The sequence below is a fragment of the Bordetella genomosp. 9 genome (assembly GCF_002119725.1).
Lineage (GTDB): Bacteria > Pseudomonadota > Gammaproteobacteria > Burkholderiales > Burkholderiaceae_B > Bordetella_C.
On record NZ_CP021109.1, the window covers coordinates 3,860,361 to 3,916,615 of the forward strand.

General features: G+C 66.4%; 52 protein-coding genes and 1 tRNA gene (2 of these 53 cut by a window edge). 20 read left to right on the forward strand and 33 right to left on the reverse strand.

The genetic code is table 11. From position 1 onward, the window contains the following. The 3 genes from CAL13_RS17775 to CAL13_RS17785 form a co-directional block, all read right to left on the reverse strand. Positions 1–134, reverse strand: the 5' portion of a protein-coding gene (locus CAL13_RS17775) for a universal stress protein (protein ID WP_086058556.1). It extends 328 nt beyond the left edge of the window; only the first 134 of its 462 coding nucleotides appear in the window; it begins with the start codon at positions 132–134; its stop codon lies off the left edge, out of view. Between the two features lie 83 nt (positions 135–217). Further along, complete coding sequence (locus CAL13_RS17780) at positions 218–571, reverse strand: TIGR01244 family sulfur transferase (RefSeq protein ID WP_086073109.1); 354 nt, start codon at positions 569–571, stop codon at positions 218–220. Positions 572–696: 125 nt separating this feature from the next. Further along, positions 697–2,154 (reverse strand): aminotransferase-like domain-containing protein, encoded by a 1,458-nt coding sequence (locus CAL13_RS17785; protein ID WP_086073110.1) that lies wholly within the window; start codon positions 2,152–2,154, stop codon positions 697–699. A 135-nt stretch (positions 2,155–2,289) separates the two neighbouring features. Between CAL13_RS17785 and CAL13_RS17790 the strand changes: the two genes are divergently transcribed. The 3 genes from CAL13_RS17790 to CAL13_RS17800 all read left to right on the forward strand — a co-directional run bounded on the left by CAL13_RS17790 (position 2,290) and on the right by CAL13_RS17800 (position 4,919). After that, positions 2,290–3,240, forward strand: coding sequence for a DMT family transporter (locus CAL13_RS17790; protein ID WP_086073111.1), 951 nt, complete (start codon positions 2,290–2,292; stop codon positions 3,238–3,240). Positions 3,241–3,276: 36 nt separating this feature from the next. After that, positions 3,277–3,921: a LysE family translocator gene (locus CAL13_RS17795; RefSeq protein ID WP_086073112.1), complete on the forward strand. Its 645-nt coding sequence runs from the start codon at positions 3,277–3,279 to the stop codon at positions 3,919–3,921. A 65-nt stretch (positions 3,922–3,986) separates the two neighbouring features. Continuing rightward, positions 3,987–4,919, forward strand: a complete 933-nt coding sequence (locus CAL13_RS17800; RefSeq protein ID WP_086073113.1) for an alpha/beta hydrolase — start codon at positions 3,987–3,989, stop codon at positions 4,917–4,919. Here the strand turns inward: CAL13_RS17800 and CAL13_RS17805 are convergent. After that, positions 4,916–5,770 (reverse strand): ChbG/HpnK family deacetylase, encoded by an 855-nt coding sequence (locus CAL13_RS17805; protein ID WP_332459888.1) that lies wholly within the window; start codon positions 5,768–5,770, stop codon positions 4,916–4,918. The two genes, CAL13_RS17800 and CAL13_RS17805, sit on opposite strands and share 4 nt — an antisense overlap. On the opposite strand from CAL13_RS17805, the gene CAL13_RS21380 reads away from it, so the two are divergent. After that, complete coding sequence (locus tag CAL13_RS21380; protein ID WP_332459889.1) at positions 5,720–6,178, forward strand: GtrA family protein; 459 nt, start codon at positions 5,720–5,722, stop codon at positions 6,176–6,178. The two genes, CAL13_RS17805 and CAL13_RS21380, sit on opposite strands and share 51 nt — an antisense overlap. On the opposite strand, the gene CAL13_RS17815 is transcribed toward CAL13_RS21380, so the two are convergent. The 8 genes from CAL13_RS17815 to CAL13_RS17850 all read right to left on the reverse strand — a co-directional run bounded on the left by CAL13_RS17815 (position 6,126) and on the right by CAL13_RS17850 (position 15,410). Next, positions 6,126–7,733 carry an ArnT family glycosyltransferase gene (locus CAL13_RS17815; RefSeq protein WP_086073114.1) on the reverse strand — a complete coding sequence of 536 codons (1,608 nt, stop codon included), beginning with the start codon at positions 7,731–7,733 and terminating at the stop codon, positions 6,126–6,128. The two genes, CAL13_RS21380 and CAL13_RS17815, sit on opposite strands and share 53 nt — an antisense overlap. Next, the gene (locus CAL13_RS17820; protein ID WP_086058564.1) at positions 7,733–8,764 is read right to left on the reverse strand and encodes a glycosyltransferase family 2 protein; all 1,032 of its coding nucleotides are present in this window, start codon (positions 8,762–8,764) and stop codon (positions 7,733–7,735) included. The genes CAL13_RS17815 and CAL13_RS17820 overlap by 1 nt, the downstream gene beginning before the upstream one ends. Positions 8,765–9,036: 272 nt before the next feature. Beyond that, the gene (locus CAL13_RS17825; protein ID WP_086073115.1) at positions 9,037–10,269 is read right to left on the reverse strand and encodes an alpha-hydroxy acid oxidase; all 1,233 of its coding nucleotides are present in this window, start codon (positions 10,267–10,269) and stop codon (positions 9,037–9,039) included. Between the two features lie 14 nt (positions 10,270–10,283). Continuing rightward, positions 10,284–11,249, reverse strand: a complete 966-nt coding sequence (locus CAL13_RS17830; RefSeq protein ID WP_086073116.1) for a Bug family tripartite tricarboxylate transporter substrate binding protein — start codon at positions 11,247–11,249, stop codon at positions 10,284–10,286. Positions 11,250–11,277: 28 nt separating this feature from the next. Beyond that, positions 11,278–12,747 (reverse strand): FAD-binding oxidoreductase, encoded by a 1,470-nt coding sequence (locus tag CAL13_RS17835; RefSeq protein ID WP_232467692.1) that lies wholly within the window; start codon positions 12,745–12,747, stop codon positions 11,278–11,280. Between the two features lie 2 nt (positions 12,748–12,749). Continuing rightward, positions 12,750–13,703, reverse strand: coding sequence for a 2-hydroxyacid dehydrogenase (locus CAL13_RS17840; RefSeq protein ID WP_086073117.1), 954 nt, complete (start codon positions 13,701–13,703; stop codon positions 12,750–12,752). A gap of 4 nt (positions 13,704–13,707) precedes the next feature. Continuing rightward, on the reverse strand, positions 13,708–14,382 hold the full coding sequence (locus CAL13_RS17845; protein WP_086073118.1) for an RraA family protein: 675 nt from the start codon (positions 14,380–14,382) through the stop codon (positions 13,708–13,710). Positions 14,383–14,393: 11 nt separating this feature from the next. After that, on the reverse strand, positions 14,394–15,410 hold the full coding sequence (locus tag CAL13_RS17850; RefSeq protein ID WP_232462426.1) for a tripartite tricarboxylate transporter substrate binding protein: 1,017 nt from the start codon (positions 15,408–15,410) through the stop codon (positions 14,394–14,396). Between the two features lie 225 nt (positions 15,411–15,635). On the opposite strand from CAL13_RS17850, the gene CAL13_RS17855 reads away from it, so the two are divergent. Further along, positions 15,636–16,565, forward strand: coding sequence for a LysR family transcriptional regulator (locus CAL13_RS17855; protein ID WP_086073119.1), 930 nt, complete (start codon positions 15,636–15,638; stop codon positions 16,563–16,565). 179 nt (positions 16,566–16,744) lie between these two features. Continuing rightward, positions 16,745–17,704, forward strand: a complete 960-nt coding sequence (locus CAL13_RS17860) for a tripartite tricarboxylate transporter substrate binding protein (RefSeq protein WP_086073120.1) — start codon at positions 16,745–16,747, stop codon at positions 17,702–17,704. A gap of 144 nt (positions 17,705–17,848) precedes the next feature. Here CAL13_RS17860 and CAL13_RS17865 read toward each other — a convergent pair whose 3' ends face one another. The 4 genes from CAL13_RS17865 to CAL13_RS17880 form a co-directional block, all read right to left on the reverse strand. Beyond that, positions 17,849–18,745 (reverse strand): NAD(P)-dependent oxidoreductase, encoded by an 897-nt coding sequence (locus CAL13_RS17865; RefSeq protein WP_086058572.1) that lies wholly within the window; start codon positions 18,743–18,745, stop codon positions 17,849–17,851. 101 nt (positions 18,746–18,846) lie between these two features. Further along, positions 18,847–19,674 carry an N-acyl homoserine lactonase family protein gene (locus CAL13_RS17870; protein ID WP_086073121.1) on the reverse strand — a complete coding sequence of 276 codons (828 nt, stop codon included), beginning with the start codon at positions 19,672–19,674 and terminating at the stop codon, positions 18,847–18,849. Further along, a complete protein-coding gene (locus CAL13_RS17875) occupies positions 19,671–20,999 on the reverse strand; it encodes an MFS transporter (protein ID WP_086073122.1) in 1,329 nt (442 codons plus the stop codon). The genes CAL13_RS17870 and CAL13_RS17875 overlap by 4 nt, the downstream gene beginning before the upstream one ends. Positions 21,000–21,109: 110 nt before the next feature. Next, on the reverse strand, positions 21,110–22,546 hold the full coding sequence (locus tag CAL13_RS17880; protein WP_086058575.1) for an aldehyde dehydrogenase: 1,437 nt from the start codon (positions 22,544–22,546) through the stop codon (positions 21,110–21,112). 241 nt (positions 22,547–22,787) lie between these two features. Here CAL13_RS17880 and CAL13_RS17885 point away from each other — a divergent pair, with 241 nt between their 5' ends. Then, the gene (locus tag CAL13_RS17885; protein ID WP_198297668.1) at positions 22,788–23,471 is read left to right on the forward strand and encodes a GntR family transcriptional regulator; all 684 of its coding nucleotides are present in this window, start codon (positions 22,788–22,790) and stop codon (positions 23,469–23,471) included. Between the two features lie 91 nt (positions 23,472–23,562). Here the strand turns inward: CAL13_RS17885 and CAL13_RS17890 are convergent, their stop codons facing one another. Genes CAL13_RS17890 through CAL13_RS17900 form a run of 3 tightly spaced genes read right to left on the reverse strand, consistent with a single transcriptional unit; the run spans position 23,563 to position 26,620 of the window. Then, entirely contained in the window at positions 23,563–24,390 is an 828-nt protein-coding gene (locus CAL13_RS17890) for a citryl-CoA lyase (RefSeq protein WP_086073124.1), read from the reverse strand. Beyond that, the gene (locus CAL13_RS17895; protein ID WP_086073125.1) at positions 24,387–25,586 is read right to left on the reverse strand and encodes a CaiB/BaiF CoA transferase family protein; all 1,200 of its coding nucleotides are present in this window, start codon (positions 25,584–25,586) and stop codon (positions 24,387–24,389) included. Before CAL13_RS17895 ends, CAL13_RS17890 begins: the two co-directional genes overlap by 4 nt. A gap of 44 nt (positions 25,587–25,630) precedes the next feature. Next, a complete protein-coding gene (locus CAL13_RS17900) occupies positions 25,631–26,620 on the reverse strand; it encodes a Bug family tripartite tricarboxylate transporter substrate binding protein (RefSeq protein WP_086073126.1) in 990 nt (329 codons plus the stop codon). Between the two features lie 233 nt (positions 26,621–26,853). Between CAL13_RS17900 and CAL13_RS17905 the strand changes: the two genes are divergently transcribed. After that, a complete protein-coding gene (locus tag CAL13_RS17905; protein ID WP_086073127.1) occupies positions 26,854–27,588 on the forward strand; it encodes an IclR family transcriptional regulator in 735 nt (244 codons plus the stop codon). A gap of 5 nt (positions 27,589–27,593) precedes the next feature. Continuing rightward, positions 27,594–28,292: an HD domain-containing protein gene (locus CAL13_RS17910; RefSeq protein ID WP_086073128.1), complete on the forward strand. Its 699-nt coding sequence runs from the start codon at positions 27,594–27,596 to the stop codon at positions 28,290–28,292. 161 nt (positions 28,293–28,453) lie between these two features. Here CAL13_RS17910 and CAL13_RS17915 read toward each other — a convergent pair. The 4 genes from CAL13_RS17915 to CAL13_RS17930 all read right to left on the reverse strand — a co-directional run bounded on the left by CAL13_RS17915 (position 28,454) and on the right by CAL13_RS17930 (position 30,905). After that, a tRNA-Val gene (locus CAL13_RS17915) sits at positions 28,454–28,528 on the reverse strand. 190 nt (positions 28,529–28,718) lie between these two features. Continuing rightward, positions 28,719–29,456: a DNA polymerase III subunit epsilon gene (dnaQ, locus tag CAL13_RS17920; RefSeq protein WP_086058581.1), complete on the reverse strand. Its 738-nt coding sequence runs from the start codon at positions 29,454–29,456 to the stop codon at positions 28,719–28,721. A gap of 90 nt (positions 29,457–29,546) precedes the next feature. Next, positions 29,547–30,062: a ribonuclease HI gene (gene rnhA / locus CAL13_RS17925; RefSeq protein WP_086073129.1), complete on the reverse strand. Its 516-nt coding sequence runs from the start codon at positions 30,060–30,062 to the stop codon at positions 29,547–29,549. Positions 30,063–30,140: 78 nt separating this feature from the next. Beyond that, positions 30,141–30,905: a class I SAM-dependent methyltransferase gene (locus CAL13_RS17930; protein WP_086058583.1), complete on the reverse strand. Its 765-nt coding sequence runs from the start codon at positions 30,903–30,905 to the stop codon at positions 30,141–30,143. 19 nt (positions 30,906–30,924) lie between these two features. Between CAL13_RS17930 and gloB the strand changes: the two genes are divergently transcribed. From gloB to fabI, 3 genes are all read left to right on the forward strand, one after another. Next, complete coding sequence (gene gloB / locus CAL13_RS17935; RefSeq protein WP_086073717.1) at positions 30,925–31,737, forward strand: hydroxyacylglutathione hydrolase; 813 nt, start codon at positions 30,925–30,927, stop codon at positions 31,735–31,737. A 7-nt stretch (positions 31,738–31,744) separates the two neighbouring features. Further along, positions 31,745–33,181, forward strand: a complete 1,437-nt coding sequence (locus CAL13_RS17940) for a transglycosylase SLT domain-containing protein (RefSeq protein ID WP_086058584.1) — start codon at positions 31,745–31,747, stop codon at positions 33,179–33,181. A gap of 132 nt (positions 33,182–33,313) precedes the next feature. Beyond that, complete coding sequence (gene fabI / locus CAL13_RS17945; RefSeq protein WP_086058585.1) at positions 33,314–34,096, forward strand: enoyl-ACP reductase FabI; 783 nt, start codon at positions 33,314–33,316, stop codon at positions 34,094–34,096. A gap of 8 nt (positions 34,097–34,104) precedes the next feature. Here fabI and CAL13_RS17950 read toward each other — a convergent pair whose 3' ends face one another. From CAL13_RS17950 to CAL13_RS17960, 3 genes are all read right to left on the reverse strand, one after another. Then, positions 34,105–35,085, reverse strand: coding sequence for a tripartite tricarboxylate transporter substrate binding protein (locus tag CAL13_RS17950; protein ID WP_086073718.1), 981 nt, complete (start codon positions 35,083–35,085; stop codon positions 34,105–34,107). A gap of 86 nt (positions 35,086–35,171) precedes the next feature. Beyond that, complete coding sequence (gene nadC / locus CAL13_RS17955; protein WP_086073130.1) at positions 35,172–36,104, reverse strand: carboxylating nicotinate-nucleotide diphosphorylase; 933 nt, start codon at positions 36,102–36,104, stop codon at positions 35,172–35,174. A 158-nt stretch (positions 36,105–36,262) separates the two neighbouring features. After that, entirely contained in the window at positions 36,263–37,195 is a 933-nt protein-coding gene (locus CAL13_RS17960) for an NUDIX hydrolase (RefSeq protein WP_420042462.1), read from the reverse strand. 283 nt (positions 37,196–37,478) lie between these two features. On the opposite strand from CAL13_RS17960, the gene CAL13_RS17965 reads away from it, so the two are divergent. Continuing rightward, complete coding sequence (locus CAL13_RS17965) at positions 37,479–38,504, forward strand: aldo/keto reductase (protein ID WP_086059578.1); 1,026 nt, start codon at positions 37,479–37,481, stop codon at positions 38,502–38,504. Positions 38,505–38,611: 107 nt separating this feature from the next. On the opposite strand, the gene CAL13_RS17970 is transcribed toward CAL13_RS17965, so the two are convergent. Continuing rightward, on the reverse strand, positions 38,612–39,352 hold the full coding sequence (locus tag CAL13_RS17970) for a 3-oxoacyl-ACP reductase family protein (protein WP_086073131.1): 741 nt from the start codon (positions 39,350–39,352) through the stop codon (positions 38,612–38,614). Between the two features lie 105 nt (positions 39,353–39,457). Here CAL13_RS17970 and CAL13_RS17975 point away from each other — a divergent pair, with 105 nt between their 5' ends. From CAL13_RS17975 to CAL13_RS17985, 3 genes are all read left to right on the forward strand, one after another. Continuing rightward, a complete protein-coding gene (locus tag CAL13_RS17975) occupies positions 39,458–40,072 on the forward strand; it encodes a TetR/AcrR family transcriptional regulator (protein WP_086073132.1) in 615 nt (204 codons plus the stop codon). 108 nt (positions 40,073–40,180) lie between these two features. Further along, positions 40,181–40,486, forward strand: coding sequence for an ArsR/SmtB family transcription factor (locus CAL13_RS17980; RefSeq protein ID WP_086058590.1), 306 nt, complete (start codon positions 40,181–40,183; stop codon positions 40,484–40,486). Positions 40,487–40,505: 19 nt separating this feature from the next. After that, positions 40,506–41,072, forward strand: coding sequence for an SRPBCC family protein (locus CAL13_RS17985; protein WP_086073133.1), 567 nt, complete (start codon positions 40,506–40,508; stop codon positions 41,070–41,072). Positions 41,073–41,129: 57 nt separating this feature from the next. Here the strand turns inward: CAL13_RS17985 and CAL13_RS17990 are convergent, their stop codons facing one another. From CAL13_RS17990 to CAL13_RS18000, 3 genes are read right to left on the reverse strand one after another with little or no spacing between them, the layout of a single operon-like run. Then, positions 41,130–43,361 carry a xanthine dehydrogenase family protein molybdopterin-binding subunit gene (locus CAL13_RS17990; RefSeq protein WP_086073134.1) on the reverse strand — a complete coding sequence of 744 codons (2,232 nt, stop codon included), beginning with the start codon at positions 43,359–43,361 and terminating at the stop codon, positions 41,130–41,132. 16 nt (positions 43,362–43,377) lie between these two features. Next, entirely contained in the window at positions 43,378–44,382 is a 1,005-nt protein-coding gene (locus CAL13_RS17995; RefSeq protein ID WP_086073135.1) for an FAD binding domain-containing protein, read from the reverse strand. A 12-nt stretch (positions 44,383–44,394) separates the two neighbouring features. Then, positions 44,395–45,063 carry a (2Fe-2S)-binding protein gene (locus CAL13_RS18000; RefSeq protein WP_232467694.1) on the reverse strand — a complete coding sequence of 223 codons (669 nt, stop codon included), beginning with the start codon at positions 45,061–45,063 and terminating at the stop codon, positions 44,395–44,397. Here CAL13_RS18000 and CAL13_RS21290 point away from each other — a divergent pair. The 4 genes from CAL13_RS21290 (at position 45,062) to CAL13_RS18015 (ending at position 52,725) form a co-directional block, all read left to right on the forward strand. Beyond that, positions 45,062–45,544, forward strand: a complete 483-nt coding sequence (locus CAL13_RS21290; RefSeq protein WP_157664895.1) for a hypothetical protein — start codon at positions 45,062–45,064, stop codon at positions 45,542–45,544. The two genes, CAL13_RS18000 and CAL13_RS21290, sit on opposite strands and share 2 nt — an antisense overlap. Further along, on the forward strand, positions 45,537–47,756 hold the full coding sequence (locus tag CAL13_RS18005) for a sensor histidine kinase (protein WP_198297862.1): 2,220 nt from the start codon (positions 45,537–45,539) through the stop codon (positions 47,754–47,756). The genes CAL13_RS21290 and CAL13_RS18005 overlap by 8 nt, the downstream gene beginning before the upstream one ends. Before the next feature lie 260 nt (positions 47,757–48,016). Next, positions 48,017–48,658, forward strand: coding sequence for an AMP-binding protein (locus CAL13_RS18010; RefSeq protein ID WP_232467851.1), 642 nt, complete (start codon positions 48,017–48,019; stop codon positions 48,656–48,658). A gap of 134 nt (positions 48,659–48,792) precedes the next feature. Next, on the forward strand, positions 48,793–52,725 hold the full coding sequence (locus CAL13_RS18015; RefSeq protein ID WP_086073138.1) for a hypothetical protein: 3,933 nt from the start codon (positions 48,793–48,795) through the stop codon (positions 52,723–52,725). Positions 52,726–52,778: 53 nt separating this feature from the next. Here the strand turns inward: CAL13_RS18015 and CAL13_RS18020 are convergent, their stop codons facing one another. The 3 genes from CAL13_RS18020 to CAL13_RS18030 all read right to left on the reverse strand — a co-directional run. After that, entirely contained in the window at positions 52,779–54,440 is a 1,662-nt protein-coding gene (locus CAL13_RS18020; protein ID WP_086073139.1) for a TRAP transporter large permease, read from the reverse strand. Positions 54,441–54,814: 374 nt separating this feature from the next. Continuing rightward, positions 54,815–55,408 (reverse strand): TRAP transporter small permease subunit, encoded by a 594-nt coding sequence (locus tag CAL13_RS18025; RefSeq protein ID WP_086073140.1) that lies wholly within the window; start codon positions 55,406–55,408, stop codon positions 54,815–54,817. 10 nt (positions 55,409–55,418) lie between these two features. Beyond that, positions 55,419–56,255 carry the 3' portion of a TRAP transporter substrate-binding protein gene (locus CAL13_RS18030; protein WP_086073141.1) on the reverse strand. The gene runs 261 nt beyond the window's last position, so 837 of the gene's 1,098 nt are visible here — the last part of the coding sequence; its start codon lies off the right edge, out of view; its stop codon occupies positions 55,419–55,421.

Here is a 56,255-nt window from a genome sequence, read left to right on the forward strand (position 1 = left end):
GTCGCCGCGAAAGGCTGCGTGACGTGCAGCGCGACGACCTCGGCGCCCGTCGAACGGGCGAAGCACACCCCCGCATTCGCCGCCTGCGCGGACAGCGGGGACCCGTCGGTGGGAATGAGGATCTTCTTGAACATGGCCTTTCTCCTTACGGGGTATTGGTGTCCCCATCCTACCGGAAAAGCCGCAACTGCAGCGCATCGGAACGGGATGCCACCCTCTACCCTTGAGCGCCCATTTGCTGGGCCGCCATAAACAGGTTCGTGCAGCGCGTACCCGTCCGGCAGTACGCCAGCACCGGCGCCGGCAGGCTCTGCAGCAGCTTGCTGAAACGCACGACGTCGTCGGCCGTCATGCCGCCGCTGACGACGGGCTGATACTCCACTTTCAAACCGGCGTTCAGGGCCGCTTCCGACACCTGCGCCGCGGTGGGCTGGTCCGGACCGCCCTCGTAATCCGGGCGGTTGATGATGACGCTCTTGAAACCCGCGGCGGCCACCGCCGCCATATCGTCGGGCGACAGCTGCGGCGCGACGGCGAAGGTTTCGGTGAGTCGATTGATGGGAACGGACATGGCTTTCCTCGATTGATCGGCCGCTCGGCGGGACGGACCCGGGCGCGGCAAGACGGTAAACGGAGGTCTCCAGTATAGGTCCCGGCGGGGAAGCGATGACGTGGACAGGGCCGGGGAACCGATGATCAGGCGCGCCCGGCCCCGTCGCCCGTCAGCTCGCGCAGCAGCCGCCACGCCGCCGCGTTGTCCACCATGCTCACCGAGAACCGCATGCAGGTGGACGGCGCCTGGGTGGGCGAGAACAACGTCCCGGGCGCCAGCAGCATGTTGCGTTCGGCCGCGGCCCGCGCCAGGCCTTCGGTATCGCGGCCGCAATCGGTCCACACGAACATGCCGGCGTGCGGCATGCTGGGAATGCGGAAGCCCAGATCGAGCAGTTGCCGGATGCAGCGTTCGCGCGCCGCGTCCACTCTTGCGCGCACCCGCTCGACGTGCCGGCGATACTGCCCTTCGGCCAGAATGCGGTGGATGACGCGCTCGCCCAGTTCCGGCGAGGTCAGCCCGGCCAGCATCTTGAGTTCCGCCAGCCGTTGGACCAGGGCCGGCGAGGCCGCCAGATAGCCCACACGCAGGCTGGGCGCGAGCATCTTTGAGAAACCGCCCACCAGGATCACCCGCTCCAGGCGGTCGAGCACCGACAGGCGCATGGCGTTGCCGGGATGCAATTCGGAATACGTGTCGTCTTCCACCAGCATGAAGTCGTGCCGCTCGGCGATGCGAAGGATGTCGTAGGCCGCGCCGGCCGACAGCGTGTGGCCGGTGGGGTTGTGGACCACGCTGTTCATGATGAAGAGCTTGGGGCGATGCTGCGCGGCCAGTTGCTCCAGAACCGCCACGTCGGGGCCGTCCGGCGTGCGAGGCACGCCGATCACCCGCGCTCCCACCGCCGCCAGCCGGCCGAAAATCACGAACCACGCGGGATCCTCGACCAGCACGGTGTCGCCCGGACCGACCAGCAGGCGCGCCACCAGGTCCAGGCCGTGGGTGACGCCCGCAGTTGTCAACAGATTGCGTTCGGGGTGCGCCGGGACGCCCAGTCCCTGCAACAGCGCCGAGATCTGCTGGCGCAGCGGCGGATAGCCTTGCGGCTGCCCATACGAAAGGAAGTTGCCGCGCACCGTTCGCCCCACGGCGCGCACGGCGGCGGCAATCATGTCGGCGTCCAGCCACTCGGCGGGCAACAGTCCCGCGCCGCCCGGCATGCCGGGCGCGGTCGACTCCCGGAACATATTGCGCAACAGCCAGGCGATATCGATGCGGGCGGGCTGGTCCAGCGCCGCCTCGGATCGCGCGGCCTGGGCGGTGGGCCGGGCCGTTCCGCGCGGCGCCACGAAAAAGCCCGCGCCGCGCCGCGATTGCACCAGCCCGCTCGCCGTGAGCCTGTCGTAAGCCTCGACGACGGTGAAACGGCTGACGCCGGCCTGCTCCGCCATGGCGCGGATGGACGGCAGCCGCGAACCCGGCCGCAGGCCCTCGTCCTTGATGCGGCGCGCCAGGTCGTCCGCCAGTTGATCGGCCAGGGTCACGTCGTTGCCCCGGACAGGCCGCCAGCCATAAGCGGGCTTGGTCGCTGAAAGTGTCATGGTCGATTCACCAGGCCAGTTATTGCTGTGAACCGGAAAAGTGTACCGGTACTGTACTGCTCACCATGCGTAGAGTGTCAGTTCCCCCGATGCCGCGCAAGCATGGCGGCTCGGTAACTTCCCTGAGACTCCGACATGACACGCCCTCTCGCCGCATCCCGCGCCGCGCCGCCGTCCACCAAGGCCGCAACCGGCGCCACCGCCACGGCGGCGCAACCGGGCGGTTGGGAAGGCTACGGGGCGGCGTTCCTGGGCATCCTGGTTTTCAGCCTGACGCTTCCCATGTCGCGCATCGCCGTCATGGAGCTGGACCCCTTCCTGGTGGGACTGGGGCGCGCCCTGGCCGCGGCCGTGCCTGCCGGCCTGCTGCTCTGGATCACCCGCAGCCGCCTCCCGCGCCGGGAAGAGCGGCTCGGTATCGTGCTGGCCGCGCTGGGCGTGGTGATAGGGTGGCCAGTCGCTTCCACGCTGGCCATGCAAACGGTTCCGGCCGCGCACGGCGCCGTCTTCAACGGCCTGCTGCCGCTTTCCACCGCCGCGTTCGCGGCCTGGGGCAGCGGCGAACGGCCGCCGGGCCGTTTCTGGCTGTGGGCCCTGGCGGGCGCGGCGCTGGTCGCCGTCTTCGCCCTGCGTGAAGGCGGCGGCGCGCCGCAATCTGGCGACCTGTGGCTGCTCGTCGCCGTGGTGCTCGGGGGCATGGGCTACGCGGAAGGCGCGCGCGTCTCCCGCACGCTGGGAGGATGGCGGACCATTTGCTGGGCGCTGGTCATCAGCGCGCCCTTCGTCGCGGGACCGGTGTTGTGGATGGCCGCGCACGCGCCGGCCGCGCCCAGCCCCGTCACGTGGATGGCGCTGACGTATCTGTCGTTCGGTTCGATGTTCCTGGGTTTCTTCTTCTGGTATCGCGGTCTGGCCCATGGCGGCATCGCCAGGGTGGGCCAGGTACAGCTGCTTCAACCCTTCCTGACCGTCGTGGCCGCCGGGCTGCTGTTCGGCGAAACGGTCACGTGGACCACGCTGTTTTTTGCCGTCGCCGTCATCGGCATCCTCGCAGCGGGACGGCGCGCCGCGGCGCGCCGTCCTTAGGCGCAGTCCACGTCGGCAAACGGGAGTTTCGCACCCATGAACCTCGAACAGACGATCCCATTGCTGTCCCTGAACGTGCTTGGCCCGCTGGCCTTGTTCGCTTTGGTCAGCTCCATCACACCCGGCCCGAACAACATCATGCTGGCGACCTCGGGGCTGAACTTCGGGTTCCGGCGCTCCATGCCCCACATGATGGGCGTGAACCTGGGCTTCAGCCTGATGATCCTGCTGGTCGGCGCCGGCCTGGGCGCGGTCTTCCATACCGTGCCCGTCCTGTACACGCTCCTCAAATACGGCGGCGCCGCGTATCTGCTGTACCTGGCCTGGAAGATCGCCACCTCCGGGGAAATCCAGGAAGGCGGCAAGCGCGCGAAACCGATCACATTCCTGCAGGCTGCCGCATTCCAGTGGGTCAATCCCAAGGCCTGGGTGATGGTGGTCGGCGTCGCGGCCACCTACATTCCGGAGTCGGGGTTTTTCCTGAACCTGATCGTCGCCACCCTGGTGTGCGGCATCGTGAACCTGCCGAGTATCGGCGTCTGGGTCACCTTCGGCACGGCATTGCGCCGTTTCCTGCATCGCCCCATGGCGGTGCGCGCCTTCAACATCTCGATGGCGCTGCTGCTCGTCATATCGCTGTACCCGGTGGCGCAGGAACTGGTCGCGCACTGGATGAGCTGACCCGCCTTCGGGCCTCGCCGGGCGGCCGATGCGGAACCGCCCGCGGCGCTGCTAGTCTATGTCGCATGCCCGCCCTCTTCCGCCCGCTCACCCGTATCGGCCTGCGCCGCGCCATCGCCTGCGCATTGATCGCCGCGTCCGCCGTGGTGGGCTGTACCCAGCTGGACAACTGGCAAAGGGAAGCGATTTTCGCGCCGGCCCGCGGCGACCAGCGCTGGTTCAGCGAGCCGCCGGACGGCACGCAGGTCTTCGATCTGGACGTTACCCGCGGGCAACATGTGCGGGCCTGGTATTGGAAGAGTCCCGACCCCGGGGCGCCAACCGTCCTTTATCTGCACGGCGCGCGCTGGAACCTGAACGGCAGCGCCTTTCGCATGACGAGCTGGACCCGCATGGGGTATTCGGTGCTGGCCATCGACTATCGCGGGTTCGGCGATTCCACCCGCCTGCTGCCTTCGGAAAAAACCGCCGGCGAGGACGCGGCCGCGGCCTTGCGGGAACTCGCCCGGCGCCAGCCGGACCCGGCGCGCCGCTTCGTCTACGGCCACAGCCTGGGCGGCGCCATCGCCATCGACCTGGCCGCGCGCAAGGACGTCCCGCCCTTCGCCGGGTTGATCGTCGAAAGCAGCTTCACCAGCATCGCCGCCATGCTCGGCACCACCGAGTGGGGTTGGGTGCCCGGCGCCAGCCTGCTGGTGACGCAGCCCTTCGATTCCGTGGACAAGCTGGCCGAACTGACCACGCCGGTGCTCTTCCTGCACGGCACGAACGATCGCGTCGTTCCGCACACCATGAGCGACCAGTTGTTCGCGGCCGCGCAGCGCGTGGCGCCGAACCTGAAGCGCCTGGTAAAGATCGATGGCGCCTCGCACTCGGGCGCGGTGAGAAGCGGCGCGGTGTACCGTGACGCCGTCGAGTCGTTCATCCGCGATGCGATGGCGGCGTGGCACGGCGCGCCCATGCCGCAGCGCCCGCCGGTGGACGCGCGCGAGGGCTAGCGTCGTTCAGCGACGGCGTAGCGCCCGATACGCAGGCCGTTGCGCATCAGCCATTCGCTCAGGCCGGGCTTGGACAGCACCTGGTATTCAGCGCCGCGCTGCGCGTCCATGCCTTTTCCGCCGCCAGCCGGCAACGCGGGATGGCACATCAGCAGATCGCCCTCGCAGGCGTTGCGCAGCCAGACTTTCAACAGATCGTCGTATGCCTGCGCGCCGCCCTGGAAATCGTAGACCCCCAGGAAGCGGCGGTTGGTGCGCAGACCGGCGCGCCCGGCCTCGCGGGCGAAGGCGCGCGAACCCAGCGCCGCGATGATGTGCGCCTTGCGGCGCAGCGGCTTGGGCACGCCGTCCAACCGCCCCGGCGCCGTATAGCGCAGCCACGGCTTCCGGTCGGGATAGCGGCGCTCGAGCACCGAGAACAGCGCGTTGCGTATCTGCGGCAGCTGGTGGACATGCTGATGGCCGTCGATGAAGTCGGGCATGCGCCCCATGGTGAACTCGAAGGCGTCCAGCTGCCGTTCGATCTGCCGTTTCAAGCGGCCCGTATCCAGCAGGTGGCCGTAGGCACAGGCGATCAGGCGGGGCAGCGGCATATAGAGCCCGGACGCGCCCAGCGGTTCGGTGAAATTCAGATGCAGGCCGACATCGACATCCAGGTCGCGCAAACGGGGGGCGTCGCGCCGGAACGCCGGCGCCTGCGACAGGCAGCCGACCGCGCTGAGCCGGTGCGCCACCGCCAGGCCGACGATGCCCTCGTTGATCGCCCGATTCATGCCAAAATCGTCGGCGCAAACAACTATGTGAATCACGCCGGCGCGCTCGGCGCCCGGCCCATCCGACATCATCGCCATGGAAGTTTTCGAATGCGCAGCCTGATCCGACAACTGAGCTGGTTCGTCGCCGTTGGCTGCGCCGCGGCCGCCACGCACTGGCTGGTGGTGGTCGCCTGCGTGGAAGGTATAGGCGCGCGTCCACTGGCGGCCAATGTTGCGGGCTGGCTGGTGGCCTTCTGCGTATCGTTCAGCGGTCATTATCTGCTCACTTTCCGGCAGCAGGCCGGCGCCTGGCATGTCGCGGCGCGGCGGTTTTTTTGTATATCCGCGGCCGGATTCATCGTCAACGAGGTTTCGTACGCGTGGCTGCTGCGCCGCACCGCCATGCGGTACGACGTTCTGCTTGCTTCGATCCTCGTCGCCATTGCTGTCCTTACTTTCCTTCTGAGCCGGCTGTGGGCGTTTCGCCGCAGTACCGCGCTTTGAAAGCATCGTCGGCCACGATCCGCCACAAGGCGCGCTTGCCGTTATCGGCATAAGGCGCCACGCCGCGCAGCGCCGCATAGCTGTCCTGGTCCTCGCGCGGATTGCCCCAGAACCAGAAGACCCGTCCCTCGGGCGCCGCGCACATCCTCGTCTGCAGATCCTGCGGTGAAATCAACGTCGCTTTCATGACGTCCGGACGGAACATACCCGAGTCGTACAGCTCCTTGCGCCAATTGTCCCGCACCGGAATTTCAGGATTGTTCCAGTTGTCGACCACCCAGGCGGGCCGCGGGTCGCGCAGCGCCATGGGCAGATCGTAGGCATAGGTATGCAGCATCACCACCTGATCCGTGGGCTGGAAGTCGTCCCGCGCCCGCTCGGTCAGGGAGAGCGCCGTCGGCTTGGCATAGAGGGCGGCGGCCGCGGTGGCGGCCACGCACAGGCCGACGGCCGCCGACAGGCAGACGCGGAAGCTGCGGTGGGCCGCCGAGGACGGATCCGACAGGGCCGCAACGATCACTTCCGCGATCAGGACCGCGATGGGCGCCAGCGTGGGAAGCACGTATCCCACGAGCTTGGAGGCGGGAATGGAGAAGAAGACCAGCACCACGGCCAGCCAGATGCCCATCAGCATCCGCACGCTGTAGGCGGCGGCGTCGTCCTTGTTCCAGAACGCCTTGCGGAACACGCCGCCCAGCCACAGCGTCCATGGCAGCACCAGTCCGGCCACCACCGGCAGATAGAACCAGACCGGCTGGCGGTTGTTGAAAGTGGCCTCGGCGAAGCGATCGAACTGCTGGTAGACGAAGAAGTAGTGGAAAAAGCCGGGGAATTCCTGCTGCATGGTCCAGAACCACGGCAGGCACACCGCTAAGAACGCCGCGATGGCCGGCGGCCACAGCAGCGCGCGCAGGCCGCGCCATTGACGCATCGCCACGATCCAGAAAAACAGGATGCCGCCGGGCAAGACGACGCCGATCAGGCCCTTGGACAAGACCCCCAGCGCCGCGAGTACGCCGGTGACCAGCGCCATCAGGCGCCACGGCTCGCCGCGCACCGCACGCATGACCGTATCGGCGCCGGCGAGCGTGGTCAGCGAAATCATGCCCGCGACCAGCATGTCCAGATTGGCGAACTGCGCCCCCCCGAAGAAAAACGGCTGCGTCGCCAGCACCAGCATCGCCACGGCAGCCGCCCTGCCGCCCCGATAGCGGCGCATGAAGGCGTACACGGCCATGGCCGTCAGCCAGCCTGCCAGCCAGGAAGGCAGCCGGGCAGCCCAGGGATGCACCCCGAACAGGCCGAAGGCGCCTTCGGCCAGCCAGTAGTACAGCGGCGGCTTGTGGAAGAAGGGCATGCCGTTCAGCAGCGGCACGGCATGCTCGCCGCTGCGTAACATCTCCCATGCAACGCCGGCATATCGCCCTTCGTCCGGCAGCGTCATGGGTCTGAGCCACGACAGACAGGCCAGCCAGATGCCGGTGACGAGAAAAAGCAGGGGCTTGGATGACACCTCGAGGCGGCGCACCCAGGTATTCAGGACGAGAGAGGACATTACTTCGCGTTCTTTTTATCTATATGAGGCCGCCCGCGCTGCTCGCGCACGACGTACAGGGGCCGGCCTTTGACTTCGTCGAAAATGCGGCCGACGTATTCGCCGACGACGCCCAGGGACAACAGGTTGATGCCCGCGAAAAACATCAGGGCGGCCACGATGGTCGTCCAGCCGGACACGGCGTTGCCGTACATCCAGTAGTCCACCACCAGATAGCAGCCGTAGGCGAACGAGAGGATGGCGAAGATCACCCCGATCACGCTGACCATGCGCAGCGGCCAGGTGGTGAAGGCGGTCAAGCCGGCGAATGCCAGCTTGAACAGCTTGCGGCCGCTGTAGTGGCTGGCGCCGTGCACGCGATCATCGGGGGTATAGGGCAGCGCCTCGGAACGGAACCCCACCCATGCATACAGCCCTTTCATGAACCGCGTGCGTTCCGGCAAGGCATTCAACGCCCGCACGACCCGCCGATCCATCAGGCGGAAGTCGCCGGCATGGGCGGGCACGTCCACGCCCCGGCCTTCGCTGAGCAGGCGGTAGAACATGTGCGATCCGAAACGCTTGAACCATGTCTCCGCGCTGCGGTTCTCGCGCACGGCGTAGACCATATCCGCGCCCGCGCGCCACCGCTCCAGCATCTCCGGAATCAGGGCCGGCGGATGCTGCATGTCGGCATCCAGGCAGATGACGACATCGCCGGTCGCCGCCTCCAGGCCCGCGCTCAGCGCGGCTTCCTTGCCGAAATTGCGTGAGAGCTGCAGGTAGCGGAACCCGTCGATTTCACACCACTCGCGCATCAGCTCGGGCGTGCCGTCGGTGCTGCCGTCGTCCGTGACGATGACTTCCCAGCTTCCGCACAGCTTGCCGAGCACGGCCATCAGGGCGGGGAGCAGCACGCGCAGGTTGTCGCTTTCGTTCAGGCAGGGCACCACGCAGGAAATACGGATGGCCTGCGAGCGGTCATTGCGGGGAAGGACCTCGGGGGTAAGCGTGCGTGGCGCGAACGCTTCTGTGCGGGCTTCGATGTGCATGGCATTGCCAGGTTGGAAAACTGCTGCGTCGCAGTATCGGCCCGCACGTGTCGAATTTTCATGAAATGCGTGTCCAGCCCGGCTTGGAACGTCCGGGACACGGAAAACCTGGCGATCCGGTCTGGTTCGCGGCATGGCAGCCCTGCTCCGCGTGAGCGCTGGCACGCCATCGATTGTAAGAACCCGGGGACGCGCCCGGTACGCGGAAAACCCGTGTACCGGCGCCGGAACCTAACAAATCGTGCGCTGCAGAGGAATGAGCGCCGCGCGGCTCAGGAGGGATGCGACCCTTTTTTCTCCACCGCGTGGAGCACCGTTGCATCGATATCCTGCACGCGCGCCACGCCGGTAAGCTTCAGCGTCCGGATCAGCTCTTCACGGAACAGGAAAAGGGCCCGCTCCGCCCCCGCCTGGCCGGCGACGCTGACGCCATAAAGCATCGGCCGGCCCACCAGGACGCCGCCTGCACCCAGCGCGAGGGCCTTGACGATGTCCGTGCCGCGCCGCACGCCGCCATCCACGAAAACCGGGATGCGGCCGCCCACCGCGTGCGCGACCCCGGGCAGCGCGTCCAGCGCGGCCACCGCGCCGTCCAATTGGCGGCCCCCGTGATTGGACACGATCACGCCATCGGCGCCCAGCTGAGCCGCGCGGCGCGCGTCCTCGGGATGCAGCACGCCCTTGATCAGCAGCTTGCGAGGCCACGCATCGCGGATTCGGGCAAGGTCCTCCCACACAAAGGCCGGATCGTAGTTCTTGCCCACCGAAGACGCGATGGTCGATGCATCCACCGCATCGGGCACGAAGCCGGCCATGTTTTCCAGCGCCGGCAACCCGGCGCGCAGTTGCCGCACAACCCATCCCGGCCGCCGTCCGAAGTCCAGCACATTGCGCGGCGTGAACCGGAATGGCAAGCCGAAATCATTGCGAAGGTCACGTTCGCGCTTGCCCCCTGTCGGCATGTCGATGGTGATGATGAGCGCCTCGTACCCGGCAGCGTGCGCCCTGGAGATGAGGCCGAAAGTGAAATCGCGTTTGCGGAGCATGTATGACTGGAACCACAGCCGCGTGTGCGGGGCTTCCCGGGCGACCCGTTCAATCGACGACGTGGAAGACGTTGGCAGCGCATAAGGCACACCCGCGTCGCCCGCGGCACGCGCGATCGCCACGTCGCCGAACGGCCAGCCGTAGCCAATGGCGCCGGTCGGCGCGACCGCCAGCGGCATCGCCGCCGGCCGCCCGAGCAACTGCGTGCCGGTGTCGGGATGCGATACGTCGACCAGATAGCGCGGCAGCAGCCGCAACCTGTCGATCGCCTCGCGGTTGCCGCGCAACGTGCTTTCGGTTTCCGCGCCGCCATCGTAGAAATCGAAGATTGCGCGCGGCAGCGTTCGCGCGGCCAATTCGCGCAGGGCTTCTATCGAGTGGGCGGCGCGCGCCCTTGCCCGTTGGCGGGGACTGGGCTGTGGAAAGGAAGCGGGCGGCAGATCGGTCTGGTATGACATGGCGGAAGGAATGGCTATTGCTTCTGCTGGCCGGCAGCCGCCAGCAGCTTGCCCCACAAGACGGTTTGATCGGCCACGTAGCGTGAGAAGTCCGCGGACGTGCGAGGCGTGGGCTGCAAGCCATACTGGCCGAAGTATGCGGCAGTCTCCTGATTGCTCAAGATCTGGACGAACGCGCGGTTCAACTTGTCGATGATGGCAGGATCGGTTCCGGCCGGCGCGAACAGGCCGCCCCAGGCAACGAATTCGTAGCCGGGCAAGCCGGCCTGCGCAAGCGGCGGCACCCCGGGCAGCACCGCGGAAGGTTGGCGCGGCGTCACGCCCAGCGCGCGCAGCTTGCCGGCCTCGATATGCGAACGCGTGACCGATATGTCGGTAATCATGAAGTCCAGACGGCCGGCCAGCATGTCGTTCATGGCTTGCGGCGTGCCGGCGTAGGGTACATCCACGGCATCGATGCCCGCCTGCTCCTTGAGCATCTGCGCGGCCACCAGGCTGCCGGAATTCCCGACGCCATAGTTGAGTTGACCCGGCCGCGCCTTTGCGTAATCCAGGAAGCTCCGGACGTCCGTCACGGGCAGGTCGTGCCGCACCACGAGCACCAGCGGATTCGTCGAAAATTGCGTGATGGCGGCAAAGTCGCGCGATGGGTCGTAGGGCAGCGTCTTGAACAGGTGCACGTTGGCGGACTGCGTCGTGTTGGTTCCGACCAGCAGCGTGTAGCCGTCCGGCTTGGCCCGGCTGACATCGGCCGCCGCAATGCTGCCCTGGGCGCCGCCCTTGTTTTCGACGATGAAAGTCTGCCCCAGCAGCCGGCCGACGCGCTCGCCCATGTAGCGCGCCATGACGTCGGTGGCGCTGCCCGCGGGGAATGGCACGACCATGCGGATCGGTCTGCTCGGAAAGTCGTCCCCGGCCTGGGCGCTCGAAACGCCGGCCAGTACGAGGGCGAGGGCCGCTGCCAGTTTCGGCAAGTTCATGAAGCTTGTCTCCTATGGATTATGGTTTTCAATCGGGTGGCTGGGACGCGTCCAGCACTTTCCCCGGGTTCAACAGCCCGCTCGGATCGAGGGCCTGCTTGATACGGCGCATCAGTGCGAGCTCCAGGGCCGGCTTGTAGCGCCGCAACTCCGCCACGCGCAGTCCGCCTATGCCTTGCTCCGCGCTGATCGACCCGCCCAGCGCGACGACCTCGTCGTGCACCTTGGTCTGGATACCGGGCTCGGCAGCCATCCATGCCGCACGGGACGTCCCCACCGGTCCGAGCAGGTTGTAATGCAGGTTGCCGTCTCCCAAGTGGCCAAATACGCGCATGCGAAGGCCCGGATGCGCCTGCGCCAATTGCGCGCCATTGCGCCGCACGAAATCGGCGACGGCCGAGATAGGCAGTGAAATATCGTGCTTGATGCAATATGGCTGTTCGGCCAGCGCCAGGGTGATGTGTTCGCGCAAGGCCCAGAAATCGCGCCGCTGTGCCGCCGACGCCGCGATGACGGCATCGCTTATCGCGCCCGCCTCCCAGGCTCCGGCAAGCATGGCTTCGAAGTCATCCCCCGACGACGCACACGCGCGGGTGACCGAGGACTCCAGCAGCGCATACCACTGTACCGCCGGGTCCTGCCGTTCGAAGGGAAGCCTTTGCTGGGGAAATGCCGCCACGACATCTTCCAGGCAGCCGCGGGCCATCACCTCGAACGCCGTCAAGGTGCTGCCCAATTCGCTCCGTGCGCGCGCGAGCAGGCGTGTGGCGTCCTCCAGGCTGGCCAACGCCACCAGGGCCGTATGCTGCGACTGCGGCATCGGATACAGGCGCAGCGTCGCCGCGGTGATGATGCCCAACGTGCCTTCGCTGCCCAGATAAAGATCGCGCAGATCGTAGCCGGCGTTGTCCTTGCGCAAGCCGCGCAGGCCGTGCCAGATCTCGCCTTCGGCCGTGACCACTTCCAGTCCCAGCGTCAGCTCGCGCGCATTGCCATAGCGCAGCACCTGGGTGCCGCCCGCGTTCGTGGCCAGATTGCCTCCGATGGTGCAACTGCCTTCCGCGCCCAGCGATAGCGGAAACAGGCGGTTGTGCCGGCGCGCGGCCTCCTGCACGGCTTGCAGCACGCAGCCGGCCTCGACCGTGATGGTGTCGTTGTCCGCGTCGATCGCGCGGATGCGATTCAGGCGCGCCAGGCTCAATACCAGCGCGCGGCCCGATGTGTCCGGTGTCGCGCCGGCGACCTGCCCGGTGTTGCCGCCCTGCGCCACGATTGGAACGCCATGCGCGGCGCACAGGCGGACCAGGGCGGCGACTTCCTCACGGTTTGCGGGGCGCGCCACGGCGATGGCGCGGCCGGTCCGCTTGCGCCGCCAGTCCGTCAGATAAGGCGCCGCGGCGTCGCCGGTCAGCACATTGCCGCCGCCCACCACGGCGATCAGCGCTGCCACGAATTCCTGCGGCGAAGGCATGCCCGCCGGGTGGTTCGGGGCGGCCATGCTCAAGCGTCCTCGATCGGCGTGAGCAGCCTGCCTGTCTCCAGGAAAGCGATGGCGTTGTCGACAACGAGCCGCGACATGTCGGCGCGTGTCTCGTGCGTCGCGCTGCCCACGTGCGGCATCAGCGCGACCTGATCCATGGATCGCAGCGGCTCTGGTACGGCCGGCTCGTGTTCCAGCACGTCCAGACCGGCGCCGCCCAGCTCGCCACGCTCCAGCGCCTGCACAAGCGCGGCCTCGTCCACGACGGATCCCCGGGCGATGTTGACCAGAATGCCGGCGGGCCCAAGCGCCCGCAGAATGGGGGCGTCGATAAGGTGATGGGTCTGTGCGCCGCCCGGGCAAGCCAGGACCAGGAAGTCCGACCATTCCGCCAGGGCTTTGAGCGATGGCTCGAAGGTATGGCTGGTGTCCGTGCGGGGCCGGCGGTTGTGATAGCGGATATCCATGCCGAATCCGCGCCCGCGCTCGGCAATGGCGCGGCCGATGCGTCCCATGCCGACGATTCCCAATCGCCTGCCCCATACGCGGGTGGACAGAGGAAAGGCGCCGATGCTGCGCCACTGCCCCGTCTTGACGTAACGATCGCCAACGTGCGTCCGGCGGGCGGCGGTAAGCAGCAGCGCCCATGCAAGATCGGCGACGCAGTCGTCGAGCACCTCGGGCGTATTGCTCGCGACGATGCCGCGTTGCCGGGCATACGCAAGATCCAACGTCTCGTATCCGACGCCCCAGCTGCAGACCGCACGCAAGCCCGGCAAGGCGTCGATCATCTCGCGCTTCAGGCCCTTGCGGACGGAGGTGACCGCCACGGTGGCCCGCGGCGCCTCGCGCAGCGCCCCGGCGACATCGTCATGGCCGTCCAGATACAGCACGCGGAATCGCTTCGCCAGGGCCGCATCCATCGCGGCCCCCATCGAAGCGAGCTGGACGATCTGGTAATCGATATCCGGCATCGCTTCAGCCCTGGCTCGTCTTGTTCGGGATATAGCCGGCCTTCGCCGCGGCCTCTGCGAACGGGACGCCCGCGCGCACGCCCTTTTCCACGCGTTCGTCCACTTCCAGCAGTTCTTCCGCCGCTTCCAGCACGCGCTGGATCTGGCCCCGCGGCACGACGACGATGCCGGTATCGTCGCCAATGACCACATCGCCCTGTTGAACGCGGACGCCGCCCAGCACGACCGGCGCGCCCATCTCCTGCAGTCGCAGACGGGTCTTGCCCGTCACCGGGCTGACGTGCCGGCTGGCCAGCCACAGTCCCGCTGCCCGGATCTCGTCGACATCCCGGCACGCGCCATCGATCAGCACCGCCGTGGCGCCGCGCATCGCGGCGGCCGTCGAGGCAATGCCGCCAAAAGTCGAGATCGCCTGGCCCCCCACATCCACCACCAGCACCTTGCCCGGCGCGGTGGCGGCCACCAGCCGCCCGACCGCGAAGTCGGCCTTGTCGAAATCGCCCAATTTGCCGCTGACGTGCCGGGCCGTCACGGCTTCGCCCACGATGCGGCCCTGGCCCGCGCGCTGCGTGATACCGCGGACGACCCCTTCGATACCCAGCGTATCAAGGGCATCGGACCAGGTGCTGCTGGCGATGGCCGCGCATCGCGCCAGCAATTCGGGAGAAAGTACTTCCATGGATCTGCTCCTCAATCGACGCGTGCGCCCGACAAACGCACGCCTTCGTTCCAGTTCTTCAGTTCGTCGGCGATAAATGCTTGGAATTCCTGCGGGGTGCTGTTGTTGACCTCGGCGCCCATGTCCACAAGCTGCCTGTTGAGCGCGGGGTCTGCGACCGCGGTATGCATGGCTTCGTGGATGCGCGCGCGAATGGCCGGGTCCAGGCCCGCGGGCGCGAACATGCCGAACCAGGTTGCAAAATGGAAGTCCGGCAAGCCGGCCTCCGCCATGGTCGGCACATCCTGGATGGCCGCCACGCGCTTGCCGTGCGCCAGCGCGATGGCGCGCAGCTTGCCGGCCTTGATGTGAGGCAGCGCGGCCGAGAGCGTGACGAAGGCCATCTGCACTTGGCCGCCGACCAGATCGGTCAGCATCGGCGTGTCCCCGCGATACGGAATGTGCACCAGCCGGACGCCCGTACGCTCGGTGAACATGGCGCCGGTCAGGTGGCCGGGCGTGCCGTTGCCGCTGGACGCCATGGTCAGCCCATTGGGCTGCTGCTTGCCGTATGCGATCAGGCTTTTCAAGTCCTTCACCGGCACGCCATTGGCCGTCACAAGTACCAGCGGAATCGTGGCGCTGAGCGAGATGGGCGTGAAATCCTTGATGGGGTCGTAGTTCAGCCTGGCGTAAAGACTCGCGCTGATGGTGTGCGACGCCGTCGTCATGAACAGCGTGTAGCCGTCGGGCGAAGTCCGCGACATCTGTTCGGCGGCCAGGGTGGTGCCGGCGCCAGGCTGATTGCGGATGATCACGGCTTGCTTCCACTGCGCCGCCATTTTTTCCGCCACCAGGCGCGCGATGACATCCGTGGCGCCGCCGGGCGGAAACGGCACCACGACGGTAACGGGCTTGCCGGGATAGTGTGCGGCGGAAGCTGCGCCGACGGGTGATGCGGATGCGTCGGATGCTGCGGATGCGGCCGTCGCAGCCAGCGGCGCGCAGAATGCGCACAGCATTGCCAGCCGCCGAAAAAGGCGTCTCATGGTTTGTCTCCTCGTTCTCGTTCTCTTGTCGGCTTGCGCGAACATCGAGGTCCGCGGCGCAGCGCCCATCCGGGATACCGGTTTGGGCGACGCCCATGGTGAGACCTGGGATTGATAGAATCAAATAGAAATTTGTTGGCGAGTGATAGGCATGGGTTAATAATCCCCGCCCATCTGGAGACATCGCCCAAAGGCCCGGCGCACACCCACCATAACGACGAAACAATGGCGCTCAATATCAAGTACCGGCCGCTCAAGGCCTTCCTGCTCGCCGTTCAAACCCGGTCATTCACGCACGCAGCCGCTCGCCTCGGCGTGACGCAGCCTTCGTTCACCGCGCTCATCGCCGACCTCGAAGCGGTGCTCGAGGTCAAACTCTTTGAACGCACCACGCGGCACATCGCGCTGACCGCGGCCGGCGTCGAATTCCGCGATCGCATCGAACGCCCGGTCGCAGACCTGGAAGAAGCCTATCGCAGCATGCTCGACCTTGCGTCGATGCGCCGGGGTGCGGTGGTGATGGGCGCATTGCCCTCCACTTCGCTCACGCTCGTGCCGCCCGCCCTGGGCGCATTGCGCCGCCAGCATCCGCAATTGCAGATACGCGTCGTCGAAGCCCACAACGACGAACTGATTGGCATGCTTCGGCTCAACCAGATCGAGTTCGCACTCGCCACCTTGCTGACCGAAGCGCCGGATTTGAAGTTCGTACCCTTGGTCGCGGACGCCTTCTTCGCCGTGTATCCCTCGCGTCATGAAGTCGGCGCACTGCGTTCGTTACGCTGGGAGAACCTGATCCCTCTCGATCTGGTGCTGCTCGCGCAGGGCTCCAGCGCGCGTTACCAGTTCGATCGGGCCGTCTTCGCCGATAAGGCCGCGACAGGGCTGCGCTACGACGTCACCCATATGACCACGGCCGTACGGCTGGTCAGTCAGGGCCTTGGCGTGGCCGTGCTCCCACGCCTGGCGCTGCCCTCGCTGGGGCTGGGCGCATTGCGCAGCCGTCCCATCGAGGACGCCAGCGCCAGGCGCACCATAGGCGTTCTGTACCGGCAGGACAGACTGCTGTCCCCGGCCGCGCAAGCGCTTATCGAGACCCTGCGCCAGGCGGCCACGGAGATCGAAAGCGCCCTTCCCCCTTTGGGACCTGCCTGAATATAGAAACAGCCTAATAATCCCAGAAGAATATCTATTTGTGCCTATTAAACGCGGCGGGCACACTGCCGCCCAGGCGGTTCCGGCCGCAGCCGCACCGCCGCAGCACCAGGCGCCCTTTCCGCGCGCCACGATCATTAGACGAAGTAGGGCCGCACGACGGCCAGGAGACCCTTTCCATGTTCCGTATGAAAACTTGGCTCGCCGGCATCGCGGCGGGCGCGATGATGCTCACCGCGCCGACGGCTTTCGCCGCATGGCCGGAGCGTCCGGTCGAACTCATCGTTGGCTTTGCGGCAGGCGGCGGCACCGACCTCACCGCCCGCACGCTGGCCATGTTCCTGGAAAAGGAATTGGGCGGCTCCGTGGTGGTGGTCAACAAACCGGGCGCCTCGGGCGCGCTGGCCTTGGGCATGGTGGCCCGCGCGAAGCCCGACGGCTATACGCTCGGCATGACGAACATGCCCGGCCTGCTGACACTCCCCATCGAGCGCAACACCGGTTTCACCGGCGCTGACTTCACCTATCTCGCGACCCTCGTGCGCGATCCCAGCGCCTTCAGCGTCAAAGCCGACTCGCCCTACAAGTCGCTGCAGGAACTCATCGCCGCCGTCCGCGCCAAGCCCGGCCTGATCAGCTACGGATCCACCGGCGTCGGCACCGACGATCACCTGGCGCTGGTGATGTTCGAAACCGCGACCGGAACCAAGATGAACCACGTCCCCTTCAATGGCGCCGGGCCGCTGCGCAATTCCGTGCTGGGCGGCCACGCCGACGTGGGCGGCATGAACCTGGGCGAGGCCATGCCATACAGTGGCGACAAGCTGCGCATCCTCGCTCAAGCCAGCGAAAAGCGTTCCCCGCTGGCGCCCGACGTTCCCACCTTCAAGGAACAGGGCGTGGACCTGGTGTTCGCCTCCGAACGCGGCGTGATCGGCCCCAAGGGGCTGCCGCCCGAGGTCGAGAAAAAGCTGGCCGACGCGCTCGCGCACATTGCCGACGACCCCGAATTCCAGAAGAAGATGTTGCAGCAGTTCACGGAAATGGACTACCTGCCCGGCGACAAGTGGCAGGCCCGTCTGCAGGCGGCGGACGCACAGTTCCGCGCGATGTGGGCCCGGCAGAAATGGGTCGATTGAGGGTGAAGCACCCTCGATGAAAGCGAGCGGTCAAGCTGCGGCACGTTCAAGGCAATCAGGACGTTCAGGCTGCCGCTTGCCGGTCTTCCGAGCCAAAAAAAGCCCCGTGAGGGGCTTTTTCCTTTTTTGGATCGCCGCGGACGGTCAGGCCGCGGCCGGAACGGCCGGCTTGCCCCAATCGGCCCACACTTTGGCAATGGCAGCGTAATCGTCCCTGCCATAACCGGCCGCAGCCGCGACTTCATAGACGGTGTGCGCGCCCTGAATCGCGAACAAGGGCACGCCGAGCGTCTGCGCCAGCTCGAGCGCCAGCACCGAATCCTTGCGGGCGGCGTCCAGCGGCATGCCGCCTTCATAATTGCCTTGCACGATGCGCTCGGCATAGCGGTGCGTCAGCGGACGATGCAAGCCCATTTGCGGATCCGACAGCAGGGAAACGAGTTTTTCCACGCTGACGCCCGATGCGGTCGCCAGCGAGCCGGCTTCCGCCACCACCACCATCACCGCATGCGCCACGGCGTTGTTGATGACCTTGGCTGCGGCGCCCGCACCCGACTCGCCGAAATAGATCTGCTTGGGCGCGATGGCGTCCAGCACCGGCTGGCTGTCCTTGACGGCGGCTTGATCGCCGCCCATCAAGAGCATGGCCGTGCCAGCCTTCATCTGGCTCACTCCCGCCATCACCGAGGCGTCCACGATGCGCAAGCCGAACCTGTCGAGCATCTTCTTGCTGGCGTGGATGTCCTTGGGATTGACCGTGCTGGTTTCGACGACCACGGCATGCTTCGGCAGCCGGGCCGCAATCTGTTCCAGGACTGCCAGTGAGATCGCCGGGCTGGGCAACGACAGCACCACCACGTCGACGTCGGCCACGTCGTCGGGACCGTTGATCGGCACGGCCTGGAACGCGTCCTGCGCGCGCTGTACGGCGGACTTGTCCAGGTCGGCGACCTTGGTGACGAACCGGGCGGCCGCGATGCGCTCGGCCACCAGAAAGCCCATGTTGCCAAGGCCGTAGACGGCGACTTTCGAAATTTTCATATGGAGACTCCGGGTACAAACAGAAAGGGCGCGAAAAACGCCCAAAGTCGAGAGATCGGTGCGCGCATGACGCGCACACCCTGGTAGACGCGCGGATCCGCTCAAGCTTGCGGCGGCAGGTGAAGCATGACGATGTCGCCGTCCGTGCCCGGCACGGACGGGTAGCGGCTGCGCACCAGCGGATCGTGGCCCGGCACGATGCGGTCCTCGTCCCCGCCCGCCAGCGCGCGGGCGCGCGCCCAGCCATCCGCCATATCGCCCAGGTTGAACACGATCGGGAACGGCTCGCGCCGCGCCATGTTGGCGTAGTAATGCGCCGCGTCGCTCGCAAGCACGACCGGGCCGCGGGCAGTCTGGACCCGCACCACCTGCAGGCCATCGGTGTGCCCGCCAACGCGATGCACGGTCACCCCGGGGGCGATCTGCGCGTCGCCATCATGAAACGCCACCCGCTCCGCGTATACGGCGCGCACCATCGCCACGACGTCCTCCACTTCGAAGGCGCCGCGCATGCACGCCACGCACATGTGCCGGCCGGTTGCGAACTGCATCTCGCGCTCTTGAAGGTGAAAGAGCGCCTGCGGAAACAGGTCCAGATTGCCGGCGTGGTCATAGTGCAGATGCGTCAGGACCACGTCCTGGATACGGCTTGGGTCGCAGCCCAGGACGCGCAGCGCCTGATCCACCGGCCGGGTGATGTGGCGGCTGCGCCTGTCCTTCGGATTGGCGCGCTTCTCCAGTACGGCCTGCCCGAAACCGGTGTCGACGACGATCTCGCGCGTGCCGCTGCGCAACAGCCAGACAAAGTAATCCAGCGGCATCGGCGCGTCGTGCGGGTCGGCGGCGTGCACGAAATTGTCCTGGGCCTGACGGTCCTGCCAGCCGTAGCGCAGCGCGTAGACCTCCCATTGAATGTCCGTGTCGTTCATTGCCGCGCCACCTGGAAACGTTGCACGCCGAAGCTGGCGACCACGACGGTGGCCAGGATCGCCATGCCGGCCGCCAACAGCAGGCCGGACGTATAACTGCCGGTCGCATCCTTGACCCAGCCCATGATGGACGGGCCCATGAAGCCGGACAGATTGGCCAGTGAATTGATGATGGCAATGCCGGCGGCGGCGGCGCCCCCGGTGAGGAAGGTGCCGGGCATGGTCCAGAAGACGGGCTGCGACCCGTAGATGCCAAAGGCGGCGATGGAGAAGCAAACCATGATCAGGGCGGGGTTGGAGCCCAGAGCCGCCAGCGCGAAGGAAACGCCGCCCACGCCCAGCGCGAACACCAGATGCCATTTGCGCTCGCCTTTGCGATCCGAGCGGCGCCCCCAGAACACCATGCTGAGCGCGCCGACGGCGGCCGGGATGGCGGCCAGCATGCCGGTCTGCAGGGGCGTCAGGCCGAAGTCCCGGATGATGGTGGGCAGGAAGAAACCCAGGGTGTAGTTCATGTACACCACGCTGAAGTACACCAGTCCTAGCAGCAGCACCATGGGGTGGGTGAGCGTACGCAGCACGTTCATCCTGGGCCGGTCAGCCTGCTGGGCGGCCTCGTCCGTCAGCGTCCTGGTCAACCACCCGCGCTGCTCCGGTGTGAGCCAGCCCGCCTGTCCGGGCAGATCGGTCAGGCAGCGCAGCACGACGCCAGCCAGCAGCACCGCGGGAATGGCCTCGATCACGAACATCCACTGCCATCCGGCGAAGCCATCGGCAGACCCCATACCCAGGAGCCAGCCACTCAACGGAGCCCCGATCACGCTCGCCAGCGGCAGCGCCGTCATGAAATAGCCGATCACGCGGGCGCGATAGGCGGCGGGAAACCACAGCGTCAGGTAATAGATGATGCCTGGAAAGAAGCCGGCCTCTGCCGCGCCCAGCAACAGCCGCAGCGTGTAGAACACCGCCTCGTACGACAGCCCGGTCATTGCCGATAGCTGCGGAATAAAGCCCATCGCACCAGACAGCACCCCCCACGTGAACAGAATCCGCGCAATCCAGCGGCGAGCGCCGAATCGATGCAGCATCAGATTGGACGGCAGCTCAAAGATGAAATAAGTCAGAAAGAAAATGCCCGCGCCCAGGCCATAGACCGCTGCGGAAAAACCGAGATCCTTGTTCATGGTCAGCGCGGCGAAACCGACATTGACCCGATCCAGATAGGAAATGATGTAGCAGACGATCAGCAGGGGAACGACCCGGGTCATGACCCGCCTCATCGTATCCTTTTCGATCGAGGCGTTGCCGGGGGATGGGTGCTGCATGAAGCTATCTCCGAGTTTCTTGTTGTGATCAGGCCGTACCGCGAGCGCGATACGGCCTGCGGCGCGCGCAATATGGCCGCGTTGCGCGACCAGGCGGCCTGAGTTGCGATTTACTTCGCGACGGGCAAGGGATTGGCGTGCAGGCCGAAATACATGCTCTTGACCTGGGCGTACAGCTTCATGCCGTCGATGCCTTTCTCGCGGCCGATGCCGCTTTTCTTGAACCCGCCGAAAGGCGTGCTGGTGACGGACTGTTTGTAGGTATTGATCCACACCGAGCCCGCCTCCAGGGCGCGCCCGATGCGCCACGCCTTCTTGAAGCTCTCGGTCCAGATGCCGCACGCCAGGCCGAACACCGTGCCGTTGGCCTGGGCGATAAGATCCGCTTCGTCCTTGAAAGGCAGGGCAACCAGCACGGGCCCGAATGCCTCCTCCTGGCAGGAGGCGGCGTCCGGACCCAGGCCATCGATGATGGTCGGCATGTAGAAAGCGCCTTTGTCATAGTCGCCGCCGGTGGGAGCCTCGCCGCCGCACAGGATGCGACCGCCTTCTTCGCGGGCACGGTCGACGAACCGCGCCACGCGGTCCCGATGATGGAAAGACGCCAGCGGTCCGACTTCCACACCCGGCGCATCCGGCAGTGCCACCTTGAGGGTTTTGGTGCGTTCGACGACCGCCTTCAGCACCTCGTCGTACACACTGGCTTCGATGAACAGGCGCGAACCGGCAACGCAGGACTGCCCGGACGAGCCGAAAATGCCGGCCACCACCGCCGCGACCGCATGCTCGCGATCGGCATCCGCGAAGACGACGTGCGGCGACTTGCCGCCCAGCTCCAGGGCCACCGGCACCAGTCGCTCGCCGGCGACCTTGCCGATATGCGCACCCGCCACCGTGCCGCCCGTGAACGAAATCATGCGCACTCCCGGATGCGCGACCAGGGCGGCGCCAACATCCGCGCCTCGGCCCTGCACCACCTGCAGAAGATTTTCCGGCAAGCCCGCTTCGCGCGCGATGCGCGCCAGCTCCGGTCCCAACAGGGGCGAGTCCTCGGACGGCTTCAGGATGACGGCATTGCCGGCGGCCAGCGCCGGAGCCACCTTGGTTGCGTCATTCATGATCGGCGAGTTCCACGGCGTAATGGCCGCCACCACGCCGAAGGGCTCCAGCACCGTGAAAGAGACGTAATCGCCGCGAGGCGGCGTCACATCCGTTTCCAGCGTCTCGCAGACGGCCGCGTAATACCGGAACGTGCCTATCGCCGACTCGACCATGCCGCGGCATTCGGCGATGGGCTTGCCGTTGTCGCGCATCTGCAGCCGGGCCAGGGACTCCTTCTCGGCAACCAGGCCGTCGGCGATTTTATTCAGCACAAGCGCGCGGCGGTGAGGCAGCAGCGACTTCCAGCCCGATTCATTGAAGGCGGTCCAGGCCCGCGCCACGGCGGCATCGAGCTCCGCCAGGGTCGTCACCTTGACGCGTCCAACTTCCTCGCCGTTGGCCGGATCGATACTGATGATGTCTTGGGGTGCAAATGAGGCGTCCATGCTAGTCCTTGTTGTTCAGCGGAAAAAAGTCTAGGTACGGACCCATCCGAGCACAACAGGCACGTTGTCGCCAATATTTATAATAGGACTATCAATAATGATGCGGGCATGATGCGGGCCGCCCGGCGGCCTCGGCGGCCGGCCAACGGGGACAGCGCATCGCCCGCATATGCAAGGGCTCAGGACCTGCCACAATTCTCGTCCTTTGCGGACCCGCTTTACGGCGCCTCTATCCGACCTCATGAGCTCCAACAGTTTTTCCTCACTGATCTTTGCCGAGACGCCGCTGCCGGAACAGGTCGCGAGCGTTATGGAAGCCATCGAGACCGATATCATCCGCGCCCGCATCCTGCCCCGCATGCGGCTGATAGAGGACCACCTCATGGAAGACTATTCGGCCAAGCGCCATGTGGTGCGGGCGGCCTTGTCCGAACTTCAGCGTCTGGGCGTCGTGGTCAAGCCGCCGCACCTCGGCGCACAGATCCGGCGCTTCGATCAGCAGGGTTTGGAAGATCTGTACCACATGCGCGGCGTGCTCCATCACGCGGCCATCGAGATGATCGAATTCCCCGTGCAGCCCGGCCGGCTCGCCGCGGTCGAAGCGGCCTGTCAGGCGCACGCCCAAGCTGCCGCGTCAGGCGACCTCATCGCCATTCACCGCAGCAATATGGTCTTCCATCGCGAGTTCTATGGCCTGTGCGACAACATCTATCTGGCCGAATCGATCCGCCTTCATGATTGGCTCAGCTTCCCGGTGCGCGCGTATGGGGTCGCCGATGCCGGCGCGCTGGAACAGGCGTGCCGGGAGCATCAGGCAATGGTCGACGCCGTGCGTGCCGGCAACCGCGCCGCATTGGACGCATTGTCTGTCGCACACATGGGACGCGCACGGAACATCTATGAAGAGAAATTCCTGACGCGCTGATCCAGCCCGACGCGCCACGCCGGCAGCGCTGCGCGCCATGCCGTAATGCGCCGTCCCCCCATCATGGCAGCCGACGCTTGCGCAGCAATCGCTATGGCAGCGGGCGGGGCGCCTTGCCCTCGTACAGCGGAATGTATTGGCGCGGGATGGGGCCTTTGTTGCGGCCGCCCTGGCAGGTCTGCTCCCACGCATGCGCCAGAATGCCGACCGATCGCGACAGGCAGAAAAGCCCGCGCGCCAGGGGCGCCGGAAAGCCCAGCTCCGCATAGATCACAGCCGTCGCGCCATCGATGTTGAGCGGGATGGTCCTACCCTTGCGCGCCGCCAGCTCGGCTTCGATGGCGCGGGCGATGGCGGCATACCCGCCATCGATTTCGCCCCCCTGTGCGGCCTCGTCCACCAGCGCAAGGAGCCGCGCGGCGCGCGGGTCCAATGGGTGGAAACGATGACCGAATCCAGATACGAATTTGCCGTGGTTTTCGATGTACGCGTCCAGCGCGACGCTTACCGCCTCTTCCCGGCTGGCGCCCGCACGCATGCGCGCCGCCGCGTCCTCGTATAGCGCCACGGCCTGTTCTCCCGCGCCGCCATGCACGTCCCCCAGCACGTTGACCGCCGACGCCATGGCGTTGTTGAGCCCGACGCCGCAAGTGGCCGCCATACGCGCGATGGCGATGCTCGGCGCCTGGGGCCCGTGGTCCACGCCGGCCATCAAGGCGGCGTCAAGAAGCCTGCCCTGCCCCGGAGTGGGCAGCTCCCCGCGCAACATCAGCCACGCCATGCCGGCGAAGCTGACATTGCCGATCAGGTCCTGGATGGCATAGCCGTGAAAGCGGATCACGCCGGGCTGCATATCGGTGATTTCCGTACGCCACCACTTGCGGCTTTCCAGGCCTTCCGCACTGTCGCTTTCGCTCATATCGCCCCCTGCTCCTTCAATGTCCGGATGTCTTCCTTGCCATAACCCAACTGCGCCAGCAACTCGTCGCTGTGTTCGCCCAATCGTGGCGGCGGCGCATCCACCGCGGGCGGCTTGCCGTCCAGCTTGAAACCGGTGCGCACCACCCGAACGTCGCGGCCAACCCCCGGCACATCGGGGAAGGTCGCCACCATGCCGCGTTCGCTGACCTGCGGATGCGCCAGCACCTCCTCCACCGTGTACACCGGCCCGCATGGCACGCCGGCCCGGGTCAGCACCGGCCACCAGTCCTGCGCGCCGCGCGCCGCCAGCGCCGACTCCAGCTCCGCCTTCAATGCGTAGCGATTGCTCAGCCGCGCATGACGCTCGGCGTACTCCGGGTTGGCGATCAAATCCTCCCGTCCCACCACGCGGCACAAGGCCTCGAATTGCTCCTGCTTGTTCGCCGCAATATTGAGCAGCCCGTCCGCCGTGCGGAAAGTGCCCGATGGACTCGCGGTGATGTTCTCGTTGCCCATGGGCGCCGGCACGCGCCCCGCCACCAGATAGTTCGAAACGGCCCAGCCCATGGTGGCCATGGTGGCCTCGAGCATGGACACGTCGATGAACCGCGCGTGGCTGCGGGGCTTTTCCGCCAGTGCGGCCGCCACGGCGAACGCGGCCGTCATGCCGCCGATGGTGTCGGCGATGGGATAGCCGACGCGATATGGCGCGGTTTCCGGATCGCCCGTGATGCTCATCACCCCCGACATGCCCTGAATGATCTGGTCGTAGGCGGGATAGTCCTTCAGCGGCCCATCCTGCCCGAAGCCCGAGATGGCGCAGTAGATCAGGTCCTTGCGGTGTTCGCGCAAGACCTCGAAGCCGAGGCCGAGCCGTTTCATCACCCCGGGACGGAAGTTCTCCACCAGCACGTCGGCGCCCTGGACCAGCCGCAGGAAGACCTCTTTGCCGGCCGGATGCTTCAGGTTGACGGAGATCGATCGCTTGCCCGCGTTCTGCGCAAGGAAGGACACACCCATATGGGCCTGGTTCAGGACCGGATCGGCCCCCAGTTGGCGCGCCAGGTCGCCGCTGCCCGGCGTTTCCACCTTGATCACGTCGGCGCCCATATGGGCCAGTTGATGGCAGCAGAACGGTCCGGCCAGAACGTTCGTCAGGTCCAGTACGCGTATGCCTGCCAAAGGCTTGGACATGTTGGTTCCTCTGTTCTCTTTCACTGCCGGGGCCGGCTTTTCCTTTATTCCATCTTCGTGCCGGAATCGCGCACCGCCTGCCCCCACCGGTCGTACTCCGCGGCGATAAAGGTGGCGGCTTCGGCCGCGCTGCCGCCCAGCGTGGCGCTGCCTTCCGCGGCAAAGCGCTTTTTTGTCTCCGGCTGCTGCAGGGCTTCGTTGGCTGCACGATTCAGCGTCTCCACGATAGCCGCCGGCGTGCCGCGCGGCGCCACCAGGGCCTTCCAGTCTTCCGCGGCGAAACCCGCGTAGCCCGACTCGGCGATGGTGGGCACATCGACGGCGGCGGGCAGGCGTTCCGGCGAGGTCACCGCCACCGCGTGCAGCTTCCCGGATTGAATCAGCGGCAGCACGCTGGCAGGCGTGCCGAAATACAGATCCACTTGTCCGCCCGCAAGGTCGGCAAGCGCGCGCGCCGCGCCCGGATAAGGCACGTGGAAGAACTTGATGCCGGCCTGCTTCGCAAACATTTCCCCTGCCAGATGGCCGACGGTGCCGATGCCCGCGGACGCCATGTTCAGGCTGCGCGGCCGGGCCTTGGCGGCCGTTACCAGCATCTGCAGCGTCGCGTACGGCGACCCTTCGCGCACCACCAGGATCATGGGCTGACCCGCGACCAGCGCAATGGGCGTGAAGTCCTTGCGCGCGTCATACGGCATGGTCTTGTACAGCGACGGGTTGATGGCCAGATTGGACGTCTGCCCCATGCCGATCGTCATGCCGTCGGGATTGGCATGGGACAGGAGCCCCAGGCCGATATTGCCGCCCGCACCCGGACGGTTCTCCACCACGATGTTCCAGCCGGTGCGCTGGCTCATGACTTGCGCGATCAGGCGTGACGACGCGTCGGTGCCGCCGCCGGGCGGGAAGGGGACGATCAAAGTGATCGGTCCGCCCGGATAGTTCTTTGCGTTCTGGGCACGCGCGAAGGAAGGCAGCGACAGCAGCGGCGCGGCTGACATGCCCGCAAGCAATGCACGGCGGTGTGGGTTCATGTTGTCTCCTCGATGATTTGTTTTGCGGGCAAGGCGCAGCTTCGCCATGCATTGCCCCGTGCGCTTTCGCCCCTGTACCGGCTTCCGCCCGTATGGAAACGCGGCCCTCGATGGTCACGATGCGAATCACAGGACTTGCCGCCATCCGTTTCATTAGATAGAATGACGTTCTAATTATCATGCACGTGACACGACCGGAATGTCAATTCCGGTTTTCATCCGCGTTCGTCCATATGCCGCGCAAGTCCGCCACGCCATCCCTTGCCGACCGCAATGCCGCCGAAGGCGGCGTCGCCGCTGTCGACCGCGCCCTGTCGGTGCTGAACGCCTTTTCCGCGAGCACGCCCGTGCTTGGCCTGGCCGAAATCGCGTCGCTCACCGAAATGCACAAAAGCACGGTGCTGCGCCTGCTCGCGTCGCTGGAGCATGCGTATCTGGTCCACCGCCAGGCCGACGGCCGCTATGCGCTGGGCGCCGGCATCGCGCGGCTGCATCAAATCTACGCGGCCTCGTTTTCGCTGGAATCGGTGGTCATGCCCGCCTTGCGCGAGCTGGTGGCGCAGACCAGGGAAAGCGCCGCGTTTCACGTCCGCCAGGGCGACCGGCGGCTATGCCTGCATCGCGTGGATTCGCCGCGCCCCGTTCGCGACCATATCCGCGCCGGAGACTTGCTGCCCTTGAACCGCGGCGCCGGCGGGCGCGTTCTCACTGCATTCTCCGGCGCGCCGGGGCCCGTCTATGCCCGCATCCGCCGCGAGCAGGTCGCCGTTCTGGTGGGCGACCGCATCCCGGAAATCGCCGGCGTCGCCGCCCCTGTGTTCGGCCCAGGGGGCGAACTGATGGGCGCCTTGACGCTGACCATGCCCGCCGACCGCTTCGACGCGCATTACGATAAGCCGGTGATGCGCGCCGCGCGCAAGCTCACGGCTATGCTGGGCGGGGAATACCCCGCGGCGATGAAGGAGTGAATCGAATGGCGCACATCGAACCCTTGCTCGTTGCATGGCGCCCCCGGTTGCGGCGCCTGGCCGCCGCGTATGCCGGCGCGGACGCGGCGCACGACATGAACCACCTGGAAAGAGTCTGGGCGAATGCCCGGCAGATCCTTGCATCGCACACCGATGCGAACCGCCTGGTCGTCATGGCGGCCTGCTACCTGCATGACCTGATCAATCTGCCGAAAAACCACCCGCAACGCCCCCAGGCTTCCGCGATGTCGGCGCGCGAAGCCGTCGTCCAATTGCAGAGACTGGCATTCCCGGGCGAATACCTGGACGAGGTCGCGCATGCAATCGAAGCCCACAGCCACTCCGCCGGCATCCGGGCACGATCGATCGAAGCGAAGATCGTGCAGGACGCGGACCGCCTGGACGCCCTGGGCGCGGTCGGCCTGGCGCGGATGTTTCATATCGGCGGTCAATTGAACCGGCCCCTGGCCCACGGCACCGACCCGCTGGCCGCGGAGCGCCCGCTCGACGACTCGCTTTACGCACTCGACCACATCGAGAAAAAGCTGTTGCGCCTGCCCGCTACCATGCAGACCGATACGGGGCGCAAGCTGGCCGCCGCTCGTGCGGAAACGCTCGTCGAATTCCGGGATCGTTTCGTCGCCGAATGGATGGCACTCGGCGACGGCATCGCGGCGCCGGGCCATGACGGCTCGACCTCATAGCGAAGCGGATACGGACATCACGCCGGGAACGCAGGCAGGATGCGACGCGCGATGAAGGAGGTGGGATGCGCCCGGTGCGATAAAGCCGGACCTTGAGCCATATGCCCTGAAAACAAAAATGGCCTGGCGCCTGCGCCAAGCCATTGGTCTCTACGGGAATCTGGTGGGCGGTACTGGGTTCGAACCAGTGACCCCTGCCGTGTGAAGGCAGTGCTCTACCACTGAGCTAACCGCCCAAGAGAGACAGCGATTCTAGCACGCAGTTTTGGCCGAATGCAAACCGCCGGATTGGGGCCGCGCACGAACCGGCCTTGAACGTTCAGACCGAGACGCTGAAACCGCTCAGACTTGGACGCTCAGACTTGAACGCTCAGAACCGAACGCTCAGCCCGAAACGCTCAGGCCCGAACGCTCAGACCCAAGGACTCAGGCCGCTTCCGCGATCGGCTGCGGCGCGGGATCCCATTGACGCCACAGGCAGGCGCCCCCGGCCGATTTGTCCAACTCGCTCAGATAAGCCTGGTGTTCGGCCAGTTCTTCCTCGCTGGCGCGGATCACCGGCAACGCCGATGCATCGTAGCGCGCCAGTTGTACGCCGGAGGTCAGCGCATTGCCATCGGACTCGTCCAGGTCGATCAACAGCGCGTCCTGGCCGCGTGTCATCGCCAGCCACACCTCGCCAAGCAGGCGCGCATCCAGCAAGGCGCCGTGCAGCGTGCGGTGCGCGTTCGATATACCGTAGCGCTCGCACAGCGCGTCCAGCGAATTGCGCTTGCCCGGATGCAGTTCGCGCGCATGCAGCAGCGAATCGGTGATCGTGGCGCAGAACTCGTGCATGGCGGGGCGGCCAAGCCGCGCCAGTTCGGCGTTCAGGAACTTCGTATCGAACGCGGCGTTGTGGATGATGATTTCCGCGCCTTCGAGGAAGCGGATGAGATCGTCCGCGATGTCCTCGAAGCGCGGCTTGTCGGAAAGGAATTCCGTGGTCAGGCCGTGCACCGCCAGCGCTTCGGGATCGCTGTCCCGGTCGGGGTTCAGGTACACGTGCATCGTGTTGCCCGTGACCATGCGATTGACGATTTCGAGACAGCCGATTTCGACGATACGGTGCCCCTGTGCGGGGTCCAGGCCGGTGGTTTCGGTGTCGAGGATGATCTGGCGCATGAGTGACGCAATGGGAAGCGAAGACAGGACAACGGGCGTTAGTGTACCCGCCTCAAATTTCTTGCAAACCCCGCCCCGCCGCGGACACGATCAGGCCCCGCGCGCCCGCCGCGCTTCTTCCACGCCAAGGTTCGCCAACTGGTCCGCCCGCTCGTTGCCCGGGTCGCCGGCATGCCCGCGCACCCAGCGCCATGAGACGCGATGCCGCGCGACCTGCTCGTCCAGCATCCGCCAAAGATCGCCGTTCTTCACCGGTTTCTTGTCGGCCGTGATCCAGCCGCGCCGTTTCCAGTTCGGCAGCCATTCGGTCATGCCTTTCATGACGTATTGCGAGTCGGTGTGTATGGTCACTGTGCACGCCCGCTTCAGGGCCGTCAGGCCCTGAATGACGGCCATCAGCTCCATGCGGTTGTTCGTCGTTTCACGCTCGCCGCCGTGCAGGGTCTTTTCGTGGGGGCCGGAACGCATCAGTACGCCCCAGCCGCCGGGGCCGGGATTGCCCTTGCAGGCGCCGTCGGTCCATAGCTCCACCGCTTCCAGCTCCGGCCTGGCCGCCGTTGCCCCTTCCGCCCGCGCGCCCGTATCCGTCACACTACCCACCTTCATTGCACTCCCTGCACTACGTTCACATCTGTACGCCGCATTGCCGGTTGAATGCGCAATGCGGCTCGATTGGCCAACCGCTCAGGCCGGCCCGGATCGGCGATTCGCCACCACCGACGCCGCGGCGGCAGGCTTGCGCTTCTGTTTCCACGCCGGACCGATCAAGCGCATGCCGGCCACGCGCTTGACGGCGGACACCATATAGACGGCGCCGCACACGGCCCACCAGCGGTCCCCCGCTTTTTCCATGAAGCGCCAGCGCTGCAGCCAGATATCGGTGCGGCACGCCGGCGCGTAGCAGCCGAAACGGCCGCGATCCACCTCGAAAGACAGCAGTTTGAGCCAGTCCTTCACGCGCGCCAGCGACACTTGCGCCGACGGCGCGTGCGGCAGCCACGGCTCCATGCCGGGAAGCCGGTTGCGGGCGCCCCACAGGCTCCAAGGATTGAAACCGGAAATCACGACGCGGCCTTCGGGCATCAGCACCCGCTCCACCTCGCGCAGCACGTCGTGCGGCGCGTCGGTGCACTCGAAGGCATGGGGCAGCACCAGCAGATCCACGCTTTGCGATGCGAAGGGCAGCGCGCGCGGATCGGCCAGCGCGCAGGCCTGCCAGCGCGCCGCGACGTCGCGCTCGGGCATGATGGTGCCGACGTACGCCTTGAACGGCATGCGGTTCGCGCGAAGCAGGTCGAGCTCGGCCAGCCCCACCTGCAGCGCGTGGTAGCCGAACACGTCGGCCACCACCGCGTCGAACTGCGACTGCTCCCAGCGCAGCACATACTGACCCGGTGGCGTCTGAAACCATTCCGCGAGTTCTACAATCGGCGCACTTTCTTCTGCCACGCTATGGGTTCCTATGATGATGCATGCCCCTTCCGCCCCCGCGGGCGTCGGCGCTCCCCTGTTGCCGCTGCCGGCCTTCTCCGATAACTACATTTGGCTGCTGCAGCGCCAGGGCATGGCCGCCGTGGTGGATCCCGGCGAAGCCGAACCGGTATTGCGCGCGTTGCGCGATGGCGGCTTGCAATTGCGCGCCATTCTACTCACGCATCACCACAACGACCATGTCGGAGGCGTGCTTGAATTGTCGCGCGCCACGGGGGCGGTCGTATATGGCCCGGCGGGAGAAACGCTGCCGCGCTGCGACTTTCCGTTGAAGGAAGGGGACCGCGTCAGCCTCGCCGAGCTGGAGGTGGACATGGGCGTACTGGACGTTCCCGGCCACACCGCGGGCCACATCGCCTATTTCGGGCGCGCGGCGGGCGTCGAACCCGTGCTCTTCTGCGGCGACACGCTGTTCGCGGGCGGCTGCGGCCGGCTCTTCGAAGGCACGCCGGAGCAGATGACGCACTCGCTCTCCAAATTCGTAACATTACCGGCTGAAACACAAGTTTGCTGCGCACACGAGTACACTCTTGGCAACTTGCGCTGGGCACTGGCCGTTGAACCGGCCAACCGCACCCTGCAACAGTGGTACCAGCGGGCCCAGCGACTGCGCGAGCAAGGCCTTCCCACGCTTCCCTCGACCATCGGGCTGGAGCGGGAGACCAATCCGTTCCTGCGCACCCAGCAAGTTGAGATTGCCCAGATTGCCGCGCTCCATGCCGGGCGCTCCCTGACTTCGCCAGCCGAAGTATTTGCCGTACTTCGCGAATGGAAAAACAACTTCAAGTGACCCATCGATGAAATTGTTCCGACTGATCTTTCCCCTGCTGCTGGCGGTACTCGCCGGATGCGCGGGAACGACGCACAAGCAGGCAACAGCGCTCAAAGACGACACTCTCAATCTCGACACCCAGCAACCCGGCTACCCGACCCGCTACGTCGCCACGGTCACGTCGCGCACCATCGACCTGACCCACCCGCCCCGCGACGTCTGGGACCGCATCCGCCGCGGGTTCGCCATCCCCAACCTGCATAGTCCGCTGGTCGATCAATGGACCGAGTACTACGCGTCGCATCCGGAAGCGGTGCAGCGCATGGCGGAACGGGCGGGCAAATACCTGTTCTTCATCACCGAGGAAATCAACCAGCGCGGCATGCCCACCGAGCTGGCCCTGCTTCCCTTCGTCGAAAGCGCCTACAACCCCACGGCATTGTCGCGCGCGCAGGCATCCGGCCTGTGGCAGTTCATCCCCACAACCGGCCAGCATTTCAACCTGAAGCAGGACTGGTGGCGCGACGAGCGGCGCGACCCGATTGCGTCGACCAATGCGGCGCTCGACTACCTGGAATCGCTTTTCGAGATGCAGGGCGACTGGTACCTGGCCCTGGCCTCGTACAACTGGGGCGAGGGCGCCGTGCAGCGCGCCATGGCGAAGAACGAGGCGGCGGGGCTGCCGACGGACTACATGTCCCTGCAGCTTCCCGAGGAAACGCGCAACTATGTGCCCAAGCTGCAGGCGATCAAGAACATCATCGCCAACCCGTCCAGGTATGCCGTGGTGCTGCCGCCGGTGAACAATGCGCCCTACTTCGCGACGGTGCAGAAGAACCGCGACATCGATATCGAAGTCGCCGCGCGCCTGGCGGAAATGCCGGTGGACGAATTCAAGGCCCTGAACCCTTCGTTCAACCGGCCCGTCATCCGCGGCCAGCATGCCACCATGATCCTGCCCGCCGACCGTGTCGCCATCTTCAATGCGAACATGGAGAACTACAAGGGGCAGCTGTCCAACTGGCAGGTGTACCAGCCGCAGCGCGGCGACTCCTACGCCGCGATCGCCAAGCGGTTCGGCATCTCGGAGAGCACGCTGCGCAATCTCAACGACATCCCGCAGCGGCAGAAGCGCGTGGCGCTGGGACAGCACCTCCTGGTTCCGGCCCGCGGCGGCGTGCAGGTCGCATCGCTGAACAACGCCGGGGCGGGATCGGATGACGAACCGCCGGCGCGTTCCGGCTCGGTGCGCAGCGCCACGGCGCATATGGCATCCGTCAAGGTGAACGGCGCGCGGCCCAATGTACGCCAGCACAAGGTTCGCTCCGGCGACACGCTGTTCTCCCTGGCGCGGCAATACAGCACGACTGTCGAAGCGCTGCGGGCGCTCAACAACCTGAAGGGCAACAACCTGAAGGTGGGCAGCGTGCTGCGCGTTCCGGGAACCAGCGTCCGCGGGTAAGCCGGCCAGGCAGGGCCGGCCAATCGCCGGCGCCTTGCCCGTCCGTACGCGGCAGACCGTTTGCAATTCCGGCGCGCGCGCCGGCGATCCCCTAAAATAGCCCCTTTTCTGGACGCATCAAGGGATCGACACATGGGCTTTCTTGCCGGCAAACGCATTCTCATCACGGGCGTACTGTCCAATCGCTCCATCGCGTACGGCATCGCGCGCGCGTGCCATCGCGAAGGCGCGGAACTGGCCTTCACTTACGTCGGCGACCGGTTCAAGGACCGCATCACCGAATTCGCGGGCGAGTTCGGCAGCGATATCGTGCTGCCCTGCGATGTGTCGGACGACGCGCAGATCGACGCCGCCTTTGCCCAGCTCGGACAGCGCTGGGACGGCCTGGATGGCCTGGTGCATTCCATCGGCTTCGCCCCGCGTGAAGCCATCGCCGGGGATTTCCTGGAAGGCCTGTCGCGTGAAGGCTTCCGCGTCGCCCACGATATTTCGGCCTACAGTTTCCCGGCCATGGCCAAGGCCGCCCTGCCGCTGATGAAAGGCCGCAACGCCTCGGTCCTGACCTTGACCTACCTGGGCGCCGAACGGGTGGTTCCCAACTACAACACCATGGGCCTGGCCAAGGCGTCGCTGGAAGCCAGCGTGCGCTATCTGGCGACGGCCCTGGGTCCGTTGGGCATCCGGGCCAACGGCATCTCCGCCGGCCCCATCAAAACGCTGGCCGCAAGCGGCATCAAGGACTTCTCGTCCATCCTGAAGTTCGTCGAAGCCAATGCGCCGCTGCGCCGCAACGTGACCATCGACGATGTCGGCAATGTGGCCGCCTTCATGCTTTCGGAGCTGGCCAATGGCGTGACGGGTGAAATCACGCACGTCGATGCCGGCTTCTCCACCATCGTGCCCGGCATGGAATAAAACCCGGGTCAGTCCGCCCGCAAGCCCATGCGGGCGGTCAGCGCCGCGAAGCGGTCGATATCCGCATCGATCAGTCGCTGGAATGCCTCCGGCGTACTGGCCGTCGGGCTGTAGCCGAGCTGCCGCAACGCATCCTGGGTTTCGGGCCGCTTCATGATCGCCGCCACCGCGGCATTCAAACGGCCCACGACGGGCGCGGGCGTGCCGGCCGGCGCCAGCAAACCGTGCCACTGATCCAGCGAGTAGCCCGGGTATCCCTGCTCGGCAACGGTCGGCACGTCGGGCATCAGCTCCGAACGCCGGGGCGAGGTCACCGCCAGCGCGCGCAACCTGCCCGCCGCCAGAAAAGGCGCCGCGCTGGATGCCGTAACGATGCCCATGTCCACCTGTCCGGACAGTACGTCGGTCAATGCCGGGCCGCAGCCTCGATACGGCACATGCTGCAGCGGGCGCTCGCTGGCGATGCGCAGCATTTCGCCGGCCAGATGCTGAGGGGTTCCGTTGCCGCAGGACGCATAGGCCGCGGGCTTGCCGTCCCGGCCCGCCGACGCCAGCGCATCGCTCAGATTTCGATACGGCGAGTGGGCGGCGGCCGCCACCACCGAAGGCACGAACGCGACGTTGACCACCGCCTTCAGGTCATGCCTGGGCGAGAACGGCAGATCGCGGAAGACCCCCGGATTGATGGCATACGAGCTGTTGACCATCAGCAGCGTATAACCGTCCGGCGCGGCCTGCGCCACTTCACGCGCGCCGATATTCCCGCTGGCGCCGGGGCGGTTTTCCACCACCACGGGCTGGCCCAGGTCCTGCTGCAAGGCAGCGCCCAGCTTGCGCGCCAGCAGGTCGGTGCCGCCGCCCGGCGGGAAGGTCACGATGATCGTGATCGGCCGCGATGGAAAATCCGCCGCGGTTTCGGCGGCGTGCGCGCCCGGCTTCGCGCTTTCGCGGGACTGGCCGCCGGCAGCGCCCAGCCCTGCGGCCAGCATCGCCGCCGCCAGCGACAGGACCAGTGCGCCGCGGCCGCGCATTTTCGCGCCGCGATGTTTTTCACGACCGCCCATCACGCGCCCCGTCAGGCGTCCAGGCCGATGTCCAGCACCCGGACGCTGTGTGTGATCCAGCCAATGGCGATCAGGTCCACGCCTGTCGCCGCAATCGCCGGGGCCGTGTCCGGCGTCACGCCGCCGGAAGCCTCGGTGATCGCCCTGCCCTTCGCCATGTCGACGGCGCGGCGCAGGTCGGCAAGGTCCATGTTGTCCAGCAGCACGACGTCCACGCCCAGCGCCAGGGCCTCCTCCAGCTGCGCGAGCGTATCCACCTCCAGCTCGATCTTGACCAGATGGCCCGCCGCTGCCCGCGCTCGTTCGATCGCCGGCCGCACCCCGCCGGCCAGCGCAACGTGGTTGTCCTTGATCAGGATCGCATCGTCCAGGCCGAAGCGATGATTGCTTCCTCCGCCGACCCGCACCGCGTACTTCTGCAGCGCGCGCAGTCCCGGCATAGTCTTGCGCGTGCATGTCACCCGCGCGCCGTAAGGACGGATCGCGTCGGCGATCTCCGCCGTCGCGGTGGCCACCCCGCTCAGGTGGCACAGGAAGTTCAGCGCCGTCCGTTCGGCGGTCAATATGCCGCGGGCGGGGCCCGACACCACCGCGATCTCGTCCCCAGGCCGCAGCCTCGCGCCGTCGGCCAGACCGGGCAGGAATTCAATGGCGGCGTCGCACAAGGTGAACGCAAGGCGCGCCAGGTCCAGCCCGGCCAGCACACCGGGCTTGCGCGCCACCAGCCGCAAACGCGAACGTTGCCCTGGCTCCACGATGGCGTCCGTGGTGATATCCCCGGCTCGGCCGAGGTCCTCCAGCAGCGCGGCGCGCACCACGGGTTCCAGCAGAACCTGCGGCAGCGGCGGCACGGCACGCGGGGCGGGCGCGGCCTCCTCCTGCCGCAATGGTTGCACGACCGGCCCGCGGGCAGGCGAAAGGCGAGGCGAAACGTTTATGCTCATTTTGAGTATTATCCAAGCAAAGGAAAGCGATGGACTTATACTATTTCTGAGCATAATTCCCTGTCAACGATTTTCTCAATGTGAGCATAAATGGGCTGACCGGCCAGCGGCATCCGCGACGCCGTGCGCCCCCGCACCGCACCACACTTGGAAGCGACTCAGACCAGGTGCGGTTCGCGGGCCAGCGGCAGCTTGCTGCCGGATATCGCGCGCTCGAGCATCACGCCACGGCGGAAGCGGAAGAGTTTCGCTGGGCGGCCCGCCGTGCCGCTGGTCATGGCGCCGGTTTCCTCCACCAGGTCCTGCTGTTCCACCAGGCGGCGGAAATTCTGCTTGTGCAGCCCGCGGCCGGCCAGGGCCTCCACCGTCTGCTGCAGTTGCAGCAAGGTGAATTCCTCGGGCATCAGCTCGAACACCACCGGCCGGTATTTGATCTTGGCGCGCAGGCGCGCGATACCCGTCGCCAGAATGCGCCGATGGTCGCGCACCATCGCTGTGCCGGGCAAGGGCGGGCGGATGGGCCGCTGCCCCGATTCCGGAACCAGCCCGGCTTCGTACAGCAGCTCATAGCGCTGCAGCACCATGTCCTCGTTCCAATCCGCCCCGTCCAGGCCGAAGGTGATGGCAACGCGGTCGTAGCGCCGCCCCCGCTGGGCGGCCGGGCCGCTGTTTGCCCAGCGGCGCAGCCGCGGTTCGATCAGGCTGCCGACGAAAGCCGGCGGGCCGTCGCGCCGGTCTTCCCAGGGGAAGTAGCGATACCAATCCTGCCAGCCGACCCGCGCCACGCCGGTGCGGCCCAGCTCGCGCGTCAATCCCAGGTAGCTCACCGAGATAACGCGCGCTTCCGAATGTTCGGCACGGTCCCGGTCGGCAAAGGTGTACAGCTGTTCGACGTAGCCCAAAGGGTGATGGGTTTGCGTTTCCACCCAGGCGCGCAGGCCGGCCTGAAGCGAACGGTGCGTGGATTGAAAGGGACCGGCGGGCAAGGCATGCGCGTCTTCGGTGGTCAGCACGCGCGGCTGACCATCGGTGACGGCCACGAGCACGGCAACGAGTTCGGCGGAGACGCGGTTTTCGATCGATTCGGTCAAGGGCGGCTTGAATGGCGGCGTCGCCGCGTCCGGCGGCGGATGCATGGCACGGCTGGCTTCTGGCGAATGACCGCCCCCGCTGCCGTGCGGCTCCCGATTATAAGGGCCGGCCTTTCCATTTTTTGACCGGATGGACATGTGTTTCCGGGCCGGCATGGTTTTTCGCCGTCCCGGATTGGCACACTATGTGCCTTTATCCAGCGCGGCGGCGCGGGCCAGCCTTCCCACATCCCGGATGCCCGCGCCGGCGCGCTTCCTTCCGCATTTTTCCCTGGAGGCATGTATGGAATATCGGCATTTGGGCGCGTCGGGTTTCAAGGTTCCCGTATTGAGTTTCGGCACCGGAACCTTCGGCGGCAAGGGCGAGCTGTTCGAAGCCTGGGGCAAGACCGACGTCGCCGAGGCGCGGCGCCTCATCGACATCTGCCTGGACGAGGGCGTGACCATGTTCGACACGGCGGACATTTATTCGCGTGGCGCTTCGGAATCGATCCTGGGCGAAGCCATCAAGGGCCGCCGCGACAAGGTCATTCTGTCAACCAAGGCGACCTTCCGCTTCGGGGACGAGCCGAACAACGTGGGATCGTCCCGCTACCACCTGATCCAGGCGGTCGACAACGCGCTGAAGCGCCTGGGCACGGACTACATCGACCTGTTCCAGTTGCATGGGTTCGACGCCCGCACGCCCGTGGAGGAAGTGCTGTCCACGCTCGATACCCTGGTGCGCGCGGGCAAGATCCGCTATACCGGCGTCTCGAATTTCTCGGGCTGGCATTTGATGAAGTCGCTGGCCGTCGCCGACCGCTACGGTTATCCCCGCTATGTCGCCAACCAGACCTATTACTCGCTGGTCGGCCGCGATTACGAATGGGAGCTGATGCCGCTGGGCCTGGATCAAGGCGTCGGCGCGGTGGTGTGGAGCCCCCTCGGCTGGGGCCGCCTGACCGGCAAGATCCGCCGCGGCCAGCCGCTGCCGGCGAACAGCAGGCTGCACAAAACCGCGGACTACGGTCCGCCCGTGCCGGAGGAATACCTGTATCGCGTCATCGACGCGCTCGATGAAGTCGCCGCCGAAACGGGCAAGACGATTCCGCAGATCGCCCTGAACTGGCTCCTGCAACGGCCCACCGTCAGCACGGTCCTGATCGGCGCGCGCGACGAAACGCAATTGCGTCAGAACCTGGGTGCGGTCGGCTGGAACCTGAGCCCGGAGCAGGTCGCGAAGCTGGACGCGGCCAGCAAGGTGGCGCCGGCCTACCCCTACTGGCATCAGGCGGGCTTCGCGGAACGCAACCCTGCTCCCGTTTGAAGCGCAGCGCGGCGATGGCGGCGGCACGCCTGGCCGCGCCGCCGCCCGTCATCGCCGCCTTCCCTCGCCGGAGCAGGCGCGCACGCCAGCGTCCGGCTCAACGTTCATCAAGCGTTGATCCCACCATCTACGGGAATGGACGCCCCGGTGATGAAACGCCCGCCGGGCCCCGCCAGATGCGCCACCGTGGCGGCGATGTCATCGGCATGCCCATAGCGGCCGAGAGCCATCGCCGCGCGCAGGGCATCCGCGCGTTCGCCTTCGGCCGGATTCATATCCGTATCGGTCGGCCCGGGGTCCACGATGTTGACGGTGATGCCGCGCGCGCCCAGATCGCGCGCCATCCCTTTGGTCAGGCCGATCAGGGCGGATTTGCTCATCGCATACAGGCTGATGCCCGGGCGGCCGGCGCGATGGGCGAGACAGCTGCCGATGGAGATGATGCGGCCGTCCGGCCCCATGTGCCGCGCAGCCGCCTGCGACGCCACGAACACCGCCCGCACATTCACGGCCATCGTGCGCTCGAAAGTGTCCAGATCGATCTCGTCCAGAGCGCCGGGGATGAGGATGCCAGCGTTGTTCACCAGGATATCGAGCCGCCCGAAACGTTCGAGCACCTGCGTTACCGCTGCCTGCACCGCGCCCGGGTCGGCGCTGTCGGCCTGGATCGCCACGGCGTCCGCGCCTGCCGCGCGGATCTCCGCGGCCACGGCGGCCGCCTTGTCCGGACTGGACGCATAGGTCAATGCCACCGACGCGCCGTCCTGGGCGAGACGGCGGGCGATCGCCGCCCCGATACCACGGCTGCCGCCCGTCACGAGCGCGACACGATCTTTCAATGCTTGCATGGGACTCTCCCTGGAATTTATGTATTGAACGCTATAAAATAATCACCGACACGCATCGCGCCTGTCAACAATTTTTTTAGTGAACGATATAAAAAAGGAAGCCGCATGGCCGCACGAGGCCGCCCGCGCAACTTCGACCGGGACGCCGCCTTGCGGCGCGCCATGGAGCTGTTCTGGGCGCGAGGGTACGAAGGCGTTTCGCTATCCGACCTGACCGAAGCGATGGGCATCAACGCCCCCAGCCTTTATGCCGCCTTCGGATCGAAGGAGGCACTGTTTCTGGAAGCGGTCGCCCTGTATCGCAGCAGCGAAGGCGGCGCCAGCTGGCGGGCGATCGCGGATCAACCCACCGCCCGCCAGGCGGTGGAAGCCATGCTGCGCGACAACGCCCGGGCATACACCCGTCCCGGCAGGCCGCACGGCTGCATGGTGGTGCTTGGCGCAATCAATTGCTCCGTGCAGAACCGCGGCGTGGCCGACAGCTTGCGCGAGCATCGGCTGGCCTTGGGCAGATTCCTGCGAGATCGGCTCGCGCGCGCCGTGACCGAAGGCGAAATCGACGCCAAGGCCGATATCGACGCGTTGTCCGCGTATTACATCGCCGTGCTGAACGGCCTGTCGATCCAGGCCCGGGACGGCGCGTCGCGCAAGGCGCTGGAAGCCGTCATCGATTGCGCCATGGCCAACTGGGAAATGCTGACGCGGCCCGGGCAGGTCTGAACACCGCAATGCCTGCGCGTCCGGAACTATCACGATGGAGCGCGCTCCGCCGGCCAAACCGCTAAAAATTCCTCGACACGCATATAACTCTATGGTTATATTCGGTTCATGGAATCCGCCTTTTCTATCGTCGCCGAACCGAACCGCCGCGCCATCCTCGGTCTGCTGCTGGCGTCCGAACGATCCGTCGGGGACCTCGAACGGGAGCTGCGCCTGTCACAGCCATCCGTCTCCAAGCATTTGCGCGTCCTGCGCGACGCGGGCTTCGTTGAATCCCGCATCGAGGCGCAGCGGCGCCTGTATCGCCTCAGACCCGAGCCGCTCATGGAACTCGATGCATGGCTGGCGCCATTCCGGCGGTACTGGTCCGGCCATGTCGATGCGCTGGAGCGGCATCTGGACAAAATGGAATAGCGGCTTGAAGGAGCGAAACATGAGCGAGCGTGAGAACTATCGTCCCGGCCCCGCTGCCGGCATGCAGGTCCGGAAGGACGGGGAAAAATGGACGCTCGTGGTGGTCCGGGAACTGCGCCATGCGCCGGAGAAAGTATGGAAGGCCATCACGGAACCTGAACATTTGCGGGAATGGGCTCCATTCGACAGCGACCGCAGCCTGGGCACGGTTGGCACGGCACGACTGTCCACCGTCGGTGCGCCCGTATCGCAGACCAGCGAAACCCGGATCAAGCGTGCCGAAGCCCCAAGGGTGCTCGAATACACGTGGGGCGACAACGACATGCGCTGGGAACTCGAACCGCTGGACGGCGGCGGCACGCGCCTCACCCTATGGCACAACATCGACCGTGGCTTCATTTCGATGGGCGCGGCCGGATGGCATATCTGCCTGGACGTGCTCGATCGGGCGCTTTCGGACCGGCCTGTCGGCCGCATCGTCGGCATGGACGCGCTGAAGTTCGGCGATTGGCAACGGCTCAATGCCGAATACGCAAAACAGTTCGGCCTGGAGCCGGCCAGCTGGCCGCCCCAGGCGGCGGATTGACGCCCCAGGAAAAACGCCGGTCACCTTGACCGGCGCCACGCTCTGGCGGGTAACCGATCAAGCCTGCAACAAGTCCTCGATTGTCGCCGGCAGTTCGCGCACCCGCAGGCCGGTTGCGTGATAGATGGCGTTGGTGATGGCCGCGGCCGTGCCCGCCAGCCCGATCTCGCCCACGCCACGGGCGCCGAGCTCGTTCAAGACCGGGTCGGGATGGTCCAGGAACGTCACGTCGATTTCCGGCGTGTCGGCGTTCGAAGCAACGATGTAATCCGCCAGATTATTGTTGACGGGCTTGCCGGAACGATCGTCGTAGAGCGTGTGCTCGAAAAGCGCCATGCCGACGCCCATGACGATCGCCCCCTCGATCTGGTTGCGCGCCGGACGAGGGTTCAGGATGCGGCCGGCGTCGATCACCGTCACCACCCTGCTCACGCGCATGCGGGCAATTTCGGGTTGCCATTCCACTTCGGCGAAATGCACGCCATAGGAATTGATGGAGTACTTGCGCTTGAGCGGATCGTTTCCGAAATTGCCGCTTGTCTCGCTGCCCTCGCCGGAGATCGCCATCAGATCCGCCCCGGCGATGATTTCACCGAAGTTCACGCCGCTTTCGGGCGGCCGGCCCTTCAGGTGGACGCGTCCCGCCGTCAAGGCCAGGTCTTCCGGCTTCCGGCCCGAATACGGTGAACCGTCTGTCTTGCAGGCCAGCTGCAATACCGACTGCACGGCCGCGCGCGTGGCCTGGAATACCGCCGGGACGACCGACGACGTCACGGTGGATCCGCCGGAGACCGGACCTTCCGGCAGCGCGGTGTCGCCCAGCATCACGTCGATACGCTCGGGCGCGATGCCAGTCTCGGCGCTGACCAGCTGCGCCATGATGGTGTAGGTGCCCGTGCCGATATCCTGCGTGCCGCACGCCACGTGGGCGCTGCCATCGGCCTTCAAATCCACGCGCGCGTGCGTGGGCTGGCGCGCGCCCAGCCAGGAACAGCAGGCCATGCCCCAGCCAAGGATCTTGCCGTCGCGCCGCATGGAGCCGATTTCCGGTGTGCGTTGCGGCCAGCCGAACTTTTCGGCGCCTAGCCGGATGCATTCCACCAAGTGGCGGGACGAGAACGGCAGGCCATTGCTTTCGTCATGTTCCGGCTCGTTCGTCAGCCGCAATTGCACAGGATCCATTTTCAGCGCCACGGCCAGTTCGTCCATGGCCGATTCCAGCGCAAACAGCCCGGGTACGGCGCCCGGGCCGCGCATTGGCGTCGGCGTGCCCATGTGGCGGCGCGCCAGCGCCGCGGTCACGCGCAGGTTGGGCGTGCTGTACATGTGCGGCGTGGCCTCGGCGCAGTTCTCCTCGTAGTCGTCCAGGATGGATGTCTGCGTCACATAGTCCTGCTGCAGCGATACCAGTTTGCCATCCTGGGTTGCGCCCAGGCGGATGCGCTGCTGGGTGATGGGCCGGTGGCCGACATTCTGGAACATCATCTGGCGCGTCAGCACCAGTTTGACCGGCCGGCCGGTCTCACGCGCCGCCACCGCGGCGATCGCGCAATGCGGCCACGGCCAAAGCTTGCCGCCGAAACCCGACCCAAGAAAGCGGGAGACCACCCGTACGTTCTCGGGCGTCGTACCCAGCTGCTGGACCATCACTGCCTTGTGATTCGCCACCGCCTGGGTGGTCTCGTACAGCGTATAGGCCTGGCCGTCCCAAACGGCGACGGTGGCATGCAGCTCGATGGGATTGTGGGTTTCCACCGGAGTGATATAGGTCTGATCGACCTTCACCGCGGCCGCCTCGAAAGCGGGGTCTGCGTCGCCACGCTGGCTTTTGACCTCCGGCTTCGTATCGGGCGACAGCGCAGTGGCCACCTGCGGCTTGTCGGCCCTGTAACGCACCTTCACCGCGTTGGCGGCCGCCATGGCCTGTTCGAACGTGTCCGCAACGACCGCGGCGACATATTGGCCGTAATAGCGGATGACGTCATCGTCGAAGGGCGGACGGGTCTCGTCCACCTTGGCCCCCTGCACGCGATACAGCTTGCCGATGTTGCCACGGTGCAGAATCATGCGCACCCCCGGCATGGCTTCCGCTTCCGCGAGATCCAAGGCCTCGATGCGCCCGTTGGCAATGGTGCTGCACACCGGCACGGCGTAGAGCATCCCCGGAAAATGGAAGTCCGACGTATAGCTGGCGCGGCCGCTGACCTTCAGCGGGCCGTCGATGCGCGGCGTGGCGCGGCCGATGATGCCGGCGGCATCCGACACGGAACGGTCTGCAACGGTATTCATGGTTGGTGCTCCTGTATCACGCGGTCTGGGTGGCCTGCTTCAACGCGTGCACCAGGCAGCGCCGTGCCAACTCCACTTTGAATGCGTTCTGGCTCTGCGGACGCGCATCCTGCAAGGCCGCATCCGCGGCGGCGCGGAACGCGTCTTCGCCGGGCGCCTTCCCAACGAGCGCCGACTCGGCTTCGGGTGCGCGCCACGGGCGCGTGCCCACCCCGCCCAGGGCGACCCGGACGTGACGCATGGCGCCGTTCTCGACCACCGCGATGACGGCCGCCGACGCCAGGGCGAACTCGTACGACGCCCGATCGCGCAGCTTCAGATAAACCGAACGGCTGCCCGGCGGCGGTGAGGGCAGCGTCACATGCGTGATCAGATCGCCGGGCTCCAGTACGGTTTCGCGTTCCGGCGTGTCGCCCGGCAAGGTGTAGAAGTCGCCGATGGGCACCGTCCGTTCGCCGTTGGCGCCTTGTATGTGTATCGTCGCTTCCAGGGCCATCATCGCGACATTCATGTCCGACGGATTCGAGGCGATGCAGCGGTCGCTCGTCCCCAGAATGGCGAGATTGCGGTTGTAGCCGTCGATGGCGGAACAGCCGCTGCCCGGATCGCGCTTGTTGCACGCCGACGCGGTATCCCGAAAATACACGCAACGGGTTCGCTGCAGCAGGTTGCCGCCGGTGGTGGCCATATTCCGCAGCTGCGCCGACGCGCCGGACAGCAGGGCCTGTGATAACGCCGCGTAATCGCGCTTGATGGTGGCGTCATTGGCGAGATCCGCATTGCGCACCATGGCGCCGATGCGCACGCCGCCGCCAGGCAGGGGTTCGATGCGGTCCAGACCCAGGCGATTGATATCGACGACGCGCCTGGGACGCTCGACGTCCAGCTTCATGAGATCGACCAGCGTGGTGCCGCCGGCCAGATAGCGCACGTCGGCGCCCTGCTGCGCGGTGCGCGCCATCGCGCCCGCCCGTACCGCGTCCTGCACGTCGCGGGGCCGCGTGAGTTCGAACATTTCCATGTTGCGTTCCTCCTAGACCTTGCGCCGCGCGTCCTGAATGGCGGACACGATATTCGGATAGGCGCCACAACGGCAGATATTGCCGCTCATGGCTTCCCGGACGTCGGCGTCCGACGTCCCCCAGGGTTCCTTCAACATGGCGACGGCCGACATGATCTGCCCGGAGGTGCAGTAGCCGCATTGATAGCCATCGTGCTCGACGAACGCGGCCTGCATCGGATGGAGGTTGCCGGGTTGCCCCAGGCCTTCGATCGTCGTGATGGTGTCCCCTTCGTGCGTGGCGGCGAAGCTCATGCAGGCATTCACTCGCCGGCCGTTGACGTGCACGGTACAGGCCCCGCACTGGCCGTGATCGCACCCCTTCTTGGTACCCGTCAGGTGCAGATGCTCGCGCAGCGCGTCGAGCAAGGTCGTGCGGGGATCCAGATCGAGCTGATGCGCTTCTCCGTTGACCACCAGCCGCGTCGGAATCGTTCCTGGCGGGCTGGGGGCGGCCTTGCCTGCGGCAGGCGCGTCGGCCGCCGCGCGCGTGCCGGCGGCGGCCACGTTCAAATGGGCGGCGGCGCTGGCAGACAGACCCGCGGCGCCGACGCCCGCCAGAAAGGATCTGCGGGCCGGGCGGGGCAAGCCGTCGACGCCGCCCTGCTGCGGCGTCGACGACGTGGGGATGGAACGGTTCATGAACGTCTCTCCTGGAACAAGTGCGATAGGCGATCCGGCAAAACTCGTGCCCGCCAGTTCGTACTTGGCACGCCCGGCCCGCCCACGCCGGCCTGTGGCGCAACTGCGTTCCGGACTACAAAAATTACTCGCGCACATGGATGCGAACGCAGCCAACCCCGCATTTTTATTGCCGCATATTTCCCACCTTTTCGACCGCATTTTTGGCGTTCGATCGTCCCGGCGAACCAAGGCCGGCGCACACCTTTTTTGCCGTTTTCCAAGACTGGCGCGGCCGTTCGATTTCATGCAGTATGTACCGTCCTTCAGGGGTAGCCACAGTGGCTCAATGCAGCAGAAATGGGAGCACCGCGCGCTGCTGGCGGTGACGCCGAACCTACATGCAGGTCAACTTGAAGCGGTTTGCGATCTTGGCGATCACAGCGATCACGCTCTGCGCGGGATCCGCATCGGCGCCGTCCAAAGCATCGCCGGTGGTTGACTATCCGGCCGTCGATTCGGCGGCGCCCATTTCGCTGCGGCCATATACCCAGGTCTACGAAGACCGCGACGGGCGGCTCGCCCTGGCCGACATCCTCGCCATCGAAAAAAGCGACCCGCACCGCTTCCGGCCATTGAAGGAAATGCGCCGCCTTGGCGCCTATTCGGGATCGGCATGGTGGCTGCGCACCGAGATCGTCAATGCCGCCAAGGCGCCGCACGCGCTGATACTGGTGGGCGGCCCTCCGAATCTGGAACAGGTCGATTTCTATCTCCAGCAGGACGGCCAATGGCGTCATTTCCCGGCGGGAACGATGATCCCCGCATTGCAAAAGGACGGCGCCACGGGCTACCCCGCCGCGCAGTTCACTGCGGCTCCCGGCGAGGCGGTGGCGGTATGGATAAGAATCGAAAGCGCATCTCCCATCCGACTGGAGCCCGCACTCTACACGCCGGGTTCGTTCGTTGCCGCGCGCGCCTCCGACAACATCCTGGGCGGCGTGTTGACCAGCAGCATCGCGGCGTTGGGTATCTGCGCCTTCATTCTTTTCGCGGCGTCGCATCGCAGGGCGTTCCTGTGGTTCGGCGGCATCTGCGTCACCATCGCCTTGAGCGAGGCCGCATCGCGCGCGTACATTCAACCCGTGTTCTGGTCCATGGCGTCGGGCTGGACCTACCGCCTGGAAACGGTGATTCACGCCATTGGCGCGGCCTTGACGGCGATGTTCGTTTACGCCATGGGCCAGCGCGCCGGCTTGCCGGCTGGTCATAGGAAGGTCTATGGCGTCATCGCCGCGCTGCTCGTGATATGCATCGTGCCGACACACTTCCTGCCGGTTGCGGTGCTGAGCATGGCGACCCTGGCGCTTACCGTCGTCATGGGTATCTGCTTGATGACATCGGCGCTCGGAACGGCCAGGCTGTCGCGCAACGGCGCCATCCTGCTCGCGGCCGCCGCCGTCCTTCTCCTGGCGCACGCCGCGGGGATGTCGCTGCACCTGCCCGGCGCTTCGCCGTGGTTGATTCCTTCGGCACTGCCACAGGCGGGGACGCCGCCCGTCGCGCTATTCAGCATGCTCGCCTGCGCCGTGGCTCTAACGCTATGGGCAACGCACCGGCGCAAAAGCCAGCGGGTCGCGCCGGGAAACAAGCAGCTTGCAGCAAAAGAGACCGGCAGCCTGGAACGGGACGCGGCGCCGCCGCATGCGCAGGTGCCGCCAGCAACGCCGGCCGCAGTTGCGCCTCGGGATGAGGCCGGCCACCTGGCCACCCCTCAGCAGACGTTGGTGCTTGGCTATGTGGGGCACGACCTGCGCGCGCCGCTGGCGACGATAAGCGGCTACGCGCGGCTGCTGCGGCAGACTGCCCGGCCCGAGCAGGAGTCCTATCTGGACATGATCGAGCGCAGCATCAACTACCAATTCAGCCTGATCGACGAAATCCTGGCGTATGCCGAATACGATTTGCAGCCTTTCGACATCTCGGCCGGAGACGTACAGCTTCCAGCGCTTCTCGAAGAGCTTGCACGCTTCGGGGTCTCCCTCTGCAACCACCAGGGCAACGCCTTCCGGTACATCCCCGCAACGCAGCTGCCAGCCGTCGTGCGGCTGGACGCCAAACGTACGCGGCAGGCCGTCCTGAACCTGCTCGGCAATGCGGCGAAGTTCACTCGTGACGGGACGGTGTGCTTCGAGGCCGGGGTGAACCAGCGTGACGACGGCGCGGAACTGATGCTTCAAGTCACCAACGATGGGACACCCATCCCCGTCGAGCATCAAGCCGAGATTTTTTCGGCGTTCCGGCAGCTGCGCCACCGCGATGCCGGATCCGGGCTGGGCCTTTTCATCGCCGATCGGATCGTGCACGGCATGGGCGGATCGCTTCGTTTCGACAGCAGCCCCAAACTGGGCAATCGCTTCGCCATCACCCTGCCGATCGCCGTTGCCGATGCCACGCCGATCGTCACGCGGCCGATCCATCACGTAGCGGCCCGCGACGGCGGCACACAGGGCATCGCCGCGCCGCCGCTGGCCGCCCGGCTGGCATTGGCAAAACTGGCGCGCGAGGGCGAGCTTTCGGAAATCCAGCAGTGGACTGCTGAAACGCGGCAGCACCATCCGCAGTACGAAGCGTTCTATCGCGCTGTCGACCAGTGCGTCGACAACTTCGATATGGAGTGTCTGCAGCGGCTGGCGCTACTTGGCATAACGTGACGCTCAGGTTTTCGGGATCCGTCCGAATTCGCGGCCGTCGTCGTCCGGCGCTGTTGGCGTCTCTCTAATCTCTGCCCCCGCTCGACGGTCTATCCACCGCCATCGCTGGCGCCAGACCGGGAGACTGCCGTACGCCCGCGATGATGGACATACCCCCCATGCTGGTTTCGCCCTTTGGAAAGGCGTGTCGAAACGACCACGCCGCCACCGACCCCGAACCGACCGATGTGACCGCGCAGGAGGTCGTCGCGCGCTTGGCCATGACGACCCGCGCCTTCCCGGCTCGCACAGCGATACGCCACGGTCCGGCGTGCTGCACGTACGCCCAACTTTGGGCCGCATCGGAACGCGTGGCGGCAGGATTGCGGGATCATGGCGTACGGGCGCGCACGCCTTTGGGCATCGGCCTGCCAGCATCGATCCCCTGGTTGGCCGCCGTGCTTGGCATCGCCAAGTGCGATGCAAGCTGCGCGCTTCTCGATCTGCAACGCGGCCGCGAGTGGCTCGCGCAGCGGATTGCCGACACCGGAGCGCGTTACGTCATCAGCAACAGGGAACACCGGCATCTGTTCAGCGGGCCCGTGCTGCCCATCGAGGCGTTGCTGGCCTGCAGGGCCGATGGCCGGCACCCCGAATCGTTTTTGCCGTTTGGCGCAACCGGCGCCACGCCAGCCGTTGAGAAGGCTCCTGCGGACGGCTGCGCGGAGTGCGTGGCATGGGCGCCGGGAGCCTGCCCGCCGCCCTCGCTGTGGCATAGCCTATGGCGAATCGCAAGCGGCGCCACCATGGTTCTTGCCGAGGCCGACGCCATCCCGTACGACGCCCAGGCACATGGCGCGACCGCGCTGCGCATGGCAGGCAGCATCGTTGGCCTGTCCGCGAAGGCGCCGGCTCACGCCTGAACCGAAAGACCGTGCCGTCATCCGCTTCGCAAGGCGCGCTGCGGTGTCGGCGTCCTGCGCAAGGGCGGGAGGAACCGTGCAGGCCGGCCAGGCACAGATCGCGTCCTGCAATTCATGCCATCCGTGCGAGCGCCATGCAAGTCACACCTGCAGCTTCGGCCCGCGACGCGGTCAGCCCCGCGGCCGACGCGAATCATCCCCCGCATATCGACGACGGCCTGGCGATCGCACTCGCTGCGCCGCTTCCGCTACCCGCCGACGGCCACTCACCCGCCGCAGCGCAGCCGGCGGAAGATCGCGGCGGCGCGCATGCCGCCGGATCACATTGGCAGCGCAAGACACGGACGCCGATCCGGTCCCGCAGAAACACGCCGGGCCACGTCGCTGCGCCGCCGCCGGCGCCGCGCTGGGCCGATCGGCTGGCCGACGCTTTCCTGCGGCTGCAAGCCACCGGCTACACGCCATGCACGCCGCTGGAAAACGACGAGACGGTGATGAACGCCCTTGCTCGCGCAAGCGGGCTTTACCCGGCCGACGCGCAGCCGCACGCAATGAGCGCGGGCCAAAAACGGTTTCTCGCAGGGCATTTGGCGATGAGCCTGACGCGGGACATCCATTGGGACATCGAGTTGTCCCCCAGCGCGGGCAGCGATGGCGGCGTCTACATCGAGCACGGCGTGGTGCGCAACGGCACGGCGATGAGTATCGCGGCGGCTCGAGCCGCATTGGCGGGCCGCATCGATGCGGTGCTGCGGGCCACGGGCGTACCGCCGGCTCAGCGTGGCTGGCTCGCGCCGGCGTTGTGCGACGCCCTTATTGCGGACCCCACACTGGGGCTCAGGCCGCCGCCTGCGGACATCCGTTATGGCAGCCGTCAATGGGCGACGCTGTGGATGGGCCTTGCGCTGTCGCGGGAGCTGGCGTTGCCGCCCGCCCCGGGCATCGGGGACGTCATTGCGCTCGGGCAGGCCGCCATGACGGATCCCGATAGCAATCTTTCCACGCAGGCGCTGCTGCGAATGGCGCAGGCCGCCGGCGCTATCGACGCGGCGCATCTGGCTGGCGGCGACATCCAGCACCCGCTGACACAGCTGCGGCAATTCGTGATGTCGCACTTCAAGGCCGAGTTCCCCCTGCTTGACGAACTGGGGGGACTGTCCCGCAGCGCCCTGGCGACGGACCTGCTCACCCAGGCCGGTATCGATGCGGACCGGCAGATCGAGGTCAAGACCTGGATCCTGCCCGCGGCATGGGGTCCCTTCAAGCTGGAACTCCCTCTGCTGTTTGCGTCGTACCGGACCGCCATCCGCGACTACTACGTCGACCGCGATACGCTGTCGGCATCGGACGTCGAAGCGCTGCGGCGCGACGCCGACGATCCGCGTCCCGACCCGGACAAGGTATTGGCCAAACTGCCGCCATCCTTGCGCACCGAGTTCGAGCGCCGCTTCGACAGCTACAAACGAGCAGCCTGCAATTATCTGGTGCGCCGCATCGGGAACTGGCTCGCATCGCCGGGCACGGCGCCCGCCGGCGAGGGCGACGCTTCGGCGCCCCGTGTGGCGGTCCACACCGTCCGCCTGCAGCGCTACCGGATCCTAAACCCGCCGCCCATGCCGGGCGCAGGCGCCGTCCTGTTGGACGAGCGTTCCAGCAAGTGGCTGATCGTCGACATCGAAAGCGGCGCTCAACGCAGCCGCGCCATTTTCGACCCCGGAACAGAAACGGCCGTACCGATTCCACCCGGACTGGACATCCGCACGTGGGCATCCGGCAATACCGGATTGTTGTTCGAAGGGTATGCGCGGCAAGCACCGCCCGCGCCGCCGGCAGGCGCCACGCCCCGCACGCTCATCGATCATCAGAAAACGGCCATCGCGGTGGACGCCCTGGCGCAAGGACCGCTTGACGACCTATCCGCCTGGCTTTCCCCGGCGCTGGCGTCCCGCATCGAGCGTGCACGCGCCGCCGCAGCGGGACAGAGCGCGTCCGAGACGCTGAAGGAAATTGAACGTGGACTCGTCCCCTTCCGGGGCGCTTATCTGGCGATACGGAACGGCGACCTGGCCGGCGCGGTGCTTTCCGGGCTGCTCGATGTGGCCGCCTTCCTGCCCGGCATTGGCGAAGGAATCAAAACCGGCATGACCGCGGCGCGCGCCGCCGAGGCCGCCCTGCAGGCCGGGCTGGCCGGATGGCGCAATGAAGGCTTGCGCACGGGCCTGATATTGGCGTCGCGACGGGCGGGGCAATTCGCCGGCACGCTCGGCCGGCAGGCTGCCGCGCTGGCCGCGACGCTGGCGCGTGATTCCGTGCCGCACCCCTATGTGTGGCTGAGCCCCGCGGACATGATGGGCCGTGCCGGAGTCGATGACGCCATGCGCACCGCCGCCCAGCTTGCCGACACGCATCCGGCGATCGCGCAGCACGCCTGGCAAGCCGGGCAACGCATGGCTGGCGCGGACTTCGAGGACGGGCGTTGGGTCGTTGCTTCTCAGTCGGAATCTGCGGCGTCCGCGACCCGGGCGGCGCCGCCCGCCGGCGCTGCGGACGATATCGCGCTTGCCGACACGCCGCTTTATCTCACGGCGCAAGACGGGCGCGGGGCGGCGCTGCCCCTGCAACGTCATGGAGACGACGGCTACGTCCAGTTCAACCCGGAAACGCTGGAACCGGTCGGCCCTTTGCTGCTGCCAGACCGCGCCGGCAAGCTGCAGTCCTCATTGCCCGTCGATCTTCTGCAACGTCACCACGTTCGAGAACGCGAGGTGCTGGACGCCCTGACCCGCACGCCGATGCGCGAAGACGGCACGCTCGCGCTCGGCGACCGCATCTACGCGCGCGTCGGGGGCGACTATCTGGAGCTTCTCCGGGACCGGGCTGCATCGACGCCTGGCAGGACGGTTTGGACGGTCGTCGACGTCCCGGGCCCTGCCACGCGGCATGCCGGCGTGCGCATCGTCCACGACCGGCTCACCGGTGTCTGGCGCCTCGCGGAACGACCCGGGCTGAAAGGCGGCGGCAATCCCATCAACGCCATCCGCGCTTATTGGCACCGCCGTCGCGCACGCGCGGAAGACGCGGCGATGACCCGCCAAAGCCACGAGATTGCACACCGCTTCCTGGCGGCGAGCTACAACGCCGCTTCGCTCAATGTCTGGCACTACCCGGATGCGGTGCGCGCGCAATACCCAGGGCTGATCGCCCGGTCGCTGGATGACCATTTCATAAAAGGCCCGGACGGCAGAATCCGCCGCTTCCCCGGCGGATTCGTCGCGGATGGCTGTTTCATCCGCGGATACTCGCGCCTGCTCGACCCGGAGCTGCTGCGGGCGACCGACATGATGGCCGACTTTTCGCAGCTGAATGGCGCGAAGGTGCTTGCCGGATACGCTTTGAACGATGGCACGGGGACGGTGTCCTTTCTGGAGGACGGCAAGCGCATCGCCTCGCTTGCCCACTGGGGCGGGGTCTATCCGCTGTCCGACGGCGCCTATCTGTTCGCCGCGCCGACCCTGGCAGGCGACGCGCATGCATGTGAACAGATGCTCTTGTCACAGGCGAAACCGCGCCGGGAAGTGCTGGACGAGCTGCGCCGCACCAGCCCCAGCGGCCCGCGCGACGCCACCCCGCAAACGGCGATCAACCGCCTGCTCGCATCGCTGGCGCGACGTCTGCGCGCGGCGCCATACCGGCTGCCGCTCAAGGGCGTACGACATGACGAAGCGATGAAGCGCTTGAAGGAGTCCCTGTCCCAGCATGGGCCCTGCATCCTTCACCGAAACGGAAGAATGGTCATGCTCGACGCGATAGAGCAGGACGGCGAAGGCGTGTGGCTGGTCATTCGGGATCCCCTTACCTGCACGCGCGCCCGCGTGCCGGATTGCGAAGAATTCTGGAGCAATCGCACCGCCGCGATGGTTGCTACCGCGGCCCGAGGCGAGTGGACGCTTCCCGACGTCGATGCGGTGTTTATCCCGCAAGACACCCGGCTTCTGCACCGGGCGCTTTCGAGCGCATCGAGCAGCTTGACGCCTGGCTCGCCCAGCCCGCTCGTTTCGCCGGCATAACGGCCGACGAACGCGCGCGGGCCGCCTCGCCGAGGCGCCCGCGGGCGCGTCCCTTACTTGAACGCTGCGCCGGGATCGCCGTCGCCGTACACGCTCGTCCCATACCCGCCCTGGACATCGATCTTCACCGAGGACGGGTCGATCTGCGATTGGTCGCCCTTGTAGTGCATCACCATGGCGGGCATCAGCATCACCGCGGCCACCATCAGCAGCTGGATGACGATGAACGGCACCGACCCCCAGTAGATCTGGCCGGTGGTGACCGGCGCGATCGTGCGGCCCGTCACCCTGTCGCGGTAAGGATCCTTGGGCGCGACCGAGCGCAGGTAGAACAGCGCGAAGCCGAAGGGCGGATGCATGAACGAGGTCTGCATGTTCACCGCCAGGATCACGCCGAACCAGATCAGGTCGATGCCCATCTTGTCGGCCACCGGCCCGAGCAGCGGCACGATGATGAAGGCCAGTTCGAAGAAGTCCAGAAAGAAGGCCAGCACGAAGGTCAGCACGCTGACCACGATCAGAAAGCCCCACTGACCGCCCGGCAGGCCGGTCAGCAGATGCTCCACCCACAGGTCGCCGTTCACGCCGCGGAAGGTCAGGCCGAACACCGTCGAACCGACCAGGATGAACACCACGAAGCACGACAGCTTGGTGGTGGTGTCCATGGCCTGCTTGAGCAGATCCAGCGACAGGCGCCGGCGGATCAGCGCCATCACGATGGCGCCCACCGCGCCCATCGCCCCGCCCTCGGTGGGCGTGGCCACGCCGATGAAGATGGTCCCCAGCACCAGGAAGATCAGGAACAGCGGCGGGATCATCACGAAGGTGACCCGCTCGGCCAGCGCCGACAGCAGCCCCAGCTTGAGCACCTTGTTCACGATGGCGATGACAAAGGCGGTCAGACCCCACAGCAGCAGGCTCACCACGATCCGTTCGTCCATCGGCGCCGCATCGTTCTCCAGCCAGCGGCCCATCAGCCACGCCGCGGCCACCGAGATCGCCATCAGCACCAGCAGCGAGCGCCCGCCGCGCGTGCCGTTGGCCTCGCGAAAGCGCCGCGCCTCCTCGGGCAGCGCCGGCGCGCAGGACGGCTTGATCAGGCACATGATGGCCACATACACAATGTAGGCGCCGGCCAGCAGAAACCCCGGCACCATCGCGGCGCGGTACATGTCGCCGATGGACCGGCCCAGCTGGTCGGCCAGGATGATCAGCACCAGCGACGGCGGAATGATCTGCGACAAGGTGCCCGAGGCGGCGATCACCCCGCTGGCAAGCCGCCGGTCATAGCCGTAGCGCAGCATGATCGGCAGCGAGATCAGCCCCATCGAGATCACCGAAGCCGACACCACCCCGGTGGTGGCCGCCAGCATGGCGCCCACGAACACCACCGCGAAGGCCAGCCCCCCGCGCACGGTGCCGAACAACTGCCCGATGGTCTCCAGCAGGTCCTCGGCCATGCCCGAGCGTTCCAGCACCAGCCCCATCAACGTGAAAAACGGCACCGCGAGCAAGGTGTCGTTGGAGATGATGCCGAACACCCGCTGCGGCAGCGCCTGGAACAGCGCCGGCGTCAGCAGCCCCAGCTCGATTCCGATCAATCCATACAGAATGCCGTTGGCCGCCAGCGCAAAGGCCACCGGAAACCCCAGCAGCAGAAACACCACGAGCGTGGCGAACATGATGGGCGCCAGATTGGCGATGAAGAATTCCATTTTTCAGTTATCCATGGTGCTACACAGTGCCCCGCGCCGCGCCCGACGACGCCGCGACCGGCCCCGCCGATCCGCCAGCGCCGCCCCAAAGCGCAGGTTCGCCGCACAAATCCGATCTATTCGCACAAGCCCCACCAGAACCCGTTTCGCCACCCCACCACCGCACCTGCACGACGAAACGCAGCCCCTCCGAAACGCACCTCTCGCAACCCCACCCCGTCCCACAAGAACCAGGCCCCCATCGGGGCGCCGCGGATCCGGCTCCGCCGGTCCGCAGGCGCGCCCCCTTGAGGGGGAAGCGCGGAAGCGCTTCGGGGGTGGGCCTACCCCCGCCCCCTTGAGGGGGAAGCGCGTCAGCGCTTCGGGGGTGGGCCTTACACGCCTCTGGACTGGGCCTCGCGGGCGATTTCTTCCGCCAGCTCTTCCTCGGCCGATTTCGCGACATCGCGCCGCATCGGATCCTCGCAACGTCCGAGCAGATAGCCAACGCACTTGATCAGGTGCGAGATCCCGGCCAGCACCAGCAGCGTGAAGCCGACCGGAATCAGCAGCTTGACCGGCCAGCGCACCAGGCCGCCGGAATTCGACGACTGTTCGTTGGTCAGCCACGACTCGGTGAACACCGGCCAGGACAGCACCAGAATCAGCACGCAGGCGGGCAGCAGGAAAAACAGCACGCCGAAGATCTCGATCCAGATCTGCTTGCGGCGCGACAGGCGCGCGGACAGGATGTCCACCCGCACGTGCTCGTTTTTCAGCAGGGTATAGCCCGAGGCCAGCAGGAACATGGCCCCGAACATGTACCACTGCAGCTCCAGCCAGGCGTTCGAACTGGTATGCAATACCTTGCGCACCACCGCGTTGCCCGCGCTGACCAGCACCACCAGCAGCGTCACCCATGTCACCGCGCGGCCCACGCGCAGGTTTATCGCGTCGATTAGACGCGATAAGGCAAGTAAAGCCTTCATCACAGCTCGCTTACTTTCCGTCGCGTGGAATCGTACCCATGTAGCCGTCGTAACTGCCGTCGGCAACTCGGAACCACGGGATCTCGTTGTCGCGGAAGGCCACCATGTCGTCGTAGATTTTCTTGAACATGGCGCTCTTCTCGCTCATCTCCTTGTAAACCTTCAAGGACTCGGCGTAGCACGCGTCCATGACAGGCTTCGGGAACGAACGCAGCACCGCGCCATTTGCGATCAGCCGCCGCAGCGCGGCCGGATTCTCGGCGTCATACTTCGCGATCATGTCGTTGGTGGCAGCCGCCGCGGCCTGCTCCAGCACGGCCTGATAGTGCTTGGGCAGCTTGTTGTAGGCGTCCTGGTTGACGTACAGGGACACCTGCAGCGTGCCTTCCCACCAGCCCGGGAAGTAATAGTATTTCGCGACTTTATTGAAGCCGAGCTTTTCGTCGTCGTAGGGCCCGATCCACTCGGCGCCGTCGATAGTGCCTTTTTCCAGGGCGGGATAGATATCGCCACCCGCGATCTGCTGGGGCACCACGCCCAGGCGCGACAGCACCGCGCCCGCGAAGGCGCTCACGCGGAACTTCAGCCCTTTCAGGTCGTCCACCGTCTTGATTTCGTTGCGGAACCATCCGCCCATCTGGGTGCCGGTGTAGCCGCAGGGAAAATTGACGATGTTGTAGTTCTTGAACAGGTCCCGCATCAGCTTCAGGCCGTTGCCATGGCGCATCCAGGCGTTCATCTGGCGCGTGTTCAGGCCGAAAGGCACCGCCGCGTCGAAGCTCAGCGCCGGGTCCTTGCCGAAGTAGTAATACGAAGCGCTGTGACCGCATTCCACCGTGCCGTTCTG

What these genes read in the sequence shown, in the direction of transcription:
- fabI (WP_086058585.1), top strand. Translation starts at nt 33,314, where the DNA reads ATGGGCTTTCTTGCCGGCAAACGCATTCTCATCACGGGCGTACTGTCC.
- CAL13_RS17820 (WP_086058564.1), bottom strand. Translation starts at nt 8,764, where the DNA reads ATGCACATCGAAGCCCGCACAGAAGCGTTCGCGCCACGCACGCTTACC.
- gloB (WP_086073717.1), top strand. Translation starts at nt 30,925, where the DNA reads ATGCATGCCCCTTCCGCCCCCGCGGGCGTCGGCGCTCCCCTGTTGCCG.
- CAL13_RS17795 (WP_086073112.1), top strand. Translation starts at nt 3,277, where the DNA reads ATGAACCTCGAACAGACGATCCCATTGCTGTCCCTGAACGTGCTTGGC.
- CAL13_RS17800 (WP_086073113.1), top strand. Translation starts at nt 3,987, where the DNA reads ATGCCCGCCCTCTTCCGCCCGCTCACCCGTATCGGCCTGCGCCGCGCC.
- CAL13_RS17845 (WP_086073118.1), bottom strand. Translation starts at nt 14,382, where the DNA reads ATGGAAGTACTTTCTCCCGAATTGCTGGCGCGATGCGCGGCCATCGCC.
- CAL13_RS17940 (WP_086058584.1), top strand. Translation starts at nt 31,745, where the DNA reads ATGAAATTGTTCCGACTGATCTTTCCCCTGCTGCTGGCGGTACTCGCC.
- CAL13_RS17825 (WP_086073115.1), bottom strand. Translation starts at nt 10,269, where the DNA reads ATGTCATACCAGACCGATCTGCCGCCCGCTTCCTTTCCACAGCCCAGT.
- CAL13_RS17870 (WP_086073121.1), bottom strand. Translation starts at nt 19,674, where the DNA reads ATGAACGACACGGACATTCAATGGGAGGTCTACGCGCTGCGCTACGGC.
- CAL13_RS17830 (WP_086073116.1), bottom strand. Translation starts at nt 11,249, where the DNA reads ATGAACTTGCCGAAACTGGCAGCGGCCCTCGCCCTCGTACTGGCCGGC.
- CAL13_RS17840 (WP_086073117.1), bottom strand. Translation starts at nt 13,703, where the DNA reads ATGCCGGATATCGATTACCAGATCGTCCAGCTCGCTTCGATGGGGGCC.
- CAL13_RS17995 (WP_086073135.1), bottom strand. Translation starts at nt 44,382, where the DNA reads ATGGAAATGTTCGAACTCACGCGGCCCCGCGACGTGCAGGACGCGGTA.
- CAL13_RS17815 (WP_086073114.1), bottom strand. Translation starts at nt 7,733, where the DNA reads ATGTCCTCTCTCGTCCTGAATACCTGGGTGCGCCGCCTCGAGGTGTCA.
- CAL13_RS17890 (WP_086073124.1), bottom strand. Translation starts at nt 24,390, where the DNA reads ATGAGCGAAAGCGACAGTGCGGAAGGCCTGGAAAGCCGCAAGTGGTGG.
- rnhA (WP_086073129.1), bottom strand. Translation starts at nt 30,062, where the DNA reads ATGAAGGTGGGTAGTGTGACGGATACGGGCGCGCGGGCGGAAGGGGCA.
- CAL13_RS18015 (WP_086073138.1), top strand. Translation starts at nt 48,793, where the DNA reads ATGCAAGTCACACCTGCAGCTTCGGCCCGCGACGCGGTCAGCCCCGCG.
- CAL13_RS17980 (WP_086058590.1), top strand. Translation starts at nt 40,181, where the DNA reads ATGGAATCCGCCTTTTCTATCGTCGCCGAACCGAACCGCCGCGCCATC.
- CAL13_RS17965 (WP_086059578.1), top strand. Translation starts at nt 37,479, where the DNA reads ATGGAATATCGGCATTTGGGCGCGTCGGGTTTCAAGGTTCCCGTATTG.
- CAL13_RS17910 (WP_086073128.1), top strand. Translation starts at nt 27,594, where the DNA reads ATGGCGCACATCGAACCCTTGCTCGTTGCATGGCGCCCCCGGTTGCGG.
- CAL13_RS17885 (WP_198297668.1), top strand. Translation starts at nt 22,788, where the DNA reads ATGAGCTCCAACAGTTTTTCCTCACTGATCTTTGCCGAGACGCCGCTG.
- CAL13_RS17950 (WP_086073718.1), bottom strand. Translation starts at nt 35,085, where the DNA reads ATGCTGGCCGCAGGGCTGGGCGCTGCCGGCGGCCAGTCCCGCGAAAGC.
- CAL13_RS17975 (WP_086073132.1), top strand. Translation starts at nt 39,458, where the DNA reads ATGGCCGCACGAGGCCGCCCGCGCAACTTCGACCGGGACGCCGCCTTG.
- CAL13_RS17875 (WP_086073122.1), bottom strand. Translation starts at nt 20,999, where the DNA reads ATGCAGCACCCATCCCCCGGCAACGCCTCGATCGAAAAGGATACGATG.
- CAL13_RS17805 (WP_332459888.1), bottom strand. Translation starts at nt 5,770, where the DNA reads ATGGCGATGATGTCGGATGGGCCGGGCGCCGAGCGCGCCGGCGTGATT.
- CAL13_RS18025 (WP_086073140.1), bottom strand. Translation starts at nt 55,408, where the DNA reads ATGAAGGCTTTACTTGCCTTATCGCGTCTAATCGACGCGATAAACCTG.
- CAL13_RS17985 (WP_086073133.1), top strand. Translation starts at nt 40,506, where the DNA reads ATGAGCGAGCGTGAGAACTATCGTCCCGGCCCCGCTGCCGGCATGCAG.
- CAL13_RS17860 (WP_086073120.1), top strand. Translation starts at nt 16,745, where the DNA reads ATGTTCCGTATGAAAACTTGGCTCGCCGGCATCGCGGCGGGCGCGATG.
- CAL13_RS17895 (WP_086073125.1), bottom strand. Translation starts at nt 25,586, where the DNA reads ATGTCCAAGCCTTTGGCAGGCATACGCGTACTGGACCTGACGAACGTT.
- CAL13_RS17790 (WP_086073111.1), top strand. Translation starts at nt 2,290, where the DNA reads ATGACACGCCCTCTCGCCGCATCCCGCGCCGCGCCGCCGTCCACCAAG.
- CAL13_RS17865 (WP_086058572.1), bottom strand. Translation starts at nt 18,745, where the DNA reads ATGAAAATTTCGAAAGTCGCCGTCTACGGCCTTGGCAACATGGGCTTT.
- nadC (WP_086073130.1), bottom strand. Translation starts at nt 36,104, where the DNA reads ATGAGCATAAACGTTTCGCCTCGCCTTTCGCCTGCCCGCGGGCCGGTC.
- CAL13_RS17970 (WP_086073131.1), bottom strand. Translation starts at nt 39,352, where the DNA reads ATGCAAGCATTGAAAGATCGTGTCGCGCTCGTGACGGGCGGCAGCCGT.
- CAL13_RS17855 (WP_086073119.1), top strand. Translation starts at nt 15,636, where the DNA reads ATGGCGCTCAATATCAAGTACCGGCCGCTCAAGGCCTTCCTGCTCGCC.
- CAL13_RS17905 (WP_086073127.1), top strand. Translation starts at nt 26,854, where the DNA reads ATGCCGCGCAAGTCCGCCACGCCATCCCTTGCCGACCGCAATGCCGCC.
- CAL13_RS17785 (WP_086073110.1), bottom strand. Translation starts at nt 2,154, where the DNA reads ATGACACTTTCAGCGACCAAGCCCGCTTATGGCTGGCGGCCTGTCCGG.
- CAL13_RS17990 (WP_086073134.1), bottom strand. Translation starts at nt 43,361, where the DNA reads ATGAATACCGTTGCAGACCGTTCCGTGTCGGATGCCGCCGGCATCATC.
- CAL13_RS17835 (WP_232467692.1), bottom strand. Translation starts at nt 12,747, where the DNA reads ATGGCCGCCCCGAACCACCCGGCGGGCATGCCTTCGCCGCAGGAATTC.
- CAL13_RS21290 (WP_157664895.1), top strand. Translation starts at nt 45,062, where the DNA reads ATGAACGTCTCTCCTGGAACAAGTGCGATAGGCGATCCGGCAAAACTC.
- CAL13_RS18000 (WP_232467694.1), bottom strand. Translation starts at nt 45,063, where the DNA reads ATGAACCGTTCCATCCCCACGTCGTCGACGCCGCAGCAGGGCGGCGTC.
- CAL13_RS18010 (WP_232467851.1), top strand. Translation starts at nt 48,017, where the DNA reads ATGACGACCCGCGCCTTCCCGGCTCGCACAGCGATACGCCACGGTCCG.
- CAL13_RS17780 (WP_086073109.1), bottom strand. Translation starts at nt 571, where the DNA reads ATGTCCGTTCCCATCAATCGACTCACCGAAACCTTCGCCGTCGCGCCG.
- CAL13_RS17900 (WP_086073126.1), bottom strand. Translation starts at nt 26,620, where the DNA reads ATGAACCCACACCGCCGTGCATTGCTTGCGGGCATGTCAGCCGCGCCG.
- CAL13_RS17850 (WP_232462426.1), bottom strand. Translation starts at nt 15,410, where the DNA reads ATGAGACGCCTTTTTCGGCGGCTGGCAATGCTGTGCGCATTCTGCGCG.
- CAL13_RS17880 (WP_086058575.1), bottom strand. Translation starts at nt 22,546, where the DNA reads ATGGACGCCTCATTTGCACCCCAAGACATCATCAGTATCGATCCGGCC.
- CAL13_RS18020 (WP_086073139.1), bottom strand. Translation starts at nt 54,440, where the DNA reads ATGGAATTCTTCATCGCCAATCTGGCGCCCATCATGTTCGCCACGCTC.
- dnaQ (WP_086058581.1), bottom strand. Translation starts at nt 29,456, where the DNA reads ATGCGCCAGATCATCCTCGACACCGAAACCACCGGCCTGGACCCCGCA.